The sequence below is a fragment of the Pseudomonas sp. DWP3-1-3b3 genome, from assembly GCF_049896305.1.
GTDB lineage: Bacteria > Pseudomonadota > Gammaproteobacteria > Pseudomonadales > Pseudomonadaceae > Aquipseudomonas > Aquipseudomonas azotoformans_A.
On sequence record NZ_JAFCUA010000007.1, the window covers coordinates 228,557 to 284,086 of the forward strand.

Here is a 55,530-nt window from a genome sequence, read left to right on the forward strand (position 1 = left end):
TCCGGGCCACTCATTTCAGCGCCTCGGCCAGTTTGCCGTGCAGGCCACCAAAGCCGCCGTTGCTCATGACCACCACGTGGGTGCCCGGCTTGGCCTGGTGTTTGACGTGTTCGATGATGCCTTCGATGGAGTCACACACAGTTGAAGGCACGGTGCACAGCGCTGCGATTCCCGGCAGGTCCCAGCCGAGGTTGGCCGGTGCGTACCAGACCACCTGGTCGGCGTCGTTGACGCTTTCCGGCAGGCCATCGCGGTGGGCACCCAGCTTCATGGAGTTGGAGCGCGGCTCGACAATCGCAATGATCGGCGCATCGCCGACACGCTTGCGCAGGCCGTCCAACGTAGTCGCAATGGCCGTCGGGTGGTGGGCAAAGTCGTCGTAGATGGTAATCCCATTCACGTCGGCAACTTTTTCCATGCGGCGCTTCACGCTTTTGAAAGCGCTCAACGCGGCAATGCCCATGGACGGCACCACACCCACATGCCGCGCAGCCGCCAGGGTGACCAAGGCGTTGGCGACGTTGTGCTGGCCGGTCATGTCCCACACGACGACGCCTTGGGCCTCGCCTTCGAACAGCACTTCAAATCTGGAACCGTCTTCGCTGAGCAGCTTGACCTGCCACTGCCCACCCACGCCGGTGGTTTGCACCGGGGTCCAGCAGCCCATCTCGATCACACGCTGCAAGGCAGGTTCGGTGGTCGGGTGGATCACCAGGCCTTCGCTTGGAATAGTGCGTACCAAGTGATGGAACTGACGCTCGATAGCCGGCAGATCAGGGAAGATGTCGGCGTGATCGAATTCCAGGTTGTTCAGGATCGCTGTGCGCGGGCGGTAGTGAACGAACTTGGAGCGTTTGTCGAAGAAGGCGCTGTCGTATTCATCCGCCTCGATCACAAAGAACGGCGTGTCGCCCAGGCGCGCCGACACCGAGAAGTTCTGCGGCACGCCGCCGATCAGGAAGCCTGGGCTCATGCCTGCGTGTTCCAACACCCAGGCGAGCATGCTGCTGGTGGTGGTCTTGCCGTGAGTGCCGGCCACCGCGAGCACCCAACGGCCTTGCAGCACATGATCCGCCAGCCATTGCGGGCCGGACACATAAGGCAAACCTTTATTGAGTACGTATTCGACCGCCGGGTTGCCACGGGACATGGCATTGCCGATCACCACCAGGTCCGGGACCGGGTCGAATTGCGACGGGTCGTAGCCTTGGGTCAGCTCGATGCCCTGGGCCTCGAGTTGCGTGCTCATGGGCGGATAGACGTTGGCGTCGGAGCCTGTCACGTGATGGCCCAGCTCTTTGGCCAGAACCGCCATCGAGCCCATGAACGTGCCGCAAATACCGAGAATATGAATGTGCATAGTCGACCTCGTAAAACATCGAGGCAGGTTAGCGCAGGGGGGCAAAAATCGCACCCTTTAGCTGAGAGCGTGACGTGCGATGCCGTGCCGGCGCAGCTTTCTATACAGCGTGTTGCGGCTGACGCCCAGTTGCTCCGCCGTGTGTGTCATGTGCCAACGTTGTTGCTGCAAAGCAGTGAGCAACGCCAGGCGCTCGGCGTCTTCCAGCGGTGACTCCAGCGGCTTGACCTGCGCGACCGGCACGGGTCGGGCCTGACGGATCTGCGCGGGCAAATCCTCCAGGCCGACACGCCCGCCATCACACAGCGCCACCAGGGTGCGCAGTACCGTGCGCAACTGGCGGACGTTACCCGGCCAGGCAAACGCCAACAACGCGCCACGCGCCGATGGGTCGAGAGCCACCGACTCACCATTGGCCTCCTGGGCCAGCAGGAAATCCAGCAACTGGGACTTATCGCTACGCTCGCGCAACGGCGGCAAGCCGACTTCCAGGCCATTGAGCCGGTAATACAAATCTTCGCGGAAGCTGCCGTCCTGCACGCGCTCCAATAGATTGCGGTGGGTTGCGCTGATAATTCGTACGTTCACCGCCTGGGGCTCGCCGCCGAGCGGCACCACCAGCCGATCCTCCAACACCCTTAATAGACGGGTTTGCAGCGCCAGGGGCATGTCGCCGATTTCATCGAGGAACAAGGTGCCGCCGTCGGCTTGCTGCAACTTGCCTTGCATGCCTTCTTTGCGCGCACCGGTAAAGCTGCCGCCGCGATAGCCGAACAGCTCGCTCTCGATCAGGCTTTCCGGGATGGCCGCGCAGTTGAGCGCGACGAATGCCTTGTCGGCGCGCTGGCTGGCCAGGTGCACGGCCTTGGCGAAGGCCTCTTTGCCGGAACCGGTTTCGCCATTGATCAACAGTGGCACATCACGCTCGAATACCCGCAGCGCCTTGCGAAAGTCCTGTTGCAACGTCGGATCGCCCAGGCAGATGCCGGGCAACGGAGCAGGCTCAGGTTTAATGAAAGGTGCTGGTGCGCTGCGCACCTGCCCACGTAATGCGGCAAACAGTTGTCGACCATCACGGGTGCGCAGCGGCCAACTGGCCGTGGCATTGGCGCTGGCGCGGCCGAGTAATTGATCCAGGGAACAGTCGAAAAACGCTTCCACCGGCTGCCCCAACAAGCCGCCACGCATCTGGCCCAACAGGTTCAACGCGCTCTGGTTGACCGCACAGATGCGCCCTTCTCCGTCAAAAGCCAGCAACCCTTCGCTGAAAAGCCCCACCGACTCGGCCTGCAAGTGAAAACGCAGCAGCCAGTGGTTCTCGAAATGACGCAGGAAGTAGCAACTCTCGATCATCTTCGCCGACAGGTTCACCAGCGCCATGGTGTGAAACTGGCTCTGGCGCGACACCGCTTCCCGCGCGGAGGACACGTCCAGCACCGCCAGCAGGTCCCCATGGGGATCGAACACCGGGCTCGCCGAGCAGGTCAACCCGGTATGCCGGCCACGGAAGTGTTCGTCACGATGAATAGTCAGGGATTGGCGCTCCACCAGGCAGGTGCCGATGCCGTTGGTGCCCTCGCAGGCCTCACTCCAATCCGCGCCCAGCCACAACCCGGCACGCTCGAAGATCTTGCGCTCGGACGGCGCGGTGACACAGTTGAGGATCACGCCGCGTGCATCCGTGAGCAACACCGCATGGCCGGCGCCCGAAAGCTGCTGATGCAGGCTGTTCATCTCGTTGCCGGCGATGTGCAGCACTTGTTGCAGGCGCTCGCGGCTTTCCAGCAAGCGACCATGTTCCAGCACAGTCGGTGCAATGGTTTGCGCAGGGTCGAGGTGGTAATCCTCCAGACAACGCAGCCAGGAGCGGGCAATGGACGGATCGCTGGACGGGTCGCGGCCATGCGCCACGGTGAGGACTTGCTGGGCATGGCGGCTGAAATGATCGTTGTGCATTTCTTATTATTCTCCCTGCGTGAGAACCACCAGCATCCCCCAGCCTTCCAGGCAATGCAATCCCGCTGCGACTCACCGGTCACAGGCTGTACCGTTTGTGGCACAAACTGTCACACGGGGTGTATCAAGGCTGCCACAGCAACGCCTTGCTACAAAGCCTAACCCCTTGATTTGCCTGGCCAGCAAGGCGGTGGCCCAACCTTTGCTCTACGCTTTATCAAGCGCTTGCTGCGCTGCGCTCCCAATAAACATAAAAGCCAGGAGATACCCACCATGCGTTACGCACACCCCGGTACTGAAGGCGCCATCGTTTCGTTCAAGGCCAAGTACGGCAACTACATCGGTGGCGAGTTCGTTGCGCCGGTCGATGGCAACTATTTCACCAACACCTCGCCGGTCAACGGCAAGGCAATTGCCGAATTCCCGCGCTCCACCGCCAAAGACATCGACAAGGCCCTGGACGCCGCCCATGCCGCCGCCGACGCCTGGGGCAAGACCTCGGCCCAGGATCGCTCGCTGGTCCTGCTGAAAATCGCCGACCGTATCGAGCAGAACCTCGAACTGCTGGCCATCACCGAAACCTGGGACAACGGCAAGGCCGTGCGTGAAACCCTCAACGCCGACATCCCACTGGCCGCCGACCACTTCCGCTACTTCGCTGGCTGCATCCGCGCCCAGGAAGGCACCAGCGCCGAAATCAACGAACACACGGCGTCGTACCACTTCCATGAACCGCTGGGCGTGGTCGGCCAGATCATCCCGTGGAACTTCCCGATCCTGATGGCGGCGTGGAAACTCGCCCCGGCCCTGGCCGCCGGTAACTGCGTGGTACTCAAGCCCGCCGAGCAAACCCCGCTGGGCATCACCGTGTTGCTGGAGGTGATCGGTGACCTGTTGCCACCTGGCGTGTTGAACGTGGTTCAAGGCTTCGGCAAAGAAGCCGGCGAAGCCCTGGCCACCAGCAAGCGCATCGCCAAGATTGCCTTCACAGGCTCGACGCCCGTGGGCTCGCACATCATGCATGCGGCGGCCGAGAACATCATTCCGTCGACCGTGGAACTGGGCGGCAAGTCGCCGAACATCTTCTTCGCCGACATCATGAAAGCCGAGCCGTCCTTTATCGAGAAAGCCGCCGAAGGGTTGGTGCTGGCGTTCTTCAACCAAGGCGAAGTGTGCACCTGCCCTTCCCGTGCGCTGGTGGAAGAGTCGATCTACGACGACTTCATGAAAGTCGTGATGAAGAAGATCGAGTCGATCAAACGCGGCGACCCGCTGGACACCGACACCATGGTCGGCGCCCAGGCGTCCGAGCAGCAGTTCGACAAGATCCTGTCCTACCTGGAAATCGCCAAGGGCGAAGGCGCGCAACTGCTGACCGGCGGCAAGGTCGAGAAGCTCACCGGTGACATGGCCGGCGGCTATTACATCCAGCCGACCCTGCTCAAGGGCACCAACGAAATGCGTGTGTTCCAGGAAGAAATCTTCGGCCCGGTGGTGAGCATCACCACCTTCAAGGACGAAGCCGAAGCACTGGCGATCGCTAACGACACCGAGTTCGGCCTGGGTGCCGGGGTGTGGACCCGCGACATCAACCGCGCCTACCGCATGGGCCGCGCCATCAAGGCGGGCCGCGTGTGGACCAACTGCTACCACCTGTACCCGGCGCACGCCGCGTTTGGCGGTTACAAAAAGTCCGGCGTAGGGCGTGAGACGCACAAGATGATGTTGGATCATTACCAGCAGACCAAAAACTTGCTGGTGAGTTACGACATTAATCCGTTGGGTTTCTTCTAACTTAGCCTTCTAGCAGGCGACCAGTTTTCAACTTGAAATGCAATCAAGTGTGGGAGCTGGCTTGCCTGCTCCCATAGCTTTAGAACTTCATAAGTACTTGCGAAGTGCATTCGGCACACAGAGGCCGAGTTAAAAACAATAACAACGGAAGGTACTTTCCCATGTCTAGCGAACCTACAAGTTCATCTGTCGACTTCGAAAAAGTCGACTCCCAATACTTCCAACAACGCGAATTGAAAAAAGGTGCCGCCGGCTGGGTATTGCTGGTCGGCCTTGGCGTTGCCTATGTGATCTCCGGCGACTACGCCGGTTGGAACTTCGGCCTGGCCCAAGGCGGCTGGGGCGGGATGTTCCTCGCCACATTGCTGATGGCCACCATGTACCTGTGCATGTGTTTTTCCCTGGCCGAACTGTCTTCCATGATTCCCACCGCTGGCGGCGGCTACGGCTTTGCGCGCAGCGCCTTTGGCCCTTGGGGCGGGTTCCTTACGGGCACCGCGATCCTGATCGAATACGCCATCGCCCCCGCCGCCATCGCGGTGTTTATCGGCGCGTATTGCGAGTCGCTGTTCGGTATCGGCGGCTGGATGATTTACCTGGCGTTCTACATCATCTTTATCGGCATCCACATTTTTGGCGTGGGCGAAGCCCTGAAGTTGATGTTCGTGATTACCGCCGTGGCTGCAATCGCGCTGGGTGTGTTCCTGGTGGCGATGGTGCCGCACTTCAATGTCGCCAACCTGCTGGATATTCCGGTGACCGAAGCCAAAGGCGCCAGCACCTTCCTGCCGTTTGGCTATGTCGGTGTGTGGGCCGCAATCCCTTATGCCATCTGGTTCTTCCTGGCCGTAGAGGGTGTGCCCCTGGCCGCCGAAGAAACCAAGAACCCGAAACGCGACCTGCCGCGTGGCCTGATCGGCGCCATTGTGGTGCTGACCAGTTTTGCCCTGTTGATTCTGGTGATCGCACCGGGCGGAGCCGGCACTTACGCGCTGGTTAAATCGGGCAACCCGCTGGTTGAAGCATTGGCGCTGTCCTACGGCGGTTCCACCTGGATGGGCAGCTTCGTCAATCTCGTCGGCCTTGCTGGCCTGATCGCGAGCTTTTTTTCGATCATCTATGCCTATTCGCGGCAGATCTTCGCACTGTCCCGCGCCGGCTACCTGCCGCGCAAACTGTCCCAGACCAACAAAAGCAAGGCGCCAGTATTGGCCTTGGTGATCCCCGGCATCATCGGCTTTGGCTTGTCGCTGACCGGCCAGGGTGACCTGCTGATTCTGGTGGCGGTGTTTGGCGCAACCATTTCCTACGTGCTGATGATGGCCGCGCACATCACCCTGCGCATCCGTCGCCCCAAAATGGACCGTCCGTACCGCACGCCGGGCGGTATCTTCACTTCCGGCGTTGCGCTGGTGCTGGCCTGTGTGGCCGTGGTGGCGGGCTTTCTGGTGGATCCGCGGGTGGTGATTGGCGCCGCGATCATCTATGGAGTATTAATTGCTTACTTTGCTTTCTACAGCCGGCATCACTTGGTAGCAGGCACGCCCGAAGAGGAATTCGCGGCGATCCAGGCCGCAGAGGCCGCCCTGCACTAACTGCCGTAAACCTCGACGCGGGCAGTTGCCCGCGTCGCCAAGGAGACACTGTATGGCAAGCTTTTCCCACGCGGTGGGTGTACAAACCTATCGCTTCGACAGCCTCAAGGACGTGATGGCCAAGGCCAGTCCCGCGCGTTCCGGGGACTTCCTCGCCGGCGTCGCCGCACAGAACGACGGTGAGCGCGTGGCGGCGCAGATGGCGTTGGCGAATATCCCGTTGAAACACTTCCTGCAAGAAGTGCTGATCCCTTACGAAAACGACGAAGTCACCCGCCTGATCATCGACACCCACGATAAACAGGCGTTTGCCGCCGTCAGCCACCTGACCGTCGGCGGCCTGCGCGACTGGCTGCTCAGCGATGCGGCCGACGAACATTCCCTACGCGCCTTGGCCCCAGGTCTGACGCCGGAGATGGCCGCCGCCGTGTCCAAGATCATGCGCGTGCAGGACCTGGTACTGGTGGCGCAGAAGATCCGCGTGGTCACGCAATTTCGCGGCACTATGGGCCTGCGCGGGCGTTTATCCACGCGCCTGCAACCCAACCATCCGACAGACGAACCGGCGGGCATCGCCGCCAGCATTCTGGATGGCCTGTTGTACGGCAATGGCGACGCCATGATCGGCATCAACCCAGCCACCGACAGCATCGCCTCGATCTGCGCCATGCTGGAGATGCTCGACGCGATCATCCAGCGCTACGAGATTCCGACCCAGGCCTGCGTGCTGACCCACGTCACCACCTCCATCGAGGCCATCAATCGTGGCGTGCCACTGGACCTGGTGTTCCAGTCGATCGCCGGCACTGAGGCGGCCAACGCCAGTTTCGGCATCAGCCTCAGCGTGCTGCAGGAAGGTTATGAAGCAGGGTTGAGCCTCAATCGCGGCACTTTGGGCCAGAATTTGATGTATTTCGAGACGGGCCAAGGCAGCGCCTTGTCGGCCAACGCGCACTTTGGCGTCGACCAGCAAACCTGCGAGACCCGCGCCTACGCGGTAGCCCGACATTTCAAGCCGTTTCTGGTGAATACCGTCGTAGGATTTATCGGCCCTGAGTACCTGTACAACGGCAAGCAGATCATCCGCGCCGGCCTCGAAGACCACTTCTGCGGCAAGCTGCTCGGCGTGCCCATGGGTTGCGACATCTGCTACACCAACCACGCCGAAGCCGACCAGGACGACATGGACACCCTGCTGACCCTGCTCGGCGTGGCCGGGATCAACTTCATCATGGGCATCCCCGGTTCCGACGACATCATGCTTAATTACCAGACCACCTCGTTCCACGACGCGCTCTATGCCCGGCAAACATTGGGTTTAAAACCGGCGCCGGAATTCGAACAGTGGCTGGCAAAAATGGGCATCTTCACGCAAGCCGACGGCAAGGTGCACTTCGGCAACAGCCTGCCACCGGCCTTTCGCCAAGCCTTGGCGCAACTGGGATGAAGGAGCCGCCTGTGCAACTCGACCTGCCTGACAACCCCTGGCTGGAACTGCGCCGCCTGACCCCGGCGCGCATTGCCCTGGGCCGAACCGGCACCAGCATTCCCACCAACGCGCAGCTGGACTTTCAATTTGCCCACGCCCAGGCGCGCGACGCGGTGCATTTGCCTTTTGACCATGCGGGCCTCAGCAGCCAGTTGGCGGAGCGCGGGCGTGACACGCTGCTGCTGCACAGTGCGGCTGCCGACCGCCACAGCTACCTGCAACGCCCGGACCTAGGGCGGCGCCTGAGTGATGAATCCGCCCAAGCGCTGCGCGACCATGCGTCAGCCAACCCCGGCGGCGTCGACTTGGCCGTGGTGGTGGCCGATGGTTTATCCGCGCTGGCCGTGCATAAACACACCTTGCCGTTTCTGACGCGCATGGAGGAACAGACCCACGCTGAAGGCTGGTCGTTGTCGCCGGTCATTCTGGTGGAACAAGGCCGCGTCGCGGTGGCGGATGAAATCGGGCAATTGCTCGGCGCCAAGATGGTGGTGATCCTGATCGGCGAGCGGCCGGGGCTCAGTTCACCGGACAGCCTGGGGCTGTATTTCACCTACAACCCCAAGGTCGGCCTCACCGACGCCTATCGCAATTGCATCTCCAATGTGCGCTTGGAAGGCCTGAGCTATGGCATGGCGGCCCATCGTTTGCTGTACTTGATGCGAGAGGCGTGTCGTCGGCAGCTGTCGGGGGTCAATCTCAAGGACGAGGCGCAGGTCCAGACCATTGAATCGGATGATCCGGACCTGATGAAAGGCAATTTCCTGCTCAGTTCACCGGATGACTGATCGCTGCACGATTGCGCTTTTTCGCGCCATTAGGCAGCATCGAGTCACGGCCGCTTGTGTGGTCATCCCCCATTTGGAAGTTGAGGCCTGGCATGCGGATTACTCAAGCGACCCTGGAACACCTGGACCTGTTGACCCCGTTGTTCGTCAAATACCGCGAGTTCTACGGGGCCTTGCCCTTCCCGGATTCATCGCGGGACTTCCTGGAAAAGCGCCTGCGCCGCAAGGAATCGGTGATTTACCTGGCCCTGGCGGATGATGACGACAAAAAACTGTTGGGCTTTTGCCAGCTGTACCCGAGCTTTTCGTCGTTGTCGCTCAAGCGGGTGTGGATCCTCAATGACATCTACGTGGCTGAAGACGCACGCCGGCAACTGGTGGCGGACAACCTGATGCGCACGGCGAAGAAGATGGCCAAGGAGACCCATGCGGTGCGGCTGCGGGTGTCGACCAGCAGCGACAATGAAGTGGCGCAGAAGACCTACGAGTCGATTGGGTTTCGCGAAGATACGGAGTTCAAGAATTACACACTGCCCATTAGCGAAGACTGAGCCCCGACAACACCAAAAATCCCTTGTGGGAGCGGGCTTGCTCGCGAAGGCGGTGGGTCAGTTATAAATTGTCTGACTGACCCACCGCCTTCGCGAGCAAGCCCGCTCCCACATTTAGATCGTGTACGCCAGAGAAACCACGACATCCCCCGCTACAAAACCAACACGCTTTTCACCTCTCAATCCGTATAATGCGGACCTTTCAGGGTTGTAAGAAAAGCGGCATACACTTGTAGCCTTATTACCCGAGCTTCCGCACAGGCCTGCTGAGCCGGGCCATCCACACAGGTGCCATCCATGGATTTCAACCCGCTTGACCTTATCCTGCATCTCGACGTCTACCTCGACCTGCTGGTAACCAATTACGGTCCGTGGATCTACGCCATTCTGTTCCTGGTCATCTTTTGCGAAACCGGCCTGGTGGTCATGCCGTTCCTGCCGGGTGACTCGTTGCTGTTCATTGCCGGCGCCGTGGCCGCAGGCGGCGGCATGGACCCGGTGCTGCTCGGCGGCCTGTTGATGCTGGCGGCGATCCTGGGCGACAGCACCAACTATGTAATCGGGCGAACGGTCGGCGAACGCTTGTTCAACAACCCGAACTCGAAAATCTTCCGTCGCGACTACTTGCAAAAAACCCACGATTTCTACGACAAGCACGGCGGCAAAACCGTGACCCTGGCGCGCTTCCTGCCCATCCTGCGTACCTTCGCACCGTTCGTGGCCGGTATCGCCAAGATGCCTTACCCACGCTTCTTCGGCTTCAGCGTGTTCGGCACCATCCTGTGGGTTGGCGGCCTGGTGACCCTGGGTTACTTCTTCGGCAACGTGCCCTTTATCAAGAAAAACCTGTCGCTGCTGGTGGTGTTCATCATCCTGCTGTCCCTGGTGCCGATGATCATTGGTGTGTTCCGCAGCCGCTTTGGCCGCGCGTCCTCCGAAGCCAAGCCGCAGTAACCGGATATGTGGTCCCTCAGCGCCTGGCGTCGCCGGCGCTTGCTGGCCAAGCACCCGATTGCCGATGACACCTGGCAGCGGGTGCGCCATCACCTGACCTTCCTCGACGGCATCAGCGCCGAGCAGGACCAGTGGCTGCGCGAAGCCTGCGTAGTGTTCCTAGCCGAAAAACACCTGACCGCCCTGCCCGGCGTCGAACTGCACCAGGAACAACGCCTGCTGCTCGCCGCCCAGGCGCAATTGCCGCTGATGAACCTGGGCGACCTCGACTGGTATCAGGGCTTCCATGAAATCGTGCTGTACCCCGACGATTTCGTCAGCCCGCAGCGTCACCGCGACAGCAGTGGCATCGAACACGAATGGGACGGCGAACACAGCGGCGAAGCCTGGCAACAGGGCCCGGTGATCCTCGCCTGGCCCGGCGTGCTGGCCAGTGGCAATTGGGAAGGCTACAACCTGGTCATCCACGAACTGGCGCACAAGCTCGACATGCTCAACGGCGACGCCAACGGCCTGCCGCCGCTGCACAACGACATGCGCGTGCAGGAATGGGCCAGCGTGATGCAGACCGCCTACGACGACCTCAATCGCCAGCTGGACGCCAACCCGGACGCCGAGACCGAGATCGACCCCTACGCTGCCGAAAACCCGGCTGAATTCTTTGCCGTCACCAGCGAATATTTTTTCAGCGCCCCGGATTTGCTGGTCAGCCATTATCCACAGGTGTACGCCCAACTCAGCCGCTTTTATCGCCAGGACCCCTTGGCCCGCCTCACCCAACTGCAAGCCAGCGACCCGCGTTATCAGCCACAAGGCGAATGACCGTACGACGTCTGGCGCATGGCATCGGCGTCAGAATGTGCCTATAATCGCCGCCACTTTTAGGCCAATCCGGCCATGTTTAATGGCCAATTAACGGGGGCAACGCCCAATGAGCTACAGCAAGATTCCGGCTGGCAAAGACCTGCCGAACGACATCTACGTCGCCATCGAGATTCCGGCCAACCACGCGCCGATCAAATACGAAATCGACAAAGACAGCGACTGCCTGTTCGTTGACCGTTTCATGGCCACCCCGATGTTCTACCCGGCCAACTACGGTTTCATCCCTAACACCCTGGCTGACGACGGTGACCCCCTCGACGTGCTGGTCGTAACTCCTTACCCGGTTACCCCAGGCTCGGTAATCCGCGCACGTCCAGTCGGCATCCTGAACATGACCGACGACGGCGGCGGCGATGCCAAAGTCATCGCAGTGCCACACGACAAGCTGTCCCAGCTGTACGTGGACGTGAAGGAATACACCGACCTGCCGCCGCTGTTGCTGGAGCAGATCAAACACTTCTTCGAGAACTACAAAGACCTCGAAAAAGGCAAATGGGTGAAGATCGACGGTTGGGGCAACGCAGACGCCGCCCGCGCCGAGATCCTGAAGTCGGTCGCTGCCTACAAAGGCTGATACCCGCTCCTCATTGCCTCGGCAATTGAAAAAGCCCCGATCATTCGGGGCTTTTTTTGTGGGAAAAACTAAACGACAAGTGCAATTACTTATAGAAAATGTTTAATTTCGATATTAATCCGAAGTATCAGGCTACAACTAAGCAAAGACCTACATGACCAACTCAACGCATGGTTTATTTGATCTATTGTCCCGGTCAGTAAGCTTTGTGTTTATGAATACATCAGGTGATCGTTTAAAAGCGCTACTGCGGGAAGTCCATCTTTCCGCCTCCGACTTCGCCAAGAACCGCGGCGTCACGCCTCAACACGTGAACAACTGGTTCAAGCGCGGTGTACCCATGGGCCGACTCAACGAGATCGCAGAACTGCTGTGCATCTCCAGCCGTTGGCTGCGCACCGGCGAAGGCCCCAAACACCCACCGGCCAACTTCCTGCTGGAAGGCCCGACCACCCGAAAAGGACTGCCCACCATCCGCGAAGGAAGCGGCAAATACCTCACAGGCCCCGCCTGTCCTCCAGAAAAAATCGACGTGGAGATCGACCTCCACCCCTCATTCACCTCCACCGAACGCATCCGCGTCACCCTGCACACCCTCCAAGCCCTCAACGTCAACCCCGACCGCGCCCTGGGCGCCTACATGGTCGACAACAGCATGATCGACATCATCCAACAAGGCGCCACCCTCGCCATCGACCGAGGCCGCACACAAATCATCGACGGCGAAATCTACGCCGTCGAACACGACGGCATGCTGCGCATCAAATACCTCTACAACCGACCCGGCGGCGGATTGCGCATGCGTAGCCACAATGCCAACGAGCATCCGGACGAGTACCTGACGTACGAGCAACGGTTCGAGCAGAACTTCCAGATTGTGGGCTGGGTGTTCTGGTGGTCCACGTTGAATAACCGCAGGCCACCCGTGCCGCTGGATGAGCATTTATTGGGCTGGGAAGGCTCTAAATCGGATCCAGAGGTGGGCAACTGAAGTGAATGTGGGTATCATGCGCCGCACATTTGGCAGGGGGTGGCGAAGGCTATCCACCCTGCTCGGCGATGCGGAGGAGTTCCCGCTGATGCCCCTACTATTCAGCCCGACGCAATGTGGGCTGAGCGATTTGAAGGCTGGTGAGGTTTGTCAAAAACAAGCTGAAGCAGTCAGCGAGAAGCCGGCCACAAGCCGGCTTTTTAATGTCTGTAAGAAACCCAAGTCAATTGCCCAACAGGCTGTTGGACAATTGAATGACCCAAAGCGGGCGGCTTAGCTAGACTGCATACACTCCACCGCCCGATCCGCCACCATCTTCGCCATCTCCACTAAATGCATCACCGCTCTCTGTGGCGCACCCAGCGGTTCCCCAAGTACCTGCGACGTAGCCACCGCACACTGCAGCAAATCCGCCACACGCACCCAGGCATCCTCAAAGCTCAGTTCTTCATTAACAACAAAAGGGTTGGTTGCACGCGATGAACGTGAAACCGAACAAACGTTATCCATAGCAAAACCTCTAGCGGTAAGTGAATACCACCGTCCTTTCGCGACTAAACGAGCAGAGGTGGCGGCTGTACGCAGGTTAGTCGACCGGCCGCTAGGCACCGGCGCACCCGGAGGTGCCCTGCGCACAGCCACCATAAAGTGCAGGTGAGAAGACACCTGTCTTTGGGATGGCGCGTGCGCCTAGCGAGGTCCGGGCGACTAAACCCGATCACTGAATAGGCAGTGACAATCCGCAGCCTATTCACCCATCCCCGCTGGCGCAATGCGCTGGGGATTCTCTCGGAAACGTCCTGCAAATGAAAGCGACCCGCCCTGCTGGCCCTTGAAAATCACCTCCTAATCCCCCTGTGTCCCCCCCACCCAAGCTGTGTTTCCTGGTGACACCTCACCGCCGCTCCCCACTCAAAGCCCTCCCAAAGAAACGTCCTACACCCATATCTAGACAAACCCTCTACGCCGTAAACCCCCGTCCCTTCGGCCTGATGGCCCAAAACCTGCTTATTGCACACCGTACAATAAAACCGGCCCAAGCCGGACCACCACCCACAACCACTGCGCAACGCAGTACGAGGGAATGCTGATGTCCACAACACCGCTTCACTCTTCCAACCATGGCTTGGCGCGATCGCTTAAAGAGCGCCATGTGATGTTGATCGCAATCGGCGGAATTATCGGGGCCGGTTTGTTTTTGGGGTCGGGCAAAGCGATTGCCACGGCGGGGCCGGCATTGTTGCTGGCGTATGCGTTGTGTGGGGGGATGGTTTATCTGATTGCGCGGGCGTTGGGGGAGTTGTCGTTGTATCGGCCCAGCAGTGGGTCGTTTGCGACCTATGCGGAGGAGTTTTTGGGGCCGCGAGTGGCGTTTATCACGGGGTGGTCGTATTGGATGATCTGGATTCTGGTGGGGGTGCTGGAGGTGACCGGGATCGGGGTGTTGATGAAGTATTGGTTCCCGGAGTTGCCGCAGTGGATTCCGGCATTGGTCACTGTTGGGGTGTTGATGGTGATCAATCTGTTTGCGGTGAAGACCTTCGGCGAGGTGGAGTTCTGGCTGGCGTTGATCAAGGTGTTGACGATTGTCGGACTGATTGGGGCGGGGTTGGTGATTCTGCTGTTTGGGCTGGAGACGTCGGCGCAGACGACACCCTCGGTAGCCAATCTCTGGCAGCACGGTGGGTTTTTTCCGAATGGCTGGAGTGGGTTTTGGTTTGCGGTGCCTGTCGCCGCTTTTACCTTTGCGGGCATTGAAGTAGTCGGTCTGGTCGCGGCGGAAACGGCGGAGCCGCAGCGCACGTTGCCCCGTGCGATCAATAGCATTTTGTGGCGGATGGCGATTTTTTACCTGGGGTCGACGGCGGTGATCATGGCGCTGTATCCGTGGAATCAGATCGATACGTCGCAAAGCCCGTTTGTGATGGTGTTCGACAGCATCGGGCTGGGGATGGCGGCTGGGTTGATCAATTTTGTGGTGATCAGCGCGTTGGCGTCTTCGTGTAATACCGGGCTGTTTGCCACCAGCCGAATGTTGTTTGCGCTGTCACATATTCAGCAGGCGCCGCGTCAGTTGCAGGTGCTGAGCCCGCACCAGGTACCGGCGCGGTGCTTGATGGTCTCGACGGCGATTTTGCTGGTGGGGGTGCTGCTGAACTACTTGATTCCGGAGCGCATTTTCAGCCTGTTGATCACCGGCATTCTGGGCCTGTTGATTTGGGTATGGGTGGTGATTATCACGGCGCATATGGCTTATCGCCGCAAGGTGCAGCGCAATGGCTTGGCCCAGGTGCATTACCGTTTGCCCTGGCCCAAGCTCAGCAGTGTCTTGGTGCTGGGTTACCTGGGTGTGCTGACGGTGTTGGTGATCCGCGACCCGGAAACGCGGGCGGCGTTTTACGTAGCGGCGGCGTGGTTCGGGTTGTTGATGCTGGTGTATCCGAAACGTGCGGCGCTGAAAAAGGGGGTGGGTGATGCCTGGAATGCTTGAGCTGGAACATTGCATTCAACGGTACATCCGGGCCAATCCCAACAGTGCACGTCAGCTGGATTGGGCGGCGCGAGTGATGCCGGGTGGCAACACGCGCTCGGTGCTGTTTTACGAGCCGTTTCCGTTGGTGATGACGGGCGGCAACGGGTGTTCTCTCGACGATCTGGACGGGCACCGCTATGTCGACTTTTTGGCCGAATACACGGCGGCGCTGTATGGGCACTCTCATCCGGTGATCACCCATGCGCTGTCAAAAGCGATGGCGAACGGGTTGAATCTGAGTGCGCACACGGAGTGGGAAGCGCGGCTGGCGGCAGTGATTGTGGAGCGCTTCAGTTGCATCAAGCAGGTGCGCTTTACCAACTCCGGCACCGAGGCGAATCTGCTCGCACTGGCGGCGGCAAAAGCCTACACCGGGCGCAACGGCGTCATCGCGTTCAACGGCGGTTACCATGGTGGCGTGTTGAGTTTTGCCGGGACGAGCACAGCGATGAATGTGCCGCATCGGGTGTACCTGGCTGACTATAACGACCTGGAGAGTGTCGAGCGTTTGCTGCGTGAGCATGTCGACATCGCGGCCATCCTGGTAGAGCCGATGCTCGGTGCAGGCGGGTGTATTTGCGCAGAGCCGGGTTTTCTCGAAGGCTTAAGAGAAAGGAGCCAGGCCCACGGTTCACTGTTGATCTTCGACGAAGTGATGACCTCGCGCCTTGGCCCCGGTGGCCTGCAGGAAAAACTCGGCATCACGCCCGACCTGATCACCCTGGGCAAATACATTGGCGGCGGCATGCCGTGCGGTGTCCTCGGTGGGCGGCGGGACATCATGGGGCAGTTCGACCCGCGTCACGGGTGCCTCTCCCATGCGGGCACGTTCAACAACAATGTGCTGACCATGGCAGCGGGTCTCGCCGGATTGGAGCAGGTGTATACCCGCGAAGCCGCATTGGATCTGAATGCTCGAGGCGACAAGCTACGCGGACAGCTCAATCAAGCACTGGCCCCCATGGCGATGCAATTTACCGGACAAGGTTCGGTGATGAATTTGCATCCCACGGGCTTACTCATCCGTCGGCCCTCGGATATTCCAACGGACCGAAACGACCTACGCGACCTGTTCTTCTTTCACCTTCTCGAATGTGGGATCTATAGCGCGCGACGCGGGTTGTTTGCGCTGAGCTTGCCACTGACTGAGCGCGAGCTAAGCCGGCTGATAACGGCCACGCGGGCATTTGTCGAGCGCTACGGAGAAAGCTGACACCGCCCCGGCAGAGCGACAGCGAATCGGTGAACCGCTATCCTTTCGCCGTCGCTCAACCGGAACCCCCAACAATGACCAGCAAAACCGCAAACCCTCGGGGCAGGCGCAAGAAGACCGCTGGCGAAGATGCGAAAAGCCCATTGAACAGGGACACCATCATCGCAGCTGCGCTGGCGCTGATCGATCGCGATGGCCTGGACAAATGCAGCCTGCGCAACCTGGCCAACAGCCTTGGGGTGTACCCGACGGCGATCTATTGGTACGTCTCGTCGCGGGAGTTGTTGTTGAGCGAAGTGCTGGCCAAAGTCCTCGAAGATGTCGCCCCAGCGCGTCAGGAACGTTGGCAAGACTACCTGCGTGCGGCGATGGTCAACTGCCATGACGCCGTGCACCAGCACCCGAATATCGCGCCGTTGTTGGGGTCGCAATTGGTCTCCAATTCCAGCACTGACTTCAAGTTGGTCGAAGGCGTGTTGGCGGCTCTGCAACAGGCGGGTTTCAGCGGCCCTTCCCTGGTCGGTGCCTACAATACGTTTATTGCCGCGCTTGCCGGTTTCACCACGCTGGAGTACGCGCCATTGCCGGAAAACACCGAGGCATGGCAGTACCAGGTACAGGAAAACCTGCGTACCGTCGACGCCAAAAAACACCCCACTCTCGCAGAGAATATGGACCAGTTGAGCAATCGCGGTTTCAGCCTGCGCTGGCAAAATGGGGTGGACGCGGCGCTTGATGAGAGCTTCACGTTTTACGTCGATACCCTCCTCTGCGGCCTGGAAACCCTAGCCTTGCGCCGCTGAAAATTCTTACAACAAAACCAGAAACGCCACTAATTGTACGACGTACAACTTATCGCTACAGTCCGCCACGCAAGAGCACCCATGACTCGAATAACAAAAACGTCAGAGGTCTTTTATCGTGGCAACTGCATTCGACAACGTGGTCCAGGGCCAACTGCTCTGGCTGCCCTTCCCTGAACATCTTCAACACGCCCGACTCACGCATTATCTGGATTGGCTGAGGCGCGAGCGCGGGCTCAGGTTTGCCGACTATCAAGACCTGTGGCAGTGGTCGGTCGATAAACCGGAAGCCTTCTGGCAGTCGATCTGGGATCACTATCAGGTGCAGGCCAGCAGCCCACATCAGGCAGTGCTGGGTGATCGAGCAATGCCCGGTGCGCAGTGGTTTCCCGGCGCACGCTTGAACTTTGCCGAGCATATTCTGCGCAATGAGCAGGACGGCGACGCGCTGCTCTACGTGAATGAAACCACCGGCCTGCAAGGCTTGCCCTGGAGTGAATTCGCCGACCAGGTGCGCAGGCTGGCGACCTATCTACGCGAGTCGGGCGTCGTGCCGGGTGACCGGGTGGTGGCTTACTTGCCGAACATCCCCGAGGCGATGATCGCGCTGTGTGCATGTGCTTGCATCGGTGCCGTCTGGGCCAGTTGCTCACCGGATTTCGGCGCGGAGGGCGTGTTGGACCGGGTGCGGCAACTGTCTCCCAAGGTGCTGTTGGCGGTGGATGGGTATCGCTATGGCGGCAAGGTATTTGACCGGCGAGAGCAGGTACGGCATATCGCCGGCGAGCTGGAGAGTATCGAGCACGTCATTGTGCTGCCGGCGCTGTTTCCCGATGACACGCTGATGTTCGCAAACGCCATCGACTGGCCTACGTTGCAACAACGTCCTACGGTTTCCGCCGCCGATTTCCATTGCGAGCAACTGCCTTTCGATCATCCGCTATGGGTGCTGTTTTCTTCCGGCACGACCGGACTGCCCAAAGCCATCGTGCAGAGCCATGGTGGCATTCTGCTGGAGCAGTTGAAGGCCCTGCATCTGCACCTGGATTTTCGCCCCGGTGATGCCGCATTCATCTTCACCACCACGGGCTGGATGATGTGGAACACCTTGTTCAGCGCATTGCTCTGCGGAGTACGGCCGGTGCTGTACGACGGCCATCCCACTTGGCCGAATATCGATACGCTGTGGCAAATTCTGCAAGACAGTCGTGCCAGTTTTTTCGGCACCAGCCCTACCTATATCGAATTGATGAAACGCCACGACGTGGTGCCCCGGGAGCGCTTTGACCTGGGCGCGCTACGCACCGTCATGCCCGTGGGCTCGCCGGTTTCGCCACAGTGCAACGCCTGGTTTTATCGCAACCTCAAGGCCGATGTATGGGTGACCACGGGCAGCGGTGGCACGGATATCTGCACGGGACTGGTGAGTGGCGTGCCCACGCTGGCGGTGTATGCCGGGGAGATCCAGGCGCGAGCCTTGGGGGTGGATGCCCATGCGTTTGATGAACAGGGCCGGGCGGTGATTGATCAAGTGGGCGAGTTGGTGGTGACGTCACCGATGCCGTCGATGCCGGTGTATTTCTGGAATGACCCGGGGGATGAGCGTTACCGCGACAGCTATTTCCAACCCTGGCCTGGCGTGTGGCGTCATGGGGATTTTTTCCTGCTCAATGCGCGCGGAGGCTGCCAGGTGCTCGGGCGTTCGGATGCGACGCTGAATCGCTTTGGGGTGCGGATCGGCACTGCTGAGATCTACCGGGCGCTGGAGCCGATAGCGGAAATCGACGATGCACTGATCGTGAATCTGGATCTGCCCGAGGGTGGTTTCTTCATGCCGCTGTTTATCCAACTGCGCTCTGGTGCCGTGCTGGACGAAGCATTGCGCCAACGCGTGTGTGAATGTTTGCGGCAGGCTTGTACGCCCCGGCATGTGCCGGACCAGATCATCGCAGTGCCGCTGATTCCGCTGACGCTTACCGGTAAAAAAATGGAAGTGCCGGTGCGCCGAATCCTGATGGGCCACGATCCGCAAAGCGTCGCCAACCCCAGCGCCATGCGCGACCCACAGGCGCTGGCGTTTTTCATCGAATACGCCAACCGCAGGAGCCAATCATGAAGGGCAAAGCCTTTGTTGTTGGCGCTTTTGAACATCCCACGCGTCATGCGGTGGATCGCTCACTGGCGCAACTGCATGCGGATGTGGCCCGAGGCGCCTTGGCGGATGCGGGGCTTAGCCTCAGCGATGTGGACGGTTACTTCTGCGCGGGTGACGTACCCGGTTGGGACGCACCCGGCGTAGGACCTTTCTCCATAGTCGAGTACCTGGGCATACAACCCAGGCACCTGGAGACTACAGAAAGCTGGGGCTCTTCCTACCTTCATCACGTCGCCCAGGCTACCCGCGCCATTGCCGACGGGCGTTGCACCGTTGCCCTGATCACCCAGGCCGGCCGCCCGCGCGCCGAGCGCCAGCGACCGGATGCCAGTCACCTCGATCAACCGCAAACCACCTGCGAAGCGCCCTTTGAAATGCCCTACGGCGCCGCCGTGACCAACCTCTACGCGATGTGCGCCATGCGCCATCAGTACGAACACGGCACCACCGCCGAGCACCTGGCCTGGATCAAAGTCGCGGCATCGCACCATGCCCAGCACAATCCACAGGCGATGTTGCGCAAGATTGTGACGGTGGAGGATGTGTTGAACTCGCCGTTGATCGCAGCGCCCTTGCGACGGCTGGATTGCTGCGTGATCAGCGATGGCGGTGGCGCGCTGGTGGTGGTGCATCCGTCCATCGCGCGCGCCCTCAAGCGGCCGTTGATTACACCGATTGGCGCCGGTTATTCGATCAGCCATTTGAACGGCGGCTATTTCGACCTGCTGTCTTCCGGTGCGGTGAAGTCGAGTGCCGATGCGTTCGCTGAAGCACGGCTCAAACCCGGGGATATCCGCTACGCCTCGCTGTACGACAGCTTCACCATCACCGTCCTGCTCCAACTGGAAAACCTCGGTTTCTGCGCACCGGGTCAGGGCGGCGCCTTTGTTGCCGACGGAAAATTGATCAGCGGCGTGGGTCCGTTGGCAATCAACACCGACGGCGGGGGGCTGTGCAACAACCATCCTGGCAATCGCGGCGGCATGGCCCGACTGATAGAAGCGGTGCGGCAACTCCGTGGAGAAGCTCACCCGGCGGTGCAACGGCCCGACTGCGCGCTGGCCTTGGCCCACGGCACCGGGGGTTTGCTGGGCTCACGGCACGGCAGCGCGACGCTTATTCTGGAGCGCCTTTGATATGCACCTGACCTCACCGCACATCACCCCCGAAAGCGCACCGTTCTGGGAGGCCGCCAACCGCGAACAGCTATTGCTGCGCCGCTGCCTCGACACCGGCAAGCCGTATTTCTACCCCCGCGACCACAGCCCGTTTACTGGCAGCGCCCACACCGATTGGATCGTCGCCAGCGGCAACGCCACCTTGTACAGCTTCAGCTACAGCGGGCGGAACGATGAAACGTATTGCATCGCCTACGTAACGCTCGACGAAGGGCCAACAATGTTATCGGTTGCCCAGTGCGACGAGCCACGACAGTTGCGCATCGGCCAACGGCTCAAAGTGGCCTTCGCACCGACACCGAACGGGCAAAAAATACCTGTCTTCACATTGTCTCCTTAGGGTTGACGGTAAGACACATCACAGCCGATTTATCACCCAACGCCCACCCATTAATCTGTGCCCATGTTGAACGCAACGCCCCACCAACCTAAACAAAAAAGGATTCAACCATGAGCACTGCAACCTACAACCGCCTCAACAAAGACGACGCCATTGTTCTGCTGGTCGACCACCAGACCGGCCTGATTTCCCTGGTGCAGGACTTCTCGCCCAACGAGTTCAAGAACAACGTGCTGGCCCTGGCCGACCTGGCCAAGTTCTTCAACCTGCCGACCATCCTCACCACCAGCTTCGAGCAAGGCCCCAACGGCCCGCTGGTGCCAGAGTTGAAAGAGATGTTTCCGGACGCGCCATACATCGCCCGCCCAGGCCAGATCAACGCGTGGGACAACGAAGACTTCGTCAAGGCGATCAAGGCCACTGGTCGTAAGCAGATCATCATTGCGGGTGTGGTGACGGATGTGTGCGTAGCGTTCCCGACCTTGTCGGCGCTGGCGGAAGGGTTTGAGGTGTTTGTGGTGACCGATGCATCAGGCACATTCAATACCACGGTGCAGCAGGCGGCGTGGAGCCGGATGACGCAAGCCGGGGCACAACTGATGAACTGGTTCTCGGTGGCGTGTGAGTTGCACCGCGACTGGCGCAACGATATCGAAGGCCTGGGGAACCTGTTGTCCCAGCGCATTCCCAACTATCGCAACTTGATGAATGGTTACTCGGCGTTGACAGCGCGTAAGGACTAACTCAACCGCTGCACACACTAAGCCTGCCTTGAAACGCAGGCTTTTTTGGTTAACTAGCAATGCGCCATTAGCACACTCGCCCTAATTGTGACGGCGCCGCCTCACCACTAAAGTCCTTCGCTTATTTCGAGCCTCAAGGAAGGACGCTATTGAATACCTTAACCAAAGTCGGGCGTTGCCTGGCACTGTTGCCCGTCTTGCTGATCAGCACAACGTCGGTATTGGCCGATGAAGAAACACCGATCGGCGACTGGTCGATCATCTACGGCAACGGCCGCGCCCATAAAAATGTGATGTACGTGGCCGACCGTACCTCCGTGGTGCCCTCGAACCACAATAAGGGCGCGAAGCTGGTGGCCGTCACTGTGGTGTATGAAGAACCGGGCAAGCCGATGATCGATGTGTACAACATCGAGGTGCAGTGCTCCACGCGCAAGTTGCGCTTTCTCAACGGCCAGTCGGTCGCACCATTTTCCTACACCCTTACGCACTTGAAAGTCTCCAACACGTGGCAGACGCCGAAGGAGTTCTGGCTCGACCGCACGCTCGCGTATGTCTGCGAACCGGGCAAGAGCAAGGACACCATCGCCATGGGCAAGATGACCCACCTGCAGATGATCCAGACCACCAAAGCGATGTTCCAGCAATTGGGGCCGACTCAGGAAAAAAGCCAGATGATCGATGACCTCGACGACATGCTGGGCAACAAGCGCTGAGTCACACTCACCTATAAGAAGGATTCACCATGCCTACATGGACAAGGCGGTTGCTGGCTGGGCTCTTGTTGCCTGCGGTGCTGCTTATCAATGGGTGCCACCTGATTGCACAATCGCGATGGGAAGGTCGTGACGTGCAAGAGGCGCTGGATTTGTTCGGCAAACCCGACTCGATGAAGAAGCAGAATGCACCCAATGGCGACACTCAAGTGGTGATGACCTGGCACAAATCCTCTTCATGGACGACCACTGAAGCCGCGGGGACTTCAATGAATCACACCGGAAACGGGATGGTCTACACCGAGTATTACCAGCAAGTAGGGCACAGTTCGGATTGCAAGCTGGAAGCCACGGTGGATAAGACGAAGAAGATCGTGCTGTTCAGGATTGAAGATGGCCGGATCCTGCATGGCAAGTGCCTGAATGTGCCATTTGTGCCGGGGTATATTCCGCCGGGGTTTTAAGGCTATCAGTCGGTTTTAACCCGCCAGCTCCCGCTCGATCTGCTCGATGCTTGGCAGGCTGGTTCGCAGTTCTGCGGGCAACGACTCAACCAGTTGATATTCCGCCACACCAATCGGTCGGTTGTTATCGCGCAACGCATATTCGGCGACGACTTCGTTCTTGCTCTTGCACAACAGCAGGCCTATGGTGGGCCCATCTTGTGGATGTTTAAGCTGGGCATCAACGGCAGCCAGATAAAAGCTCAGCTTCCCCAGATGCTCGGGTTTGAACTTGCCGGCTTTCAGTTCGATGACCACGTAGCAGCGTAGCTTCACGTGATAGAACAGCAGGTCGACAAAGAACTCATCGCCTCCGACATCCAGCAGTACTTGCTGGCCGACAAAGGCAAAACCGGCGCCCAGCTCCAACAAAAAGTTGGTGACGTGCTTGATCAAGGCGTTTTCTATGTCGCGCTCCTGCGCGTCCAGGGCCAGGCTGAGGAAGTCAAAACGGTAAGGGTCTTTCAGCGACTCACGCGCCAGGTCGGATTGCGGTTTGGGCAGGTGGGTCTCGAAGTTGCTGACGGCCTTGCCACTGCGTTCCAGCAGGCGGTTTTCGATTTGCATCACCAGCGAGTTACGCGACCAGTTGTTCTCTATCGCCTGGGCTATGTACCAGCGGCGGGTTTCGGGGCCGGGGAGTTTGTCGAGCAACACCACATTGTGGCCCCAAGGCAATTGTGCAGCAGCCTGTTGCACAAATTCAGAACTGGGCCACGCCTCGGCAAAAGCCCGCATGTACTTGAGATTACGCGGCGAAAAACCCTTCATTCGTGGAAAGGCCGCACGCAAATCCTGGGCAAGTCGATCTATGACTTTGCTGCCCCAGCCCTGCTCCGCCTGGCGGGTCAAAATGTCGTGGCCAATCTGCCAATAGAGCAGCACCAATTCCCGATTCACCGCCAGTGTTGCGCGCTGCTGCGCCGCATGAATGCGGCCTTTCAGGTCGGTCAGCCAGTCACTGTAGCCCGCGGGTGGTGTGGTCAAGCCAATACAGGGTTCGCTCATGCCATTTCACTCTGGAGTTTTGAGGCAGGCTAGTCAGGCGCATTGACTGTCACAAGGGGCGAAGCGCGTTTCAAGAAGGACCTTTCAATCACTACAGAAACGTCCTGCTGGCCATTGCGGACTACTGACTTGACTCTCCCCTATACAGCAGCCTTTAACCTGAAACGCCCTGTTCAGGACCTCCCCCATGACCCCGCGCACCCTGGTGATCCTAGGCCACCCCTCCCGTTCCAGCTTTTGTTCAGCCCTGGCCGAAACCTACATCCAGGCCGCAAAAACCGCCGGCCATGAAGTACGTGTCCTACGCTTGGGTGACTTGGCATTCGACCCAGTCCTTCATCATGGTTACACCCAGATTCAACCGCTGGAACCCGACCTGCTCAGCGCACAATCCGACATTCTCTGGGCTACTCACCTGACCTTTGTTTTCCCGATCTGGTGGGGTGGCATCCCGGCGTTAATGAAGGGTTTTATCGACCGAGTCTTCCTACCCGGTTTTGCCTTCAAATACCGCGCGGGCAAGGCATTCCCTGACAAACTGCTTCACGGCCGAACGGCACATTTACTGGTGACCATGGACACGCCGCCATGGTATTACCGCTGGTTCTATCGCATGCCGGGCATTCACCAGATGCGCAAGACCACGCTGGGGCTGTGCGGTGTCAGGACAACAAAAACGTTGCTGTTCGGGCCGGTGCTGGGCTCCACGGCGGCGCAGCGGGATACATGGCTGAAACAGGCCGGCGCTTTAACGGAAAAAAGGAGTTTTCATGTACATCGGCAAAGCCGCGCAGTTGTCGGGCACGACCATCAAGGCGATTCGTCACTATGAGGCTGTCGGGCTGTTGCCAGCACCGCAGCGTCAGGGCCAGTACCGGGTCTATTCGGCGCAGAACGTTGAGCTGCTGATGTTCATAAAGTGCGCGCAGCAGTTGGGGTTCAAGCTCAAGGAGTTGCAGGAAATTCTTTCAGGCCACGTAGGTGATGCACTGCCTTGGGAGCGGGCGGATCAGGCTATCGCAGACAAGAAGCAGGAACTGGCCCTGAAAATTGCCGCGCTACAGGAAATGCACGTGGGATTGCAGACATTTGAAGCACAGTTGAAAACATCACAAGAACAGTGCTCGTCAATGGCGCAAAGATCCTGACCGGCGGTGAGCCGAATAAAATAGCTATTCGGCTCATTTGATGAGCCGAATAGGGCGCTTATTCGGCTCACAGCCTGAACACCCTCCCCCACTCATTTGCCCAGAATCCCCATGTCTGCTAGTGTCGCGCCGGTTTACCGTCTACCGGAATAGCCGCCATGGCCCGCAAAAAAGTTGCACTCGATTTCGAACAATCCCTCGCTGACCTGCAAACCCTGGTTGAGCGTCTGGAGAACGGCGAGTTGTCGCTGGAAGACTCGTTGACAGCGTTTGAGCAAGGCATCGGCCTGACCCGCGACTGCCAGAGCGCGCTCGCGCAGGCAGAGCAGAAGGTACAAGTGCTGCTGGAACGCGACGGGGAGTTGGCCGAAGAACCTTTCGATGCGGAACAGCCCGAATGATCGATGCGTATCAGGCCAGTAGCCAAGCCCGGGTCAATGCGGCCTTGGAACCCTTGTTTGTTGCGCCAAGCCCCGAACTCAAGCGTCTTTACGAAGCCATGCGCTACAGCGTGATGAACGGCGGCAAGCGTGTGCGCCCGTTGCTGGCGTATGCAGCGTGTGAAGCCTTGGGCGCAACCGCCGAACAGGCGAATGGCGCGGCCTGTGCGGTGGAGTTGATCCACGCCTATTCCCTGGTGCATGACGATTTGCCGGCGATGGACGATGACGATCTGCGTCGCGGCCAGCCCACCACCCACAAAGCCTTTGATGAAGCCTGCGCGATCCTCGCCGGTGACGGCCTGCAAAGCCTGGCGTTCAGCGCACTGCTGGACCCGACGCTGAGCAACGTGAATGCCGAGATCCGCTTGCGCATGGTCATGGCGCTGGCCGTGGCGGCAGGCCCGGCCGGTATGGTCGGCGGCCAGGCCATCGACTTGGGTTCGGTCGGCCAGAAGCTCGATCAACAAGCCTTGGAATACATGCACCGCCACAAGACCGGCGCCTTGATTGAAGCCGCCGTGCACCTGGGTGCGCTGGCCAGTGGGCGTGCCGAAGCCGCTCAACTGGCGGCGTTGAAGACCTACGCGCTGGCCATCGGCCTGGCGTTCCAGGTGCAGGACGACATTCTCGACGTAGAAAGCGACACGGCCACCCTAGGCAAACGCCAAGGCGCCGATATCGCACGGGATAAACCGACTTACCCTGCGTTGCTCGGGCTGGAAGCAGCCAAGGCCTATGCCCTGGAACTGCGTGACCAGGCCCTGGATGCCCTGCGACCTTTCGACGCGGCAGCCGAGCCACTGCGTGACTTGGCGCGGTATATCGTCGAACGCCGGCACTGATAACGGCGGCCTTTGCGGCCGCATATCGGCCAAGTTCAGCGCTCTGCGTGGGCAGTTCGCGATGCTTGAGGTAAACTGCCGCCTCTTCTATACCTATAACGATTCGCCTGATGCCCACGACGTTTCAAGAGATTCCCCGCAAGCGCCCGTCCACGCCCCTGCTTGACCGTGCTGTCACGCCGGCCGGCCTGCGTCGACTGGGTGAAGCCGAGCTGGAAACCCTGGCCGATGAGTTGCGCCTGGAATTGCTCTACACGGTCGGCCAGACCGGTGGGCATTTTGGTGCCGGCCTGGGCGTCATCGAGCTGACCATCGCCCTGCATTACGTGTTCGATACCCCGGATGACCGGCTGGTGTGGGACGTGGGCCATCAGGCGTATCCGCACAAGATCCTCACCGGTCGCCGCGAGCAGATGGGCACCCTGCGCCAGAAGGACGGCATTGCCGCCTTCCCGCGCCGCGCCGAGAGCGAGTACGACACCTTTGGCGTCGGCCACTCCAGCACCTCCATCAGCGCCGCGCTGGGCATGGCGATTGCCGCCCGTCTGCAAGGTAGCGACCGCAAGGCGATTGCGGTGATTGGTGATGGCGCGCTGACCGCCGGCATGGCCTTCGAAGCGCTCAACCATGCGCCGGAAGTGGACGCCAACATGTTGGTGATCCTTAACGACAACGACATGTCGATTTCGCGCAATGTCGGTGGCCTGTCCAATTACCTGGCAAAAATCCTCTCCAGCCGCACCTACGCCAGCATGCGCGAAGGCAGCAAGAAGGTACTCTCGCGTCTGCCTGGCGCGTGGGAAATTGCCCGCCGTACCGAAGAATATGCCAAAGGCATGCTGGTACCCGGCACCCTCTTCGAAGAGCTGGGCTGGAACTACATCGGCCCGATCGACGGCCACGACCTGCCCACCCTGATCGCTACGCTGCGCAACATGCGTGATCTCAAGGGCCCGCAGTTCCTGCATATCGTCACCAAGAAAGGCAAAGGCTTCGCCCCGGCGGAAGTCGACCCGATCGGCTACCACGCCATCACCAAGCTGGAACCGCTGGACGCGCCTGCCGCCGCGCCGAAAAAGGCCAGCGGGCCGAAGTATTCCGGCGTGTTCGGCGAATGGCTGTGCGACATGGCCGCCGCCGACCCGCGCCTGGTGGGCATTACCCCGGCGATGAAGGAAGGCTCGGACCTGGTCGCGTTCAGCGAGCGTTTCCCGCTGCGCTACTTTGACGTGGCAATTGCCGAACAGCACGCGGTGACCTTCGCGGCCGGCATGGCCTGTGAAGGCGCCAAGCCGGTGGTGGCGATCTACTCCACCTTCCTGCAGCGCGGTTACGATCAGTTGGTGCATGACGTCGCGGTGCAGAACCTCGACGTGCTGTTCGCCATCGACCGCGCTGGTTTGGTGGGCGAAGACGGCCCGACTCACGCCGGCAGCTTCGACTTGTCCTACCTGCGCTGCATCCCCGGCATGCTGGTGATGACGCCGAGTGACGAAAACGAACTGCGCAAGATGCTCAGCACCGGCCACCTGTACAACGGCCCGGCCGCCGTGCGTTACCCGCGTGGCAATGGCCCGAATGCAGTGATCGAGAAAGACCTTGAGCCTATCGAGATCGGCAAGGGCATCGTGCGTCGTCAAGGCAGCAAGACTGCGTTCCTGGTGTTCGGCGTGCAGCTGGCCGAAGCGCTGAAGGTGGCCGGGAAGATCGACGCCACCGTGATCGACATGCGCTTCGTCAAACCCCTGGATGAAGCGTTGGTGCGTGAGATTGCCGGCAGCCATGAGCTGCTGGTGACCGTCGAAGAAAATGCCATCATGGGCGGTGCCGGCGCGGCCGTCAGCGAGTTCCTGGCGCGGGAGAACATCCTCAAGTCGGTGCTGCACCTGGGCCTGCCGGATGTGTACGTCGAACACGCCAAGCCGGCGCAGATGCTGGCCGAATGCGGGCTGGATGAAGCGGGCATCGAGGCATCGGTTCGCGAGCGCATGGCGTTGCTCGGCCTGTAACCTACAAAAGGTGGGAGCCTGCTCCCACCTCGCTATGGATAGCCATGAAAAGCCTGCGCTTCGCCCTGCCCCTGCTGCTTTTGCCCGCCACTGATTTGCTCGCCGAGACGTTTGAGCGCGACGACGCTCTGAAACTCCCCAACGTAGTCATCAGCGCCAACCGCCAGGTCCAGGCCCGCAACGACAGCAGCGCCGCCAACACCGTCTTCACCCGCGATGATATCGACCGCCTGCAACCTACCAGCGTGACGGACCTGCTTAGCCGCGTGCCGGGTGTGCAGGTCGCGCCGACCGGTGGCCGTGGCAGCCTGCCGGGGATTTATATCCGTGGCACCAAATCCGCACAAAGCCTGGTGTTGGTGGACGGCCAGCGCATCGCCAACACCACCTCCGGCGACAGCGGCCTGCAGTACCTGAACGTCGACCAGATTGAACGGGTGGAAGTGTTGCGCGGTTCACGTTCGGTGATCTATGGCAGCGATGCGATTGGCGGGGTGATCCAGGTATTTACCCGGCGTAATGCCGAGCAGGGCCTACAGCCGCGCCTGAAAGTGGGCTTTGGCAGCCACCAAACCTGGGAGCGCAGCCTCGGCCTGTCCGGTGGCGATGAACACACGCGTTTCAACCTCGGCGCGAGCCTGGATGAGACCGCCGGCATCAACTCGACACACACGTCATTTCCCAGCGATGGCGACCATGACGCCTACCGCAACCAGTCCATCAGCCTGAACCTTAGCCACGCCTTCAACGATGGGCTGGAAGCGGGTTTCAACCTGTTGGATAACCGTGGCAAATCAGAGTACGACAACAGCTTCGGCCGCTACGACGTCGTCACCGGGCAAACGCTGGGGCAAAAGCCCTACACCGACTACACCGTGAGCAGCGCCAGCGGTTACCTGGATGCCAAGCTCAACGAGCGCTGGCAATCGCGCCTGGAACTGGGCCACAGCGAGAACCGCGATACCAAGCGCGACACCCTCAGTGACGATTTCAGCGTGTTCAACACCTACCGCGACTCGGTCAACTGGCAGAACGATCTGGCACTGAATGACCAGAACAGCCTGATACTCGGTGGCGACTGGTATGAAGACCGCCTCCATGGCTCTACCACCTTTACCGAGAACAGTCGCTGGAACCGCGCCGCCTTTGTGCAGCATCGCTTCCACGGCGAAGGGTTTTCCACCGAGCTGGGCCTGCGGCGTGACCAGAACCAACAGTTCGGCGGGCAGAACAGCTGGAGCGGCACCCTGACCTTGCCCGTCAACCCGGACAATGACCTGCTGCTGAGCTACAGCGAGGGCTTCCGAGCCCCGACCTTCAATGACCTGTATTACCCGGACGAATACGGCTTCAAGAACAGCAACCCGGACCTGAAGCCCGAAACCTCGAAAAGCTACGAGATGCAATGGCGCAGCCAACTCAGCGACACCAGCCGCCTGGAAGCTTCGCTGTATCGCACCGATATCCAGGATGCGATCGTGTTCGGCAGCGACGGCCCGCAAAACGTCAGTTCGGCGCGCATCAACGGTTTCGAGGCCGCACTCAAGCAAGAGCTGTTCGGCTGGCAAAGCAGCCTGGGACTGGCGTTGATTGATCCACGAGACCGCGATTCCGGGCATACGTTGGCACGTCGCGCCAGGCGCACAGTGAGCCTGGATCTGGATCGCCAGTTCGACCAATTCGGCGTCGGCGCCAGCTGGCAGGCGGTCAGCAGCAGCTACGACGACCCGAAGAACCAGCAGCCGTTGGGAGGCTATGGGTTGCTCGGGTTGCGCGCCAGTTGGGCGGTGAACCGTGAAATCGTGCTGAACATGAAGGTCGATAACCTCCTGGACAAAGCCTACAGCCGGGCGCTGTATCAGTATCAAGGCCAGCAATATGGCTACCGGGAAGAGGGCCGTGCGCTGATGGTTGGTGTGACCTGGACGCCGGACCTCTAACGGGGCGCAATCACCTGACACAACCGCGCCACCGCCTCCAGCATCTGCCCGCTCGGACGCTCCAGGCCTTTATCCGGTACCACGCGCACCCGTTCGGCCATCGCCGGCCAGACCTTCCAGGCCTCCTTCTGCGCTTGATCCCCAACCAGAATCAATTCGGGATCACGCTGCAACACCGATTCAATGCTCACCTGCGGCGCGGGCAACTTGAGGTCATCGAACACATTGCGCGCGCCGCACACACTCAACGCATCGCTGATGATCTGCCCGCCGCCCACGGTATACAGCGGCTGGTTCCACACTTGGTAAAACACGCGCAATGGCTCGGCACGCTGATAGCGCTGACGCAGCTCGGCCAGGCGTTGACGTAGCTGCGCAGCCAATTGCCGGCCGGCTTCAGCACGGCCTAATTGCTCGGCGATGGCCTGAACCTGGGCAGTGAGTTGTTCAAGGCTATGGGGTTCAGCGACGTAGACCGGGATGTTCAGGCGCTGCAACTGCTCACGCTGGGCCGGGCCGACGCTGCCGGGCCACAGCAGGATCAAGTCGGGCTTGAGGCTGAGCAGGCGTTCCATGTCCAATTGGCCGTAATGCCCCACGGACGCCACGTGCGCCAGGGCAGCCGGGCGCTCGCCACCATCGAGCACACCCACCAGCACGTCGGCGGCGCCCAGTTCAGCAACGATTTCAGACAGTGACGGCGCCAGGCTGACCACCCGCTCGGCCGCCAAAGCCTGGGCACAGCATGCCAGCAGCAAGACCGCCAGCCAGTGACGTCTCATCCCAGTTGACGGGGAATGCGGTAGAGGTAGAACAACACCAACGTCGACAGCGCCAGCAGGAACAGCGGCACCGCTTCCAGGCCGACGAACACCGCCAGCGCGCCAATCCAGGCCGGAACCGCCGCCACCAGCAACGCCGTACGCCGACGGGCCGCCAGGGTAATCCAGGCAGCCGGTTCTTCGGGGGTATCGAGGGCTTTGGAGGTAGCGATCAACGCGTGTTTATAGCCGTTGAAGTAACGCAGGCTGAGAAACATCGAGGCCACGCCGGCAATGAAGAACGGCATGGCCAGCACTGGCAGCAAGGATTCGGCTTGGCCGAACACCAGGTTGATCACAAACAGGGGCAGCAGCGCCAGGGCCAGGTACTGCCACCAGTTGAAGGACAGTCGCCGTTTCACCTGGCCACGGGTCACGCGCGGTCGACCTCGCCCTGGTGCTCGTTGCCCATCATGTGGTCGAGCTTGCTGGCCTTGGTGGCCAGGTAGAGTTTGTTGTGCGGGTTGTGCCCGGTGTGCAGCGGCACGCGCTCGGCCACGGTGATGCCCATCTCGGTCAAGGCTTTGACCTTGCGCGGGTTGTTGGTCATCAAGCGCAGGGATTTGACGCCCAAGTGCTCCAGCATCGGCAGGCAGATCGCGTAGTCACGCTGGTCGGCGGCGAAACCCAGGCGCTCGTTGGCCTCGACGGTATCGGCGCCGCCGTCTTGCAGCTCGTAGGCGCGGATCTTGTTCATCAGGCCAATGCCACGGCCTTCCTGACGCAGGTACAGCAATACGCCACGGCCTTCACGGGCGATGGCCCGCATGGCAGCTTCCAGTTGCGAACCGCAGTCGCAACGCTGGCTGAACAGCGCATCGCCGGTCAGGCATTCGGAATGCACACGACCCAGCACTGGCGCGCCATCCGCGATATCGCCCAGGCTCAGCACAACGTGCTCGCGCCCGGTGGCCTCTTCGAGGAAGCCGTTCATGGTGAACGTGGCAAAAGGGGTAGGCAGCTTGGAAGCGGCGACGAAAACGACGGGCACCGTGTGCTCCTGATTTCAGTTTTTACGATGGCGGCCATTGTAACAGCAGGTTCCTACAGACGCTTAAGCTGAATTATCGCTGATAAAGATCAATAGGTTCGATTGGCCTTCGCCTTGGTTCTATGCAGGTCAGAACGGATACGGCTGTTTCCAGTGCTCGAAAATCGCCTTTAACTCGCCGCTTTTCACCAGCGCCGCCATGCGCTGGTCGAACACGACCATCAAGGCGCGACCTCGCTCGTTATCGGCAAACCCGATATAGAGCGGCAGTTCGGCGATGTGGGTCAGTGTGAACTTGGACGGGTCATCCGCCTGATTCAGCACGTACTTGGCCTCGGTCAGCGCATCGATGTAGAAGTCGGCCCGCGCGTGTTGCAGCATCGGCAAAATACCGTCGCGGCGCTCGATCTGGTTGAAGCGATGCACGTTGGGCAAGTACTCCTCGTACTTGTAGCCACGCACCCAGGCCAGGCGGTAATTGCCCAGCGTGGCTACCGTCGGCGCCGGCGTGCTGGCCAGGCCGAGGGCGTAGATGTGGTCGGAATCGAAGTTCCAGTGGGGGTACAACACACCCGTGGCTTCATCGCGATAGGACCCAACCCAGCCATCCACTTCGCCGCGCTGGGCCAGGCCGACCGATCGGGTGTAGGGTACGGAGCGGGTCTGCAGCGTGATTCCGGCGGGTTCGAACACCTGGCGCAGCACGTCCCAGGCCAGGCCGCTGCCGTCTTTGTTGGTGTAGTCGTTCCATTCTTCACTGGCCAGCATGACCTTGCCGGGCACGTCCTGCGCCTGGACTAACGACGTAAAGGCACACAGCACTATCAGCAGCCAGCGGCGCACATCCATGGTGGCGACCTCCTACAGGGCCTTGCATCCGTGATTACGCTATAGAGGGTAGCGCAGCTCGCCGATTCAGGGCGCCTCGCGAAAATGTTGATAGCCACGAATGGCCGGCGTTATGTCCTGCCCGTTGGCGTCGAGCAGCGTCACGCCCTGCCCCGCCTCAACCCGGCCGATCACATGGACCGGCCAGCCGTCGGCCAGCAATGGCGCCAGCTCGGCGGGTGGCAGGGTGAACGCCAGCACATAATCGTCGCCCCCGCTCAGGGCCGCCACGCGCGCGGCGTCATCGCCGACAAACGCCAACAGTGCCTGAGACAGAGGCAACCGCTGACGCTCGATCAACAGGCTGACAGCCGAAGCCGTGGCGATATGCCCGCAATCGGCCAGGAGTCCATCGGAAATATCCATGGCAGACGTGGCCTTGCCGCGCAACGCCAGCCCCAGCGCCAACTGCGGTTGCGGCGACCAGTAATGGGCTAATAACGGATCAGCGATGGCTGCGTCGGCACTGCGCTGACCCAATACCAACGGCAGCGCGCCGGCCGCATTGCCCAGTTCGCCACCGACACACAGCAAGTCACCCGGCTGCGCCCCGCTGCGGGTCAAGGCTTGCCCGGCGGGTACGCGACCAAACACAGTCAGGGTTAGGCTTAACGGCCCACGGGTGGTATCGCCGCCCACCAGGCCCACACCACAGCTCTGCGCCATCAGGTTCAAACCCTGGGCATAGCGTTGCAACCAATCGGCGTCGACCGTCGGTGTGGTGAGAGCAAGGGTAAAGGCGAGGGGGTTGGCGCCCATGGCAGCCAGGTCGCTCACTGCCACGGCCAACGAGCGCTGGCCCAGCAGGAACGGGTCGCAGGGGTCGGCAAAATGCACCCCGGCCACCAGCGTATCGGTGGAGATCGCCAGCTGCTCCCCGGCAGGAAGCGCCAGCAAGGCGCAGTCGTCGCCGATCCCAAGGGCAATGCCTTCGCCGCCTTGCGCACAGGGCGCGGCGGCGAAGTAATTGCGGATCAGCTCAAACTCGCCCATTCAGGACTCAAGCGCCAATTAGCGCTTGTACGCCTTCACTTCGGCTTCACGCAGGCGCGGCGCCAGCTTGTCGAGCACGCCGTTGACGAACTTGTGGCCGTCGGTCGAACCGTAGACTTTCGCCAGTTCGATACCTTCGTTGATGACCACGCGGTACGGCACGTCGACGCGATACAGCAGTTCCCAGGCAGACAGGCGCATCACGCACAGTTCGACCGGGTCCAACTCTTCGATGGTCAGGTCCAGGCAAGGTGCCAGGGCCGTGTCGATCTCGGTCAGGTGCGCATGCACACCGTGCAGGATGTCGTGGAAGTACGGCAGGTCGGCAAAGGTGAAATCGTTGTCGACGCGAAACTGTGCTTCGATCTCGTTCAACGAAGCGCCCGCCAGGTGACGCTGGTACAGCGCCTGGGTCGCCAATTGACGAGCAGCGCGACGCTTCTCGTTCTTGGACGGCTTGCCAGCATCGGCTGGACGTGGCTCGCGCGGGTTGAAGTTGTCGCTCTCGTCGGAAATCACTTGGCCTCCAACTGCGACAGCAGGCTGACCATTTCCAGGGCGGACAGGGCAGCTTCAGCGCCTTTGTTACCGGCCTTGGTGCCGGAACGCTCGATGGCTTGCTCGATGGAATCAACGGTCAGCACGCCGAAAGCGACTGGCACGCCAAACTCCATGGACACCTGGGCCAGGCCCTTGGTGCATTCGCCAGCCACGTATTCGAAGTGCGGAGTACCGCCACGAATGACCGCGCCCAGGGCGATGATCGCCGCGTATTCACCCTGTTGAGCAACTTTTTGCGCAACCAGTGGAATTTCGAAGGCGCCAGGCGCACGGATGATCGTGATGTCGCTCTCGCTTACACCGTGGCGAACCAGGGTGTCAACGGCACCGCTTACCAGGCTTTCAACCACGAAGCTGTTGAAGCGGCCAACCACCAGGGCATAGCGGCCTTTGGGGGCGATGAAGGTACCTTCGATGGTCTTCAGGGTCATTCGACAAATCTCTTAAAGAGCCGGGACGCGTGTATGACGCGCCCCTTAGTGATATTTGAACCGCGAACAAGGGGCGAAAATCGCCGGCCTTTATTCGGAGGGCACGTATTCTACTACTTCCAGGTCGAAACCGGATATCGCATTAAATTTCATTGGCGCACTCATCAAGCGCATTTTGCGCACGCCCAGGTCACGCAGGATCTGCGAACCGGCACCGACGATGCTGTAGGTGGTCGGTTTTTTCACCGGCGCGTGGTCAGCTGTTTCGCGGATATGCGCCAGCAACACATCGCCATCCAACGGGTGACCGAGCAACAGCACCACACCGCTGCCAGCCTCGGAAACCGCAGCCATGGCGGCGCGCAGGCTCCAGCGGCCCGGCTGCTTGACCATCAGCAGGTCACGCAGCGGGTCCATGTTGTGCACACGCACCAGGGTCGGTTCTTCGGCGCAAATGGTGCCCAGGGTCAGGGCCATGTGCACGTCGCCTTCCACTGAATCACGGTAGGTCACCAAATTGAATTGGCCCAGTTCGCTGTCCAGTGGCTGCTCGGCAATCCGCTGAACGGTACGTTCGTGGATCATGCGGTAGTGGATCAGGTCGGCAATGGTGCCGATCTTGAGGTTGTGTTCGGCGGCAAAGGCTTCGAGTTCGGTGCGACGGGCCATGGTGCCGTCGTCGTTCATCACTTCGCAGATCACTCCGCTCGGCTCGAAACCGGCCATGCGCGCCAGGTCGCAGGCGGCTTCGGTGTGACCGGCACGGGCCAGGGTGCCGCCCGGTTGGGCCATCAACGGGAAGATGTGACCGGGGCTGACGATGTCTTCGGCCTTGGCGTCTTTCGCGGCGGCGGCCTGCACGGTACGTGCGCGGTCGGCGGCGGAGATGCCGGTGGTGACGCCAGTGGTGGCTTCAATCGAGACGGTGAACTTGGTACCAAAACCCGAACCATTGCGCGGCGCCATCAACGGCAGCTTGAGCAACTCGCAGCGCTCACGGCTCATGGGCATGCAGATCAGCCCGCGGGCATGCTTGGCCATGAAGTTGATGTGCTCAGGCAGGCAGGCCTCGGCGGCCATGATGATGTCGCCTTCGTTTTCACGGTCTTCGTCATCCATCAGGATGACCATCTTGCCTTGGCGGATGTCTTCAACCAGTTCTTCGATGCTATTGAGCGCCACGCGGCACCCCCTTGGTCAGGATTTCAGGTAGCCGTTAGCGGCCAGAAAACTTTCAGTGATGTTCCCGGATGCAGGCTCTGCGGCCTTATCGCCCAACAACAGGCGCTCCAGGTAACGGGCAAGCAAGTCCACTTCCAGGTTCACCCGGCGACCTGGCTGGTAAGACGCCATGATGGTTTCGCTGAGGGTGTGGGGAATGATGGTCAGTTCAAATTCGGCGCCGTTCACGGCGTTCACGGTCAGGCTGGTGCCGTCGACGGTGATCGAGCCTTTGTGGGCGATGTACTTGGCCAGCTCTTTCGGCGCACGGATGCGGAATTCCACAGCCCGAGCGTTTTCGCTACGGGCGACGACTTCACCAACGCCATCGACATGACCGCTGACCAGGTGGCCGCCCAGGCGGGTGGTCGGGGTCAGGGCTTTTTCCAGGTTGACCGGGCTGCCGGCCTTGAGGTCGTTCATCGCGGTGCAGTCCAGGGTTTCCCGGCTGACATCGGCGGCAAAACCGTTGCCTGGCAACTCGATGACGGTCAGGCACACACCATTGATGGCAATGCTGTCGCCCAACTTGACGTCGCCCAGATCGAGCTTGCCGGTTTCAACCGACAGGCGAACGTCGCCGCCTTTTGGGGTCATTGCACGAATGCTGCCGATGGATTCGATGATGCCGGTGAACATGGCCTTCTCCTGGAAAACGGTACGGGACACTTGAGCGTCCGGTCAGAATTATACGCTCGCTGCTGGCACAGGGATGGCAGTGACTCGCCAGTCGTCGCCTACAGCGCGCATTTCAGTGATCTTGAGTTGGGGGGCATCGGCCAGTTTCTCAAGCGGCCAGTCCAACAAAGGCCGGGCGGCGGAGCCGAGGAATTTGCCGGCGATGAAAATCACGTATTCATCCACCAGGCCTTGCTGGGCAAATGCACCGGCGAGGCTTGGGCCGGCTTCCACCAGCACTTCGTTGACGCCACGGGCCGCCAGCGCAACCAGCGCCGAGCGCAGGTCGACCTGGCCGTCTACGCCCGGCACCACCAGGCACTCGGGGCCACGGGGGAACTGGTTTTCCGGGGTCACGCAGGTGATGACCAACGCCGGGCCGGCCTTGAAGAATGGCGCATTGAGCGGCACGCGCAGGCGGCCGTCGATCAGCACACGCAACGGCGGGCGCGACATGGCCAGGGCCGTGGTGGCTTCATCCAGGCCGAGTTCGGCGGCGCGCACGGTCAGGCGTGCGCCGTCGGCCAGCACCGTGTCGGCGCCGGTCAGCACTACGCTGGCCTCGGCGCGCAGGCGTTGCACGGCGGCACGGGCGGCTGGGCCGGTGATCCACTGGCTTTCGCCACTGGCCATCGCGGTGCGGCCGTCCAGGCTCATCGCCAGCTTGACCCGCACGAAGGGCAGGCCATGTTCCATGCGCTTGAGGAAACCCGGATTCAACGCGCGTGCCTCAGCCTCCAACACACCGCTGCGCACTTCGATACCGGCTTGAGCCAAGCGCTGCATGCCGCGCCCCGCCACTTCCGGGTTCGGGTCCTGCATGCCGGCGACGACACGGGCCACGCCCGCCGTGACCAACGCATCCGCGCAAGGCGGCGTACGTCCATGGTGACTGCACGGTTCGAGGGTCACATACACCGTGGCGCCACGGGCTTTGGCTCCGGCGGCGCGCAGGGCGTTGGGTTCGGCGTGGGGTTCGCCGGTACGCTCATGCCAGCCTTCGCCGACAATCTGCCCGTCACGCACAATCACACAACCCACGCTTGGGTTGGGATGGGTGGTGTACAGGCCCTTGCGCGCCAGTTCCAGGGCACGGGCCATGTAATGGGCATCGAGCACAGCTTGTTCGGCAGACGGTGGGTTCATTCTTTGGCAGGCTCACGGGCCAGGCGGTCGATCTCTTCGCGGAACTCATTGAGGTCCTGGAAGCGTCGATACACCGAGGCGAAACGGATGTAGGCAACTTCGTCGAGCTTTTGCAGCTCGCCCATCACCAGTTCTCCAACCACCAGGCTCTTGACCTCGCGCTCGCCGGTCGCACGCAGCTTGTGCTTGATGTGCACCAGCGCCGCCTCCAGCCGCTCGACACTCACCGGGCGTTTTTCCAGGGCGCGCTGCATACCGGCGCGCAGTTTTTCTTCGTCGAAAGGCTGGCGGCTGCCGTCGGATTTGATCAGACGCGGCAATACCAGTTCGGCGGTTTCGAAGGTGGTGAAACGTTCACCGCAGGCCAGGCATTCGCGCCGGCGACGCACTTGATCGCCCTCGGCGACCAGACGCGAGTCAATGACCTTGGTGTCGTTGGCACCGCAGAAGGGACAGTGCATGGTAGGCAGGCAACAAATAAAGGGAGGGCCATGGTAGCGCATCCCCGTGGCAAGACAAGCCATAGCCTTTACGGTATATAGGCTGACTATTATGTTTCATATTTTTCAAGCCACGGATTTTGTCCTTTCTGGAGCCGTACATGCAGTTACGACCACTTGTTTTGCTCACCCTGTTCAGTTTCCTGGTCGCCTGCAGCAGCGAAGCCCCCAAGCCGGCCGCACCTCAGCCCACACCGGCCCAAGAGAAAAAAGTCCCCGGTCTTGAAGACATGGGCCCCCTGCCCGCCTACCAGCGGGAAATCAGCGGCAGCCTGACCAACATTCCAGCCGGTGCCGAAGTCGAGATGGCGTTGCTAGTGATCGATGACCGTTCGCGCCCGCAACAACTGCTCGCCAGCAGCGTGTTGAGCGGCAACGGCAAGCCCCTGGCCTTCCGCCTGCGCTTCAACCCCGAGGCGTTCCCGGCCGGTGCGCGGGTTGAACTGCGTGGTCGCGCCAGCCAGTCCGATCAACTGATCCTGCACCTGCCCGCCGTGCGCATCACCCAGGCGATCAGCCAGACCACCGGCCCCCTGCAACTCGTCAAGGCACCATGACACCACCGCTGGACCTGCAAGCCGCGCTGAGCGAACTGATCGGCGACGCGCACCTGGTGCCCTGCCCACTGCCGGGCACCGAGTTGTCGTTGTGGCTGCTGGATGCAGACAACATGGACCGCGCCTTCAGCCCCGAAGAAACCCGGCGCATCCTGCATGAACCGCCCTACTGGAGCTTTTGCTGGGCCAGCGGCCTGGCGCTGGCGCGGTACCTGGCGGCGAACCCGCAGTGGGTCGCGGGCAAGCGCGTGCTGGATTTTGGCGCGGGCTCCGGCGTGGCTGGGATTGCTGCCGTCAAAGCTGGGGCGCTGGAAGTGGTGGCTTGTGACCTGGACCCGCTGGCGCTGGCATCCTGCCGGGCGAATGCCGAACTCAACGGCGTAGAGCTGGGTTATTCGCAAGACTTCTTCGCCGAGGCCGACCGCTTCGATCTGATCCTGGTGGCGGATGTTCTCTACGACCGGGCGAACCTGCCGTTGCTGGATCAGTTCCTCACGCGAGGCCGCGAAGCGTTGGTGGCGGATTCACGCGTACGGGATTTTCAGCACCCGGATTATCGGCGACTGGAGATTCTTGATGCACTGACATTGCCGGATCTGGCGGAGCCTTGGGAGTTTCGCAAGGTGAGTCTTTACCACTCGCGGCGGTAGGCTTACACGTTACAAATTTCTGGCAATAGGTTGGTTGAGACAGGGAAAGAAACGCTGTGGAAAATACGCTCCTTTCGCACGCGGCCCGGATAATCGACCAGCATGCTCTCCCTTACAATTTCGCCTATTAATGCCTTGCAAAAGGTCAGGCAGCTGCCTAACCTCAGCGGCAATACACCCGCCATGCCTCTGGTTGCGTCAGTGACCAAGCACAAATTGTGCGGGTTTTTTATGCCCGGTGCTTTTTCGGCATGAGGTCATTCAGCAAGCCTGCCATCGACGTTCCTGCTCAGCTGGAACTGCTCAAGCGCCGCGGTTTGCTTATTCAAAATGAGGTTCGGGCCGGGTCTTTTTTACAGTCCGTCAGCTTCTTTCGATTAACCCCCTACATGCGCCCCTTTCAACAGCCGGAAGATATCGACCATCGCTTTCGTGACGGTTGCCAGTTTCGTCAACTGACCCGCCTATACGACTTTGACCGACGGCTCCGTTTACTGACGATGGATGCCATCGAAAGCGTCGAAATTGCATCACGCGCAGTTATCAGTAACCACATGGGAACTACACATGGCAGTCACTGGTATTCCCGTCCACAGATGTTCAACCCTGCATTTGATCATCAACGCCTGCTGACCACTCTGTCGATCAAACAATCCAACGCAACCCGTGACTATTTGCGCGAATGTGAGCGCATCGACAGACTGCACACAGATGAGCAAAGTAAAGCCAAGCTTAAACGCCACAGAGCGAAAGAAAGCTATGCCCGTCACTACTCGACAACCTACTCTCAGCCTCCTTTGATGCCTGGCTGGGCCATGCTGGAAGAATTGACGCTGGGTGACTTGTCACATCTGTACAAAGGCCTGGCCAAGGACTTCGATAAAAAGGCCATTGCCAAGCGCCTGGGACTTGCAGCGCCCCTGTTGCAGTCATGGCTGCACACTCTGACCACCATTCGAAACATGTGCGCTCATCATTCGCGAATGTGGAACCGGGAGTTGGGCATTCGTCCCGAATTGCCGAGGAAAGCCAACTTCCCATGGCCGGAACACCTTTTTCAGCCAGGGCCACACACGCGTATTTTCGCAGCGCTCTGCATTCTTAATCATTTGATGCATCGAGTGAGCCCCCACACCCGCTGGGACCAACGCCTGTATCAACTCATCCGCGAGTTCCCCGAAGTCAGCCTGAAACCAATGGGGTTCCCTGACGACTGGTACCAAGACCCTTTTTGGCACGCACCTCGAACCTGAACGCCATGCTGCTTCCGATAGCCAGCGCCAGCCCTTATAGTTGCGCCATTCCCGCTTTATTCGAGACGCCCCATGAGTGAGCCCACGCCGTACATCTTCGATGTCACCACCGCCAACTTTGACCAGGCAGTGATCCAGAACTCCTTCGAAAAACCCGTACTAGTGGATTTCTGGGCCGAGTGGTGCGCGCCGTGCAAGGCGTTGATGCCGATGCTCGCGAAAGTTGCCGAGAGTTATCAGGGTGAGTTGCTGCTGGCCAAGGTCGATTGCGAGGCCGAGCAGGATATTGTTGCGCGCTTTGGCATTCAAAGCCTGCCGACGGTGGTGTTGTTCAAGGACGGCCAGCCGGTGGACGGGTTTGCCGGGGCGCAGCCGGAGTCGGCGGTGCGCGCGATGCTGGAGCCGCATGTACAGATGCCGCCGCCAGCTGCGGCGGATCCGTTGGAGCAGGCCCAGGCGTTGTTTGCCGAAGGTCGCATCAGCGATGCCGAAGCCGTGCTGGTGGCATTGCTGGGCGAGGACAACACCAACGCTGCGGCGTTAATCCTGTACGCGCGCTGCCTGGCTGAGCGTGGTGAGTTGGGCGAAGCCCAGACCGTGCTGGACGCCGTGAAGAGCGACGACCACAAAGCCGCCCTCGCCGGCGCCAAGGCGCAGATCACCTTCCTGCGCCAGGCTGCCGACCTGCCAGACGCCGCCGACCTGAAAAGCCGCCTGGCGCAAAACCCGCAGGATGACGAAGCGGCCTACCAACTGGCGATCCAGCAACTGGCGCGCCAGCAGTACGACGCGGCGCTGGAGGGTTTGCTCAAGCTATTCATCCGTAACCGCAGCTACAGCGAAGGCCTGCCACACAAGACCTTGCTGCAGGTGTTCGAACTGCTGGGCAATGATCACCCGCTGGTGACCGTGTACCGCCGCAAGTTGTTTGCCGCGCTGTACTAATCGCCGACCCAGCTGTACAGCGGCGTATCGGCGCCGCTGGCCACTTTAACGTTCGAACTGTGGCGCAGGCGCACCAGCAGACGCTTGCCGGAGGCGGCATCGCCGGCCAAACCTTCCAACTGGTCGAGCAACTCCAGGCCGCTGAGCTGCCCGGCCTTGCGCAGCAGGTCCTGGGCGTTCTGCCACAGGTCGTCATTCTGCTTCACCGGTGTCGCTGTTGCTGCGGCGGGTACAGGCGCCGCCTGCAACTGTGCGCCGAGCCGAGCCCAATCGCCGTCGTCCAGTTCCAGGGTCAAGTCCACCGGCAAGTCGCCGACGGTTCCACGAATTCGCAACATCGTCCTTTCTCCTGCAGTTTTTCTGACAGGCATGCTCCCATGCAGCTTGCGCAACGCCAAGCGGGCGGTCAAACTCAGCGGCAATTGTTATAAGATCACATAACAAAACTTTCATGTTCTGGAGCCTTCTCATGCGCCGTCTGTTGCTTGCTTTGCCGTTCGCCCTGCTGCCATTGGCGGTTGCCCACGCTCATGATGATCACGACCATGAACACGGCAGCCTTGGCGCCCACGAACATGGCGTCGGTCGCCTCAACGCAGTGCTCGACGGCCAGGCGCTGGAGCTGGAACTGGACAGCCCGGCGATGAACCTGGTGGGTTTCGAACACTTGGCCACCACCCCGTCGGACAAAGCCAAGGTCGCCGCCGTGCGCAAACAGCTGGAAAACCCAGCCGCCCTGTTCAACCTGCCTAAGGGCGCCGGTTGCGTGGTCAGCAGCCAGGAACTCAATAGCCCGCTGTTTGGCGACAAGCCTGAAGCAGACCACGACGACGATGATGACCACGATCACGACGCCAAAGACGGCGCCCACGAGCACCATCACGACCACAGCGAAATCCACGCCCACTACCAGTTCACCTGTGCCACGCCGACGGCCTTGAGCATCCTCGACCTGACCCAGGTCTTCAAGACCTTCCCCGCCACCCAGAAAATTCAGGTACAACTGATCGGCCCGAGCGGCCAGCAAGGTGTTGAAGCGACGGCCACAGCAGCCACCCTGAAGTTCTGAGTTCACATGACCCACGCATTGATCGAACTGTCTGACCTGGGCTTCAACTGGCCCGGTCACCCGCAGTTGCTGGACATCCCCGCGTTCCGCCTGGACGCGGGGGAAACCCTGTTTCTCAAGGGCCCGAGCGGCAGTGGCAAAACCACGCTGCTGGGACTGCTTGGCGGCGTGCAGACACCCAACCAGGGCAGCATCCGTCTGCTCGGCCAGGAGCTGACCGAGCTCTCGGCCGGTGCCCGCGACCGTTTTCGCGTCGACCACACCGGCTACATCTTCCAGCAGTTCAACCTGCTGCCGTTCCTGTCGGTGCGCGAGAACGTCGAGTTGCCCTGCCATTTTTCCAAGTTGCGTGCGCAGCGGGCGAAACAGCGCCACGGCAGTGTCGACCAGGCCGCCGCCGCGTTGCTCGCACACCTTGGGTTGAAAGACAAAGCCCTGCTGGAACGCCGCGCCGACTCGCTGTCCATCGGCCAGCAACAACGGGTGGCCGCCGCCCGTGCATTGATCGGCCAACCGGAGCTGGTGATCGCCGACGAGCCCACTTCGGCCCTGGACTACGACGCCCGCGAAGCCTTCCTACAGCTGTTGTTTGCCGAATGCCGTGAAGCCGGCGCCAGCCTGTTGTTTGTCAGCCATGACCAGAGCCTGGCTTCGCTGTTCGACCGCAACCTGTCGCTGGCCGAACTCAATCGCGCCGCCACGCCCGCAGAGGTTTGAGATGTATCTGTTCCGTCTAGCCATGGCCAGCCTGGCTAACCGCCGCTTTACCGCGATCCTCACCGCGTTCGCCATCGCGCTTTCAGTCTGCTTGCTGCTCGCGGTAGAGCGGGTGCGCGTCGAGGCGCGCAACAGTTTCGCCAGCACCATCAGCGGCACCGACCTGATTGTCGGCGCGCGTTCCGGCTCCGTAAACCTGCTGCTGTACTCGGTATTCCGCATCGGCAACGCCACCAACAACATCCGTTGGGACAGCTTCGAGCATTTCGCCGCCAGCCCCCAAGTAAAGTGGGCCATCCCGATTTCCCTGGGTGACTCCCATCGCGGCTACCGCGTGATGGGCACCAACGAATCCTACTTCGAGCACTACCAATACGGCCGCAAGCAAAACCTCGAACTGGCCAGCGGCCGCGCCTTCGCCACCGACCCGTTTGAGGTGGTGCTCGGTGCAGAAGTGGCTGACGCCCTGCACTACAAGCTCGGCGACAAACTGGTGCTGGCCCATGGCGTGGCGGTGGTCAGCCTGGTGAAACACGATGACAAACCCTTCACCGTGGTCGGCATTCTCAAGCGCACCGGCACGCCAGTGGACCGCACATTGCACATCAGCCTCGGCGGCATGGAGGCGATCCATATCGACTGGCACAACGGCGTGCCAGCCCAAGGCAAAGGCCGCATCAGTGCCGACCAGGCGCGCAACATGGACCTCACGCCGCAGGCCATCACCGCGTTCATGCTCGGCCTGAACAACAAGATTTCCACCTTCGCCCTGCAACGGGAAATCAACGAATTCCGCGGCGAGCCGATGCTGGCGATCCTGCCCGGCGTGGCGCTGCAAGAGCTGTGGAGCATGATGGGCACCGCCGAAAAAGCACTGTTCGTGATCTCGTTGTTCGTAGTACTCACCGGCTTGATCGGCATGCTCACGGCGATCCTCACCAGCCTCAACGAACGACGTCGCGAAATGGCGATCTTGCGTTCGGTGGGTGCGCGCCCGTGGCATATCGCGACACTGCTGATCTTCGAAGCCTTCGCCCTGGCGTTGTCTGGCGTGGTTGCCGGCGTTGGCTTGCTCTATGTGTGCATCGCCGTCTCGCGCGGGTATCTGCAGGCAAACTACGGCCTGGACCTGCCGATGTCGTGGCCGAGCGAATATGAATGGACGCTGCTCGCCGGTATCCTGGGCGCTGCGCTGTTGATGGGCAGCGTGCCCGCGTGGCGCGCCTATCGGCAATCCCTGGCCGATGGCCTGTCCATACGTTTATGAGGAAGGCTTCGATGCGTCGTGCGCTGTTTGCGTTGTTGCTGCTGGTGGCCGTGCCCGTATGGGCCGATGAGCAGCTCAAGGATTTGTCGTGGCAGGAGATGATTCCGCCGGATGCACCGCCGGAAATCCCCAATATGAAACCGCTGCACGACTTGTCGAACATGGCCGATGCCTTGTCGGTCGAGGCAGCGCCAGCGGCCAAGCAGGACTTGCCCAACGCCCCGGTGGTGCAAAGCCTCGACGGCCAGCACATCCGACTGCCGGGCTACATCGTGCCGCTGGAAGTCAGTGAGGAAGGCCGCACGACGGAGTTCTTGCTGGTGCCGTATTTCGGCGCGTGCATCCATGTGCCGCCGCCGCCTTCGAACCAGATCGTGCATGTCAAAAGCGAAATCGGCGTGAAGCTCGATGAGCTGTACCAGCCATATTGGATCGAAGGCGCGATGCAAGTCAAACCGTCCACCAGCGAGCTGGCCGATGCCGGTTACCAGATGGATGCCGAGAAAATTTACATGTACGAACTGCCTGAATAAGGCTGATCGCCCTTTCATTGAGCTGAGTCAAAAGACCGGACGGAACGATCTTTACCATTGGACGTACAACTTTTAAACGTCCTTTGGAGCTCCCATGAACAAGTCTCTGCTCGGCGCGTCCCTCTTCGCGCTCGCCCTCGTCGCCCCCGTTGCACACGCTCACGAAGCGGGCGACATTCTGGTGCGCGCCGGTGCAATTACCGTGAACCCAAAGGCGGACAGCGGCCACGTCAAAGTTGACCAGGGTCCGTTGGCGGGCACCAACCTGGGCGGCAAGGCGACCATGAGCAGTGACACCCAACTGGGCCTGAACTTCGCCTACATGCTGACCAACCACGTCGGTATCGAACTGCTGGCCGCCACGCCGTTCGAGCATGATGTGAAGATCAAGGGCACCGCCCTGAGCCCGGCCAACGGCAAGCTCGGCACCCTGAAACACCTGCCGCCGACCCTGAGCGTCGTGTACTACCCACTCGACAACAAGTCGGCCTTCCAGCCGTACGTGGGCGCCGGTATCAACTACACCTGGATCTACGACGAACACGTCGGCAGCCGTGCCCAGGGCGCAGGCTTCAGCAACTTCAAGGCTGAAAACTCCTGGGGCTGGGCCGCACAGATCGGCGCGGACTACATGATCAACGACAAGTGGATGATCAACGCCCAGGCGCGCTACATCGACATCAGCACCAAGGCCACCGTGGAAAACAACGGCGTGGCACCGGGCACTCGCGCCAAGGTGAACGTTGATGTGGACCCGATGGTTTACATGGTGGGTATTGGCTACAAGTTCTAAAACCGCCGTACAAAAAAAGGCGCCTGTTTCAGGCGCCTTTTTTTATTGGCCGTGGCGGTAAAACCGATCCAGCAACGCCGGCAACCCCGCCCGCCATGCCCGTGGCTTGATGCCAAAGGTGTGGAGGATTTTCTTGCAGGCGAGCACCGCGTGTTGCGGTTCTTCGCTCGCATCCGGCCGGGCCGCGTGGGCCTGGGCGGTAGGCGATTCGATTGCCAGCGGATGATAGCTGCGCGCTTCGGTGAGGATCGCCTGCCCCAGCGCCAACGGTGTGGTCGCTTCCTGGCCGGCGTAGTGATAAGTGCCCCACAGCGGCGCAGCACAATCGAGCTGCTTGAGCACCGAGATGATCACCCGCGCCGCATCATCCACCGGCGTCGGGTTGCCGCGACGGTCGTCCGCCATCAGCAATTCATCCGGTTTCTCGGCCCGAGCCAAAAAGCGCCCGAGGGTGCCATCGACACTGTCATCCAGCAGCCAGCCAAACCGCAGCAACACATGCTGCGGGCAGGTGGCACGCACGCTCTGCTCGATGCGCCACAACGCCTGGCCGCGCAGGCCCAGGGGCACAGGCTCGTCTTTTTCGCTGTAGGCGGTGGCGCGGGAGCCATCGAACACGCGGTAGCTGGACGGTTGCAGCAGGGTGATGTTGTGGTGCTGGCACAGCTCGGCCAGCCGCTCGATGGCAAATTCCTGGGCAGCCAGACGGGTTTCGCTGACCGCTTCGGCCTGGAACCAGTCGAAATAGTAGGCGAGGTTGATCAACGCATCGGGACGGGTGTCGTCGAGCAATTGGGTGAGGCTCGCGGCATCCCAGCCGTCTTGGGGCGGTTTGGGTGCGAGGAAACCGATGTCTTCCTCTGCACCGAGGCGAATCAGCGCCTGCCCGAGGGCATTCCCGCCGCCCAGTAACATAAGGCGCATTCGCATAGATTGAGCAGGCCCGGTCTGTTTGGAACGAAGGTTTTCTGGTCTTGGCCAGAATCGTTGCATTTTGCGGGTTTGTAGCGCAACCGTCACGGATTAACTATCTTCGCGCCTGCCTCCGTCGGTTCATGCTCAAGGGCCGTCCGCACAGGCACCATGACCTGCTGTGGATAAGTCTGCGCGAAATGCACCTCGGCACAGTTATCCACAAGCTTTTTCAGGCGCTGGTTGAACGCGCGGCTCACCGCATATTGCCCACCCGACACCGTGCGGAACTGCGCCGTGAGCACCACGCCGTTGAGGTCCATCTTGTCGACGCCGAAGACTTCCAGCGGGCCTTGCAGGTTGTATTTGAGGAACACGTCATCCCGAATCGACTGCCCCGCCTCGCGGATCAACTCCACCGCCTTGTCCACGTCCGTGCCGTAGGTGAACTGCACCGAGAAGAACGCATAGGCAAATTGCCGCGACTGGTTGGTGACTGCCTTGATCTGTCCGAACGGCACCGAATGCACAAAGCCCTTGCCGTCGCGCAGGCGCAGGGTGCGAATGGTCAGGCCTTCGACGGTGCCTGCGTGGCCGGAGTCGAGTACCACCCAGTCGCCGATGGACAGCGTGTCTTCGATGATGATGAACAGCCCGGTGATCACATCTTGCACCAATTGCTGCGAGCCAAAACCAATGGCCAGGCCGACCACCCCGGCACCGGCCAGCAGCGGTGCGACGTTAATCCCGAGGTTGGCCATGGTGGTGATCGCGCAGATCACCACGAGGATGATCTTCACCGCATTGCGCAGCAGCGGCAGGATGGTTTTCACCCGCGTGCTCGGTTGGCGACTGGAGCGCTTGTTGACCGGCGGCTTCAGCGCTTCCTGGATCGCCGTGTCGAGCACCACCCAGAACAGCCAGGTCATCAGCAGGATCAAGCCGATGCTGCTGAGAGAATCACTGATCGCCCGGCCCACCGAGTTGCGCTGGGCGAATTCGAACAGCGACACACCCCAGATGCGTCCGAGGATTTCGATAAACGCGATGGCCATGACAATGCGCAGGATCGCGTGCAACAGGCTGAGGAAGCGTTCCTTATACGCGCTGCTGCGCTGGATCGCCACTTGGCTGCGGGACTTGAACAGATGTTGCAGCACCGTGCTGAGGAACACCGTGCCGATCAGCAGGATCGTGGTGAACAACGCACAGCGCAAGACCTTCTGGTTGTCGTCACCGGCGCCGATCAGGTTGATCGCCGACACCAGCACCATCAACAGGATCGGCCAATACCACAGGCCGGAAAATATCCGCAGCGATTGTTGCAGCGCCGGATGTTTAAGACGTTGAGCCAATGGCCGGTTGCGAATCAGGTGGGCCACCGGGCGGCGCAGGCGGACCACCAGCATGCCGAAAATCACCGCCGCAAACAGCCCGGTAAACACCGCGATGCTGCTGGTGATATTGCCACCGAGCTGACGGGCGATCTGTGGGCTGGTCAGCGCATCGCTGAGGGCGGCGAGGAAGCCGATCAGGAACAACGGCTTGGGGCAGTAGCTGCGAATGATCCGAACCGCCGGGCGCTTGTGCCCGACATTGAACATGACAATCACGCACAACAGCATCGAGGTGGAAAAGATGCCGCTACTGGTGGCGTAGGCAAAGCACAGCGCCAGCGCGCGACCTACAGAGGTGGGCAGAAAGTGACTGACATAAAGCGTCAGCGGCAGACAGACAAGCGCGGGAATCGTGTAGGGAATCACATACCCAAGCACCGCCAGCAGGCGTTCGCGACGTTCGAAGAAGGCACGGCGGCCCAGGCGCTGTACGATAAATCGCCCCAACAGCGTCAGCGCCACAAACGCGCCGACCCACACGCCGGACAACAACAGGAAATCCCCTGCCACGCTCCAGGGTGAACGCGCAGCGGTCTGGTTGACCAGCCGCCCGACCTCGTCGGCCGCTCGGTCCGCGCGCAGGCGCCACTCGTCGATCAGGTTCTGATTGAGGTCGAGCTTTTGCTGTACGTCATCGATGCTGGAACTGATCGCCCCCAGCAGCCCGCCCTCCACCAGCAACTCCGGCTTGGCCGGCGCTTCAGGTTCCGGCGCGGTGGCCGCCGCTTGCAGTGCGCCACTGCCGCAAAACAGCAGCGCGCCAAGCAGTAATGCAGTCTTGAGATTCAGCAAAACACTGAGCTCCTTCAGAAGGGTCTGTAAGGAACTGACGGGTTTGAACGTTGATCGTTCCCCTTCAGCGGCATCTTTATGCCGTCTGTAGGACGCTGGAAACTTTCCGTCAAAAATCACAGTCAGCCATAAACGGGGGCCAAGCCCCCACTTCTTTCACAGGAGCAATCATGGCTGCGATCCCCGACTGGGTGCCCATCACCCCCAGCGTCGCCATCACTCGCTTCACGGTGCTGACGGTCAATATCCACAAGGGCTTTACCGCCCTGAATCGACGTTTCATCCTGCCCGAGCTGCGCGAAGCGGTGCGCAGCGTGGGCGCCGACATGGTGTTCCTGCAGGAAATCCACGGCACCCACGAGCGCCATCCACAGCGCTTCAGCGACTGGCCGAACATGCCGCAGTACGAATTCCTCGCCGACAGCATCTGGCCGCAGTTCGCCTATGGCCGCAACGCGGTCTACCCCCATGGCGACCATGGCAATGCGTTGCTGTCGAAATTCCAGATCGTGCGCTACGACAATCTCGATATTTCCCAAAGCGGCCATGAAAACCGTGGCCTGCTGCATTGCGTGCTGCGCCTGCCAGGCAGCGGCCAGGAGATCCATGCGATCTGCATCCACCTGGGCTTGCGCGAAGTGCACCGCCAGCAGCAATTGCGCTTGATTGAGCAGCGCATCAGCGAGATACCGGCCGACGCCCCGCTGATCGTGGCCGGTGATTTCAACGATTGGCGCCAAAAGGCCGACCTGAGCAAGGCGGGCTTGAAGGAAGTGTTTATTGAATCCATCGGTAAACCTGCGCGTACCTTCCCGGCGCGTTTGCCCTTACTGCCGTTGGACCGGATTTATGTGCGCAATCTGAAAGTGCATAACCCTCGGGTGCTGACCACGCGGCCGTGGTCTCACCTGTCCGACCATGTGCCGCTGTCGGTCGAGGTCGAGCTATGAACGTGGCCGTGGAACATATCTCCACCGACCAGCCGCCGGACGAAGCCAAGGCCCGCGACCTGGATTACGGCTGGCAGAGTGGTAACCAGGTCCAATTGCTGGAGAACGGCGAGGCGTATTTTCCCAAGGTGTTCGAAGCCCTGCGCGCGGCCCGACGGGAGATTCTGCTGGAGACATTCATTCTTTTCGAAGACAAGGTAGGCCATGAACTGCACGGCATCCTGATCGAGGCCGCGCAGCGTGGGGTGAAGGTGGTGGCAAGCCTGGACGGTTTTGGTTGCGGCGAACTGAGCCCGTCGTTTCTGGGCGAACTGGCGGACGCCGGAGTGACGGTGCAGATGTTTGACCCGGCGTCCAAGACCCTGGGTTTTCGCACCAACTGGTTTCGTCGCCTGCACCGCAAGATTGTGGTGGTGGATGCAGAAGTGGCGTTTATCGGAGGGATCAACTTTTCTGCCGACCACTTGGGCGATTTCGGCCCCGAAGCCAAGCAGGATTACGCGGTGCAGGTGGTGGGCCCGGCGGTGGCGGACCTGCATCATTTCGCCCTGGCGCAAAGTGGTCGCCAGGTGCGCACGCGACGTGGCTGGCGGCGGCGCCAGCAACGGCCTTCGTTGTGGTCCACCGACCAGGGCGAAGGCCTGGTGCGCCTGATTTACCGCGACAACGTGCAGCATCGCGATGACATTGAAGAGGCGTACATCCACGCGCTGAGCAAGGCGCAACAGCGCGTGGTGATCGCCAACGCCTACTTCTTCCCCGGCTACCGCCTGCTGCGGGAAATACGCAATGCCGCGCGGCGTGGTGTGCAGGTGCAACTGATCATGCAGGGCCAGCCCGATGTGCTGCTGGCCAAGCTCGCGGCGCGGATGCTCTACGACTATTTGCTCAAGGACGGCGTGGTCATCCACGAATACTGCCAGCGCCCGCTGCACGGCAAGGTGGCGTTGGTGGATGATGAATGGAGCACCGTGGGGTCGAGCAATCTGGACCCGTTGAGCCTGTCGCTGAACCTGGAAGCCAACGTGTTGATTCGTGACCGCGCGTTCAATCAACAGCTGTATGAACGCCTGGAAATACTCGCCCGCGACCACTGCCAGACCATGCCGGAAAACCGCAAACCGCGCCTGTGGCTCTGGCGATTGACCGTGGGCTTCCTGGTGTTTCATGTGATGCGCCACTTCCCGGCCTTGACGGGATGGCTACCGGCACACAAGCCACGGTTGAAACCCATCGAGAGCCAGGCCAATGACCGCTGAATCCCGGTTCAAACGCTGGAAGAAACCGCTGACCATCGCCTTTTTCCTGGTGTTGATCGTGCTGTTCACCCTGCTCGCGCGGCGCATCGATTGGAGCGAGGTAGTGCAGACCCTGGGCGACTTCAAGGTGCGCACCCTGGTGATCGCCGGCGCACTGACTCTGTGCAGCTTTTTGGTGTACGCCAGCTTCGATTTGATCGGCCGCACCTACATTCGCCAGAACCTGGTGTGGAAGCAGATCCTACCCGTGGGCATCATCAGCTACGCGTTCAACCTCAACCTGAGCGCGTGGGTCGGCGGCATCGCCATGCGTTATCGCCTGTATTCGCGCTTGGGGGTGAGCAACGGCAATATCGCCAAGATCCTCGGCCTGAGCCTGGCCACCAATTGGTTTGGCTACATGGCGATCGCCGGGGTGGTGTTCAGCAGCGGTTTGGTGACCATGCCGCCGGGGTGGAAGGTCAGCACCACGGCCTTGCAAGGCATTGGCGCGTTGTTGGTACTGGCCAGCCTCGGCTATCTGGTGGCCTGCCAGTTTTCGAAAAAGCGTGCGTGGACGATTCGCGGCATGGAAATCAACCTGCCGTCCGTGCGCATGGCGTGCCTGCAATTGCTGCTCGGCGCATTGAATTGGTCGCTGATGGCGGCGGTGATCTTCACCTTATTGCCGGCCAAGCTGGATTATCCGCTGGTGCTGGGTGTGTTGCTGATCAGCGCGATTGCCGGAGTGCTCACCCATATTCCGGCAGGGCTGGGCGTGCTGGAAGCGGTGTTTATTGCACTGTTGCAGCATGAGGCGTCGCGGGGCAGTTTGCTTGCCGGGTTGATCGCGTATCGGGCGATTTACTTCATCTTGCCGCTGCTGATCGCGCTGGTGATGTACCTCGGTGTGGAGGCCAAGGCGAAGGCGTTGCGGGTGAAGAAAACACCCGCTTGAACGCTTTACTGGGACTGAATGATGCTCAACCGTTCGCCCACCACCATCTCGGTGATCCAGTCCACCAGGATTGAGGTGTAGGCCTGTTGGGACACCGGATCGCTGAGAGAATGGTCGGCACCGTCGATGATGCGATGGGTCAGTGAGTGGGTCTGCTGGCACGCCGCACGGTAGCTCATGATAGTGGCGTGGGGCACGTGGTCATCGGTTTCCGATTCGACGATCAATACATCACCGGTAAACGCAGAGCACGCGTGCAAGGCGCGATTGGTTTCGGCGTGGACCAAGGTGCTGCGGTAATCCATCAGGTCGGCCTTATCCAGATCACGCTTGGGTTTGAGCCATTCCTGATCGCGGTACAACGCCGGCACGCGCAGCGCCAGCCAGCGCACCGGGCGCAATGAGGTGAGAATCGCCGCAAGGTAGCCGCCGTAACTGGTGCCCACCACCGCCACCGCCGAGGTGTCGATGGCGGGGTGCGACAGCAGTCGATCATAGGCCGCCAGCAAGTCGCGCAGGTTGTCTTCGCGGGTGACGCGGGACAATGGAATGCCCGTGCCGGCGTGCCCGCGCAGGTCGAAGGTCAGGCACACGCAACCCAAGCCGGCGATGCCTTTGGCGCGTTCCAGGTCTCGCTCCTGGCTGCCGCCCCAACCGTGCACAAACAACACGCCGGGGACTTTGGATTTAGGGCTGAGGAAGGTGCCGCTCATCTGTTCGTCGTCGATATCGATCGCAATGCTTTCGCTTTTAGCCGTCATAAGCCTTAACCGTCACGTACTTGAGAAGAAACTCGCTGTTTTCCGCCGGGCCGCGATACACCTCGATGGCATTGGCCGGCAGCGGTTGGTCCACGTAGGTTTCCACCGAGGACACATGGATCGCACGCAGGCCAGGGTTGTTGATAAAACTTTGCAGCGCCGCGACTTCCGCGCTGCTGGCCCCGCCCATGCGCCAGGATTGTTCGAGTACACCGCTGCGGCGTTGGCCGTTGCTGTCCAGGCCCTGAGCGATGTCGTAGTTGCGCCGTGATGCGTAGAAGCCGGGGTAGGCCTCATCGGCAGCCGCATCGAAGACCTGGGCTTGTTCGATGGCTTCGCGTACGTCGTTGGGCAGTTCGAGTTGCAGCAGGTCGTCGTAGTGACCGGGCACTACCAACAGGTTGGAGCCGCCGTAGACCTCTTCGCCCTGCCCGTCCTTCGTCAGGTATTGCTCGCCGCAGTAGCTGAACACGTGATCGCCGATAAAGCTTTGGCCAACGCTGTGGGTGATCACATCGTGCAGGTCCTGCTCCAGCACCACCCCTTCGTTGAAGAGTTTCGCGGCATCCGGTCGCGCCAGCACCGCTTCGAATTCATCCAGGCTGTGGATAACTTCCTGGCCTCGACCCGCGCAGGCGTGCACGGGTTTCAAGCGGATGGGGCCGCTGTGGAGCAAGCGTGTGGCGGCGGGCCGTGCGTCTTCCAGTGCAAAGACGCTCAGACCGTCCAGCACGACTTTTCGTACACGCTCGCAAAACAACGCCGACCAACCTTGCGGCGCTTTGGCTTCAGGACTGAGCAAGCCATGACTGATGGCTTTGGTGCAGATGAAGTCGTGATTGACGTAACCGCCCCACAAATCCTCTGGCCCCTTGATGTTAAGCGCTCGGGCCTGGGCCGGGCCGACCAGGGTCTGCGTAGGCAGCAAATACAGCGCCCGCCCCGCGTGCAGATCAATGTCGTAGCTGCCGCCGAACTTGAGCCCGAGGATCTGCGCCAGCCAGCGCGCCAGAGCGCGGTTGGTTTCGACCTCATGCAGCGGCGCGCCCTCACGTGTGGAGTGAGCAACCACCAGCTTCTTGCGTTGAGTCGGGGTCATGCGTCCCCCTTGGCCATCCCGCCATGTGTGTAGACGGAACGTTGCAGAGATCAGGCCAAGGCGCATTAGGACGGGATTGCATTCAAATCAATCGGTTGCCGAAAAACCGATGGCAGTTGGCCTGTTTTATTCTGCACGACCACCCGTTAATGCGGCGGCGTTCTGCACGATTCACACGCCGAATCGGCTGCGATAATCGCTGGGCGTCAGTCCGGTGATCTTCTTGAAGATGGCGCGAAAGGCACTCGGGTCCTGGTAGCCGACGGTCCAGGCGATATGGTCGATGGTGCCGTTAGTGAATTCGAGCATCTGCCGTGCCTTGCCCACCCGCAAATGCTGACAGTACTCGGTGGGCTTCAAACCGGTGGCGGTGCGAAAGCGCCGTAGGAAGGTGCGCTCTTCCAAACCGGCTTCCCGAGCCATCGCCGCCAGGGATACATCCACCGCGCCGCTGGCCTGCAACCCGTGCTGAACCTTGAGAATGGCCGCGTCGCCGTGGCCGAGAATCGGCGCGAAGTTACTGCCGCATTGGCTGGCGCTGTCACTGTGCTCGATCACCAGGAAACGCGCGGTATCGGCCGCGATGCTCGGGCCCATCAGGCGGTCGACCAGGCGCAGGCCGAGTTCGGACCAGGCCATCAGGCCGGCGGTGGTGATCAAGTCGCCGTCATCAACAATGGGTTTATCCGCCTCCAGGCGCACCGCCGGGTAACGGGCGGCGAAGGATTTGGCGGAAGACCAATGCGTTGTGGCACTGCGTCCGTCGAGCAACCCGCTGCGCGCCAGCATGATCGAGCCAATGCATACACCGCCCAGCACAGTACCTGCAGCGTGTTGCTGGCGAATCCACTCCAATAGCGCGGGGGGCGCCTGCTCCTCGGTAAACTCACCAATCGAC

Annotated in this window: 58 protein-coding genes (2 of these 58 only partly in view); 36 read left to right on the plus strand and 22 right to left on the minus strand. The window is 60.7% G+C overall.

Features of this window, described 5'->3' with window-relative positions:
- The 3 genes in view from ubiX to ACP7BX_RS21935 are tightly spaced (at most 57 nt apart) and all read right to left on the minus strand, a layout consistent with a single transcriptional unit that may run on beyond the window.
- Positions 1 to 14: the 5' portion of a flavin prenyltransferase UbiX gene (ubiX, locus tag ACP7BX_RS21925; RefSeq protein ID WP_017735613.1), read on the minus strand. It extends 616 nt beyond the left edge of the window; the window shows 14 of its 630 coding nt (coding positions 1-14); it begins with the start codon at positions 12 to 14; the stop codon falls past the left edge of the window.
- Positions 11 to 1,360: a UDP-N-acetylmuramate:L-alanyl-gamma-D-glutamyl-meso-diaminopimelate ligase gene (gene mpl / locus ACP7BX_RS21930; protein WP_426129888.1), complete on the minus strand. Its 1,350-nt coding sequence runs from the start codon at positions 1,358 to 1,360 to the stop codon at positions 11 to 13. The genes ubiX and mpl overlap by 4 nt, the downstream gene beginning before the upstream one ends.
- 57 nt (positions 1,361 to 1,417) lie before the next feature.
- Positions 1,418 to 3,316 (minus strand): sigma-54-dependent Fis family transcriptional regulator, encoded by a 1,899-nt coding sequence (locus tag ACP7BX_RS21935; RefSeq protein ID WP_426129886.1) that lies wholly within the window; start codon positions 3,314 to 3,316, stop codon positions 1,418 to 1,420.
- Positions 3,317 to 3,589: 273 nt separating this feature from the next.
- Between ACP7BX_RS21935 and exaC the strand changes: the two genes are divergently transcribed.
- The 9 genes from exaC (at position 3,590) to ACP7BX_RS21980 (ending at position 12,937) form a co-directional block, all read left to right on the plus strand.
- Positions 3,590 to 5,110, plus strand: a complete 1,521-nt coding sequence (gene exaC / locus ACP7BX_RS21940) for an acetaldehyde dehydrogenase ExaC (RefSeq protein ID WP_016978566.1) — start codon at positions 3,590 to 3,592, stop codon at positions 5,108 to 5,110.
- Between the two features lie 161 nt (positions 5,111 to 5,271).
- Positions 5,272 to 6,705, plus strand: coding sequence for an ethanolamine permease (eat, locus tag ACP7BX_RS21945; protein WP_269132116.1), 1,434 nt, complete (start codon positions 5,272 to 5,274; stop codon positions 6,703 to 6,705).
- Positions 6,706 to 6,757: 52 nt separating this feature from the next.
- Entirely contained in the window at positions 6,758 to 8,152 is a 1,395-nt protein-coding gene (locus ACP7BX_RS21950; protein ID WP_426129884.1) for an ethanolamine ammonia-lyase subunit EutB, read from the plus strand.
- On the plus strand, positions 8,149 to 8,982 hold the full coding sequence (gene eutC, locus ACP7BX_RS21955; protein ID WP_038846326.1) for an ethanolamine ammonia-lyase subunit EutC: 834 nt from the start codon (positions 8,149 to 8,151) through the stop codon (positions 8,980 to 8,982). The genes ACP7BX_RS21950 and eutC overlap by 4 nt, the downstream gene beginning before the upstream one ends.
- 92 nt (positions 8,983 to 9,074) lie before the next feature.
- Complete coding sequence (locus ACP7BX_RS21960) at positions 9,075 to 9,533, plus strand: GNAT family N-acetyltransferase (RefSeq protein ID WP_038846327.1); 459 nt, start codon at positions 9,075 to 9,077, stop codon at positions 9,531 to 9,533.
- Positions 9,534 to 9,830: 297 nt separating this feature from the next.
- Complete coding sequence (locus ACP7BX_RS21965; protein WP_033898377.1) at positions 9,831 to 10,487, plus strand: DedA family protein; 657 nt, start codon at positions 9,831 to 9,833, stop codon at positions 10,485 to 10,487.
- Between the two features lie 6 nt (positions 10,488 to 10,493).
- Positions 10,494 to 11,309, plus strand: a complete 816-nt coding sequence (locus ACP7BX_RS21970; protein WP_426131713.1) for a zinc-dependent peptidase — start codon at positions 10,494 to 10,496, stop codon at positions 11,307 to 11,309.
- A 109-nt stretch (positions 11,310 to 11,418) separates the two neighbouring features.
- Complete coding sequence (gene ppa, locus ACP7BX_RS21975; RefSeq protein ID WP_003219382.1) at positions 11,419 to 11,946, plus strand: inorganic diphosphatase; 528 nt, start codon at positions 11,419 to 11,421, stop codon at positions 11,944 to 11,946.
- A gap of 214 nt (positions 11,947 to 12,160) precedes the next feature.
- On the plus strand, positions 12,161 to 12,937 hold the full coding sequence (locus ACP7BX_RS21980) for a LexA family transcriptional regulator (protein ID WP_178951373.1): 777 nt from the start codon (positions 12,161 to 12,163) through the stop codon (positions 12,935 to 12,937).
- Between the two features lie 273 nt (positions 12,938 to 13,210).
- On the opposite strand, the gene ACP7BX_RS21985 is transcribed toward ACP7BX_RS21980, so the two are convergent.
- Positions 13,211 to 13,447: a hypothetical protein gene (locus ACP7BX_RS21985; protein WP_426131715.1), complete on the minus strand. Its 237-nt coding sequence runs from the start codon at positions 13,445 to 13,447 to the stop codon at positions 13,211 to 13,213.
- A gap of 646 nt (positions 13,448 to 14,093) precedes the next feature.
- Here ACP7BX_RS21985 and ACP7BX_RS21990 point away from each other — a divergent pair.
- The 9 genes from ACP7BX_RS21990 to ACP7BX_RS22030 all read left to right on the plus strand — a co-directional run bounded on the left by ACP7BX_RS21990 (position 14,094) and on the right by ACP7BX_RS22030 (position 23,082).
- Complete coding sequence (locus ACP7BX_RS21990; protein ID WP_426131717.1) at positions 14,094 to 15,428, plus strand: amino acid permease; 1,335 nt, start codon at positions 14,094 to 14,096, stop codon at positions 15,426 to 15,428.
- Positions 15,421 to 16,683 carry an aspartate aminotransferase family protein gene (locus tag ACP7BX_RS21995; RefSeq protein WP_426131719.1) on the plus strand — a complete coding sequence of 421 codons (1,263 nt, stop codon included), beginning with the start codon at positions 15,421 to 15,423 and terminating at the stop codon, positions 16,681 to 16,683. The genes ACP7BX_RS21990 and ACP7BX_RS21995 overlap by 8 nt, the downstream gene beginning before the upstream one ends.
- Positions 16,684 to 16,757: 74 nt before the next feature.
- A complete protein-coding gene (locus ACP7BX_RS22000) occupies positions 16,758 to 17,486 on the plus strand; it encodes a TetR/AcrR family transcriptional regulator C-terminal domain-containing protein (protein WP_426131721.1) in 729 nt (242 codons plus the stop codon).
- A gap of 118 nt (positions 17,487 to 17,604) precedes the next feature.
- Positions 17,605 to 19,602, plus strand: a complete 1,998-nt coding sequence (locus ACP7BX_RS22005; RefSeq protein WP_426131723.1) for an acetoacetate--CoA ligase — start codon at positions 17,605 to 17,607, stop codon at positions 19,600 to 19,602.
- Complete coding sequence (locus tag ACP7BX_RS22010; RefSeq protein ID WP_426131725.1) at positions 19,599 to 20,777, plus strand: thiolase domain-containing protein; 1,179 nt, start codon at positions 19,599 to 19,601, stop codon at positions 20,775 to 20,777. Before ACP7BX_RS22005 ends, ACP7BX_RS22010 begins: the two co-directional genes overlap by 4 nt.
- Before the next feature lies 1 nt (position 20,778).
- Positions 20,779 to 21,159, plus strand: a complete 381-nt coding sequence (locus ACP7BX_RS22015; protein ID WP_426131727.1) for a Zn-ribbon domain-containing OB-fold protein — start codon at positions 20,779 to 20,781, stop codon at positions 21,157 to 21,159.
- A 110-nt stretch (positions 21,160 to 21,269) separates the two neighbouring features.
- Positions 21,270 to 21,902: an isochorismate family cysteine hydrolase YcaC gene (gene ycaC, locus ACP7BX_RS22020; protein ID WP_016978556.1), complete on the plus strand. Its 633-nt coding sequence runs from the start codon at positions 21,270 to 21,272 to the stop codon at positions 21,900 to 21,902.
- A gap of 149 nt (positions 21,903 to 22,051) precedes the next feature.
- Positions 22,052 to 22,618, plus strand: coding sequence for a hypothetical protein (locus ACP7BX_RS22025; RefSeq protein WP_426131729.1), 567 nt, complete (start codon positions 22,052 to 22,054; stop codon positions 22,616 to 22,618).
- A gap of 29 nt (positions 22,619 to 22,647) precedes the next feature.
- The gene (locus tag ACP7BX_RS22030) at positions 22,648 to 23,082 is read left to right on the plus strand and encodes a hypothetical protein (RefSeq protein ID WP_314533545.1); all 435 of its coding nucleotides are present in this window, start codon (positions 22,648 to 22,650) and stop codon (positions 23,080 to 23,082) included.
- Between the two features lie 15 nt (positions 23,083 to 23,097).
- Here ACP7BX_RS22030 and ACP7BX_RS22035 read toward each other — a convergent pair whose 3' ends face one another.
- On the minus strand, positions 23,098 to 24,129 hold the full coding sequence (locus tag ACP7BX_RS22035) for a PDDEXK nuclease domain-containing protein (protein WP_426131731.1): 1,032 nt from the start codon (positions 24,127 to 24,129) through the stop codon (positions 23,098 to 23,100).
- Between the two features lie 187 nt (positions 24,130 to 24,316).
- On the opposite strand from ACP7BX_RS22035, the gene ACP7BX_RS22040 reads away from it, so the two are divergent.
- The 6 genes from ACP7BX_RS22040 (at position 24,317) to ACP7BX_RS22065 (ending at position 30,511) form a co-directional block, all read left to right on the plus strand.
- Positions 24,317 to 24,961: an NAD(P)H-dependent oxidoreductase gene (locus tag ACP7BX_RS22040; RefSeq protein ID WP_426131733.1), complete on the plus strand. Its 645-nt coding sequence runs from the start codon at positions 24,317 to 24,319 to the stop codon at positions 24,959 to 24,961.
- The gene (locus ACP7BX_RS22045; RefSeq protein ID WP_426131735.1) at positions 24,900 to 25,277 is read left to right on the plus strand and encodes a MerR family transcriptional regulator; all 378 of its coding nucleotides are present in this window, start codon (positions 24,900 to 24,902) and stop codon (positions 25,275 to 25,277) included. The genes ACP7BX_RS22040 and ACP7BX_RS22045 overlap by 62 nt, the downstream gene beginning before the upstream one ends.
- Positions 25,278 to 25,435: 158 nt before the next feature.
- Positions 25,436 to 25,678 carry an exodeoxyribonuclease VII small subunit gene (locus tag ACP7BX_RS22050; RefSeq protein ID WP_003176346.1) on the plus strand — a complete coding sequence of 81 codons (243 nt, stop codon included), beginning with the start codon at positions 25,436 to 25,438 and terminating at the stop codon, positions 25,676 to 25,678.
- Positions 25,675 to 26,562 carry a (2E,6E)-farnesyl diphosphate synthase gene (ispA, locus tag ACP7BX_RS22055; protein WP_314533555.1) on the plus strand — a complete coding sequence of 296 codons (888 nt, stop codon included), beginning with the start codon at positions 25,675 to 25,677 and terminating at the stop codon, positions 26,560 to 26,562. Before ACP7BX_RS22050 ends, ispA begins: the two co-directional genes overlap by 4 nt.
- Positions 26,563 to 26,672: 110 nt before the next feature.
- Complete coding sequence (gene dxs, locus ACP7BX_RS22060; RefSeq protein WP_314533557.1) at positions 26,673 to 28,571, plus strand: 1-deoxy-D-xylulose-5-phosphate synthase; 1,899 nt, start codon at positions 26,673 to 26,675, stop codon at positions 28,569 to 28,571.
- Positions 28,572 to 28,615: 44 nt separating this feature from the next.
- Positions 28,616 to 30,511, plus strand: coding sequence for a TonB-dependent receptor domain-containing protein (locus ACP7BX_RS22065; protein ID WP_426131738.1), 1,896 nt, complete (start codon positions 28,616 to 28,618; stop codon positions 30,509 to 30,511).
- Here ACP7BX_RS22065 and ACP7BX_RS22070 read toward each other — a convergent pair.
- From ACP7BX_RS22070 to nrdR, 11 genes are all read right to left on the minus strand, one after another.
- A complete protein-coding gene (locus ACP7BX_RS22070; protein ID WP_314533560.1) occupies positions 30,508 to 31,293 on the minus strand; it encodes a cobalamin-binding protein in 786 nt (261 codons plus the stop codon). The two genes, ACP7BX_RS22065 and ACP7BX_RS22070, sit on opposite strands and share 4 nt — an antisense overlap.
- Positions 31,290 to 31,709, minus strand: coding sequence for a nuclear FMR1 interacting 1 family protein (locus ACP7BX_RS22075; protein ID WP_033897956.1), 420 nt, complete (start codon positions 31,707 to 31,709; stop codon positions 31,290 to 31,292). The genes ACP7BX_RS22070 and ACP7BX_RS22075 overlap by 4 nt, the downstream gene beginning before the upstream one ends.
- Positions 31,706 to 32,323, minus strand: coding sequence for a GTP cyclohydrolase II (ribA, locus tag ACP7BX_RS22080; RefSeq protein ID WP_016978544.1), 618 nt, complete (start codon positions 32,321 to 32,323; stop codon positions 31,706 to 31,708). The genes ACP7BX_RS22075 and ribA overlap by 4 nt, the downstream gene beginning before the upstream one ends.
- Positions 32,324 to 32,452: 129 nt before the next feature.
- Complete coding sequence (locus ACP7BX_RS22085) at positions 32,453 to 33,172, minus strand: transporter substrate-binding domain-containing protein (RefSeq protein ID WP_314533563.1); 720 nt, start codon at positions 33,170 to 33,172, stop codon at positions 32,453 to 32,455.
- A 66-nt stretch (positions 33,173 to 33,238) separates the two neighbouring features.
- Positions 33,239 to 34,204, minus strand: coding sequence for a thiamine-phosphate kinase (thiL, locus tag ACP7BX_RS22090; RefSeq protein ID WP_426131741.1), 966 nt, complete (start codon positions 34,202 to 34,204; stop codon positions 33,239 to 33,241).
- A gap of 18 nt (positions 34,205 to 34,222) precedes the next feature.
- On the minus strand, positions 34,223 to 34,723 hold the full coding sequence (gene nusB, locus ACP7BX_RS22095) for a transcription antitermination factor NusB (protein WP_010206836.1): 501 nt from the start codon (positions 34,721 to 34,723) through the stop codon (positions 34,223 to 34,225).
- On the minus strand, positions 34,720 to 35,196 hold the full coding sequence (gene ribH / locus ACP7BX_RS22100; RefSeq protein ID WP_426131744.1) for a 6,7-dimethyl-8-ribityllumazine synthase: 477 nt from the start codon (positions 35,194 to 35,196) through the stop codon (positions 34,720 to 34,722). The genes nusB and ribH overlap by 4 nt, the downstream gene beginning before the upstream one ends.
- Before the next feature lie 90 nt (positions 35,197 to 35,286).
- Positions 35,287 to 36,378: a bifunctional 3,4-dihydroxy-2-butanone-4-phosphate synthase/GTP cyclohydrolase II gene (gene ribBA, locus ACP7BX_RS22105; protein ID WP_033897960.1), complete on the minus strand. Its 1,092-nt coding sequence runs from the start codon at positions 36,376 to 36,378 to the stop codon at positions 35,287 to 35,289.
- A gap of 15 nt (positions 36,379 to 36,393) precedes the next feature.
- Complete coding sequence (locus tag ACP7BX_RS22110) at positions 36,394 to 37,056, minus strand: riboflavin synthase (RefSeq protein WP_061434327.1); 663 nt, start codon at positions 37,054 to 37,056, stop codon at positions 36,394 to 36,396.
- Between the two features lie 48 nt (positions 37,057 to 37,104).
- Positions 37,105 to 38,241: a bifunctional diaminohydroxyphosphoribosylaminopyrimidine deaminase/5-amino-6-(5-phosphoribosylamino)uracil reductase RibD gene (gene ribD / locus ACP7BX_RS22115; protein WP_426131746.1), complete on the minus strand. Its 1,137-nt coding sequence runs from the start codon at positions 38,239 to 38,241 to the stop codon at positions 37,105 to 37,107.
- Complete coding sequence (gene nrdR, locus ACP7BX_RS22120; protein WP_010206843.1) at positions 38,238 to 38,702, minus strand: transcriptional regulator NrdR; 465 nt, start codon at positions 38,700 to 38,702, stop codon at positions 38,238 to 38,240. The genes ribD and nrdR overlap by 4 nt, the downstream gene beginning before the upstream one ends.
- A 140-nt stretch (positions 38,703 to 38,842) precedes the next feature.
- Between nrdR and ACP7BX_RS22125 the strand changes: the two genes are divergently transcribed.
- From ACP7BX_RS22125 to trxA, 4 genes are all read left to right on the plus strand, one after another.
- Complete coding sequence (locus tag ACP7BX_RS22125; RefSeq protein ID WP_426131748.1) at positions 38,843 to 39,298, plus strand: YbaY family lipoprotein; 456 nt, start codon at positions 38,843 to 38,845, stop codon at positions 39,296 to 39,298.
- Positions 39,295 to 39,948: a class I SAM-dependent methyltransferase gene (locus tag ACP7BX_RS22130; RefSeq protein ID WP_314533565.1), complete on the plus strand. Its 654-nt coding sequence runs from the start codon at positions 39,295 to 39,297 to the stop codon at positions 39,946 to 39,948. The genes ACP7BX_RS22125 and ACP7BX_RS22130 overlap by 4 nt, the downstream gene beginning before the upstream one ends.
- Before the next feature lie 251 nt (positions 39,949 to 40,199).
- The gene (locus ACP7BX_RS22135) at positions 40,200 to 41,201 is read left to right on the plus strand and encodes an Abi family protein (protein ID WP_426131750.1); all 1,002 of its coding nucleotides are present in this window, start codon (positions 40,200 to 40,202) and stop codon (positions 41,199 to 41,201) included.
- A 72-nt stretch (positions 41,202 to 41,273) separates the two neighbouring features.
- The gene (gene trxA / locus ACP7BX_RS22140; protein WP_033897966.1) at positions 41,274 to 42,146 is read left to right on the plus strand and encodes a thioredoxin; all 873 of its coding nucleotides are present in this window, start codon (positions 41,274 to 41,276) and stop codon (positions 42,144 to 42,146) included.
- Here trxA and ACP7BX_RS22145 read toward each other — a convergent pair.
- Positions 42,143 to 42,484 (minus strand): hypothetical protein, encoded by a 342-nt coding sequence (locus ACP7BX_RS22145; RefSeq protein ID WP_038850113.1) that lies wholly within the window; start codon positions 42,482 to 42,484, stop codon positions 42,143 to 42,145. The two genes, trxA and ACP7BX_RS22145, sit on opposite strands and share 4 nt — an antisense overlap.
- Before the next feature lie 131 nt (positions 42,485 to 42,615).
- Here ACP7BX_RS22145 and ACP7BX_RS22150 point away from each other — a divergent pair, with 131 nt between their 5' ends.
- The 5 genes from ACP7BX_RS22150 (at position 42,616) to ACP7BX_RS22170 (ending at position 46,525) form a co-directional block, all read left to right on the plus strand.
- The gene (locus ACP7BX_RS22150) at positions 42,616 to 43,215 is read left to right on the plus strand and encodes a DUF2796 domain-containing protein (RefSeq protein WP_426131753.1); all 600 of its coding nucleotides are present in this window, start codon (positions 42,616 to 42,618) and stop codon (positions 43,213 to 43,215) included.
- A gap of 6 nt (positions 43,216 to 43,221) precedes the next feature.
- The gene (locus ACP7BX_RS22155; RefSeq protein WP_033897969.1) at positions 43,222 to 43,932 is read left to right on the plus strand and encodes an ABC transporter ATP-binding protein; all 711 of its coding nucleotides are present in this window, start codon (positions 43,222 to 43,224) and stop codon (positions 43,930 to 43,932) included.
- Position 43,933: 1 nt separating this feature from the next.
- Positions 43,934 to 45,199 carry an ABC transporter permease gene (locus tag ACP7BX_RS22160; protein WP_426131755.1) on the plus strand — a complete coding sequence of 422 codons (1,266 nt, stop codon included), beginning with the start codon at positions 43,934 to 43,936 and terminating at the stop codon, positions 45,197 to 45,199.
- An 11-nt stretch (positions 45,200 to 45,210) separates the two neighbouring features.
- A complete protein-coding gene (locus ACP7BX_RS22165; RefSeq protein ID WP_426131757.1) occupies positions 45,211 to 45,732 on the plus strand; it encodes a DUF3299 domain-containing protein in 522 nt (173 codons plus the stop codon).
- Positions 45,733 to 45,826: 94 nt separating this feature from the next.
- Positions 45,827 to 46,525, plus strand: coding sequence for an OmpW/AlkL family protein (locus ACP7BX_RS22170; RefSeq protein ID WP_016978527.1), 699 nt, complete (start codon positions 45,827 to 45,829; stop codon positions 46,523 to 46,525).
- A gap of 42 nt (positions 46,526 to 46,567) precedes the next feature.
- On the opposite strand, the gene ACP7BX_RS22175 is transcribed toward ACP7BX_RS22170, so the two are convergent.
- Positions 46,568 to 47,455 (minus strand): sugar nucleotide-binding protein, encoded by an 888-nt coding sequence (locus ACP7BX_RS22175; protein ID WP_082461511.1) that lies wholly within the window; start codon positions 47,453 to 47,455, stop codon positions 46,568 to 46,570.
- Between the two features lie 86 nt (positions 47,456 to 47,541).
- Complete coding sequence (locus ACP7BX_RS22180) at positions 47,542 to 49,626, minus strand: mechanosensitive ion channel family protein (protein WP_426131760.1); 2,085 nt, start codon at positions 49,624 to 49,626, stop codon at positions 47,542 to 47,544.
- A gap of 170 nt (positions 49,627 to 49,796) precedes the next feature.
- Here ACP7BX_RS22180 and ACP7BX_RS22185 point away from each other — a divergent pair, with 170 nt between their 5' ends.
- Genes ACP7BX_RS22185 through ACP7BX_RS22195 form a run of 3 tightly spaced genes read left to right on the plus strand, consistent with a single transcriptional unit; the run spans position 49,797 to position 52,772 of the window.
- Complete coding sequence (locus tag ACP7BX_RS22185; protein WP_426131762.1) at positions 49,797 to 50,576, plus strand: endonuclease/exonuclease/phosphatase family protein; 780 nt, start codon at positions 49,797 to 49,799, stop codon at positions 50,574 to 50,576.
- Entirely contained in the window at positions 50,573 to 51,835 is a 1,263-nt protein-coding gene (gene clsB / locus ACP7BX_RS22190; RefSeq protein ID WP_426131764.1) for a cardiolipin synthase ClsB, read from the plus strand. Before ACP7BX_RS22185 ends, clsB begins: the two co-directional genes overlap by 4 nt.
- Positions 51,825 to 52,772, plus strand: coding sequence for a lysylphosphatidylglycerol synthase domain-containing protein (locus tag ACP7BX_RS22195; RefSeq protein ID WP_426131766.1), 948 nt, complete (start codon positions 51,825 to 51,827; stop codon positions 52,770 to 52,772). Before clsB ends, ACP7BX_RS22195 begins: the two co-directional genes overlap by 11 nt.
- Positions 52,773 to 52,777: 5 nt before the next feature.
- Here the strand turns inward: ACP7BX_RS22195 and ACP7BX_RS22200 are convergent, their stop codons facing one another.
- The 3 genes from ACP7BX_RS22200 to ACP7BX_RS22210 form a co-directional block, all read right to left on the minus strand.
- Positions 52,778 to 53,533 carry an alpha/beta hydrolase family protein gene (locus tag ACP7BX_RS22200; RefSeq protein ID WP_033897979.1) on the minus strand — a complete coding sequence of 252 codons (756 nt, stop codon included), beginning with the start codon at positions 53,531 to 53,533 and terminating at the stop codon, positions 52,778 to 52,780.
- Entirely contained in the window at positions 53,523 to 54,632 is a 1,110-nt protein-coding gene (locus ACP7BX_RS22205) for a DUF3182 family protein (protein ID WP_426131768.1), read from the minus strand. The genes ACP7BX_RS22200 and ACP7BX_RS22205 overlap by 11 nt, the downstream gene beginning before the upstream one ends.
- A 171-nt stretch (positions 54,633 to 54,803) precedes the next feature.
- Positions 54,804 to 55,530, minus strand: the 3' portion of a protein-coding gene (locus ACP7BX_RS22210) for a GlxA family transcriptional regulator (RefSeq protein ID WP_426131770.1). Its footprint extends 233 nt past the window's final position; only the last 727 of its 960 coding nucleotides appear in the window; its start codon lies off the right edge, out of view; it ends in the stop codon at positions 54,804 to 54,806.

Bases quoted from the DNA above. Each gene is read 5' to 3' on its own strand.
- ACP7BX_RS21950 (WP_426129884.1), top strand. From the start codon at position 6,758: ATGGCAAGCTTTTCCCACGCGGTGGGTGTACAAACCTATCGCTTCGAC.
- exaC (WP_016978566.1), top strand. From the start codon at position 3,590: ATGCGTTACGCACACCCCGGTACTGAAGGCGCCATCGTTTCGTTCAAG.
- ACP7BX_RS22030 (WP_314533545.1), top strand. From the start codon at position 22,648: ATGCCTACATGGACAAGGCGGTTGCTGGCTGGGCTCTTGTTGCCTGCG.
- ACP7BX_RS22125 (WP_426131748.1), top strand. From the start codon at position 38,843: ATGCAGTTACGACCACTTGTTTTGCTCACCCTGTTCAGTTTCCTGGTC.
- ribD (WP_426131746.1), bottom strand. From the start codon at position 38,241: ATGAACCCACCGTCTGCCGAACAAGCTGTGCTCGATGCCCATTACATG.
- clsB (WP_426131764.1), top strand. From the start codon at position 50,573: ATGAACGTGGCCGTGGAACATATCTCCACCGACCAGCCGCCGGACGAA.
- ACP7BX_RS22200 (WP_033897979.1), bottom strand. From the start codon at position 53,533: ATGACGGCTAAAAGCGAAAGCATTGCGATCGATATCGACGACGAACAG.
- ACP7BX_RS22045 (WP_426131735.1), top strand. From the start codon at position 24,900: ATGTACATCGGCAAAGCCGCGCAGTTGTCGGGCACGACCATCAAGGCG.
- ACP7BX_RS22010 (WP_426131725.1), top strand. From the start codon at position 19,599: ATGAAGGGCAAAGCCTTTGTTGTTGGCGCTTTTGAACATCCCACGCGT.
- eutC (WP_038846326.1), top strand. From the start codon at position 8,149: ATGAAGGAGCCGCCTGTGCAACTCGACCTGCCTGACAACCCCTGGCTG.
- ACP7BX_RS22150 (WP_426131753.1), top strand. From the start codon at position 42,616: ATGCGCCGTCTGTTGCTTGCTTTGCCGTTCGCCCTGCTGCCATTGGCG.
- ACP7BX_RS22170 (WP_016978527.1), top strand. From the start codon at position 45,827: ATGAACAAGTCTCTGCTCGGCGCGTCCCTCTTCGCGCTCGCCCTCGTC.
- ispA (WP_314533555.1), top strand. From the start codon at position 25,675: ATGATCGATGCGTATCAGGCCAGTAGCCAAGCCCGGGTCAATGCGGCC.
- ppa (WP_003219382.1), top strand. From the start codon at position 11,419: ATGAGCTACAGCAAGATTCCGGCTGGCAAAGACCTGCCGAACGACATC.
- ACP7BX_RS22110 (WP_061434327.1), bottom strand. From the start codon at position 37,056: ATGTTCACCGGCATCATCGAATCCATCGGCAGCATTCGTGCAATGACC.
- ACP7BX_RS21960 (WP_038846327.1), top strand. From the start codon at position 9,075: ATGCGGATTACTCAAGCGACCCTGGAACACCTGGACCTGTTGACCCCG.
- ACP7BX_RS21990 (WP_426131717.1), top strand. From the start codon at position 14,094: ATGTTGATCGCAATCGGCGGAATTATCGGGGCCGGTTTGTTTTTGGGG.
- dxs (WP_314533557.1), top strand. From the start codon at position 26,673: ATGCCCACGACGTTTCAAGAGATTCCCCGCAAGCGCCCGTCCACGCCC.
- ACP7BX_RS22205 (WP_426131768.1), bottom strand. From the start codon at position 54,632: ATGACCCCGACTCAACGCAAGAAGCTGGTGGTTGCTCACTCCACACGT.
- ACP7BX_RS21965 (WP_033898377.1), top strand. From the start codon at position 9,831: ATGGATTTCAACCCGCTTGACCTTATCCTGCATCTCGACGTCTACCTC.
- nrdR (WP_010206843.1), bottom strand. From the start codon at position 38,702: ATGCACTGTCCCTTCTGCGGTGCCAACGACACCAAGGTCATTGACTCG.
- ribH (WP_426131744.1), bottom strand. From the start codon at position 35,196: ATGACCCTGAAGACCATCGAAGGTACCTTCATCGCCCCCAAAGGCCGC.
- ACP7BX_RS22175 (WP_082461511.1), bottom strand. From the start codon at position 47,455: ATGCGAATGCGCCTTATGTTACTGGGCGGCGGGAATGCCCTCGGGCAG.
- ACP7BX_RS22165 (WP_426131757.1), top strand. From the start codon at position 45,211: ATGCGTCGTGCGCTGTTTGCGTTGTTGCTGCTGGTGGCCGTGCCCGTA.
- ACP7BX_RS21995 (WP_426131719.1), top strand. From the start codon at position 15,421: ATGCTTGAGCTGGAACATTGCATTCAACGGTACATCCGGGCCAATCCC.
- ACP7BX_RS22085 (WP_314533563.1), bottom strand. From the start codon at position 33,172: ATGGATGTGCGCCGCTGGCTGCTGATAGTGCTGTGTGCCTTTACGTCG.
- thiL (WP_426131741.1), bottom strand. From the start codon at position 34,204: ATGGGCGAGTTTGAGCTGATCCGCAATTACTTCGCCGCCGCGCCCTGT.
- ACP7BX_RS22065 (WP_426131738.1), top strand. From the start codon at position 28,616: ATGAAAAGCCTGCGCTTCGCCCTGCCCCTGCTGCTTTTGCCCGCCACT.
- ACP7BX_RS22050 (WP_003176346.1), top strand. From the start codon at position 25,436: ATGGCCCGCAAAAAAGTTGCACTCGATTTCGAACAATCCCTCGCTGAC.
- ACP7BX_RS21970 (WP_426131713.1), top strand. From the start codon at position 10,494: ATGTGGTCCCTCAGCGCCTGGCGTCGCCGGCGCTTGCTGGCCAAGCAC.
- ACP7BX_RS22145 (WP_038850113.1), bottom strand. From the start codon at position 42,484: ATGTTGCGAATTCGTGGAACCGTCGGCGACTTGCCGGTGGACTTGACC.
- ACP7BX_RS22135 (WP_426131750.1), top strand. From the start codon at position 40,200: ATGAGGTCATTCAGCAAGCCTGCCATCGACGTTCCTGCTCAGCTGGAA.
- ACP7BX_RS22185 (WP_426131762.1), top strand. From the start codon at position 49,797: ATGGCTGCGATCCCCGACTGGGTGCCCATCACCCCCAGCGTCGCCATC.
- ACP7BX_RS22160 (WP_426131755.1), top strand. From the start codon at position 43,934: ATGTATCTGTTCCGTCTAGCCATGGCCAGCCTGGCTAACCGCCGCTTT.
- ACP7BX_RS22155 (WP_033897969.1), top strand. From the start codon at position 43,222: ATGACCCACGCATTGATCGAACTGTCTGACCTGGGCTTCAACTGGCCC.
- ACP7BX_RS22015 (WP_426131727.1), top strand. From the start codon at position 20,779: ATGCACCTGACCTCACCGCACATCACCCCCGAAAGCGCACCGTTCTGG.
- ACP7BX_RS22070 (WP_314533560.1), bottom strand. From the start codon at position 31,293: ATGAGACGTCACTGGCTGGCGGTCTTGCTGCTGGCATGCTGTGCCCAG.
- ACP7BX_RS22130 (WP_314533565.1), top strand. From the start codon at position 39,295: ATGACACCACCGCTGGACCTGCAAGCCGCGCTGAGCGAACTGATCGGC.
- mpl (WP_426129888.1), bottom strand. From the start codon at position 1,360: ATGCACATTCATATTCTCGGTATTTGCGGCACGTTCATGGGCTCGATG.
- ACP7BX_RS21985 (WP_426131715.1), bottom strand. From the start codon at position 13,447: ATGGATAACGTTTGTTCGGTTTCACGTTCATCGCGTGCAACCAACCCT.
- ACP7BX_RS22035 (WP_426131731.1), bottom strand. From the start codon at position 24,129: ATGAGCGAACCCTGTATTGGCTTGACCACACCACCCGCGGGCTACAGT.
- ACP7BX_RS22040 (WP_426131733.1), top strand. From the start codon at position 24,317: ATGACCCCGCGCACCCTGGTGATCCTAGGCCACCCCTCCCGTTCCAGC.
- ACP7BX_RS22000 (WP_426131721.1), top strand. From the start codon at position 16,758: ATGACCAGCAAAACCGCAAACCCTCGGGGCAGGCGCAAGAAGACCGCT.
- ycaC (WP_016978556.1), top strand. From the start codon at position 21,270: ATGAGCACTGCAACCTACAACCGCCTCAACAAAGACGACGCCATTGTT.
- eat (WP_269132116.1), top strand. From the start codon at position 5,272: ATGTCTAGCGAACCTACAAGTTCATCTGTCGACTTCGAAAAAGTCGAC.
- ACP7BX_RS21980 (WP_178951373.1), top strand. From the start codon at position 12,161: ATGAATACATCAGGTGATCGTTTAAAAGCGCTACTGCGGGAAGTCCAT.
- ACP7BX_RS21935 (WP_426129886.1), bottom strand. From the start codon at position 3,316: ATGCACAACGATCATTTCAGCCGCCATGCCCAGCAAGTCCTCACCGTG.
- ACP7BX_RS22195 (WP_426131766.1), top strand. From the start codon at position 51,825: ATGACCGCTGAATCCCGGTTCAAACGCTGGAAGAAACCGCTGACCATC.
- trxA (WP_033897966.1), top strand. From the start codon at position 41,274: ATGAGTGAGCCCACGCCGTACATCTTCGATGTCACCACCGCCAACTTT.